48 protein-coding genes and 1 tRNA gene (2 of these 49 only partly in view) are annotated in these 56783 nt (G+C 73.1%); 18 read left to right on the top strand and 31 right to left on the bottom strand.

What is annotated here, in order from left to right; translation table 11 throughout:
• The 8 genes from cobA to AB0D67_RS05660 form a co-directional block, all read right to left on the bottom strand.
• Positions 1 to 614, bottom strand: partial view of a uroporphyrinogen-III C-methyltransferase gene (gene cobA, locus AB0D67_RS05695; protein WP_362930292.1) — the 5' end (the start) only. The gene continues 619 nt to the left of window position 1, outside the view; 614 of the gene's 1233 nt are visible here — the first part of the coding sequence; it begins with the start codon at positions 612 to 614; the stop codon falls past the left edge of the window.
• A gap of 391 nt (positions 615 to 1005) precedes the next feature.
• Entirely contained in the window at positions 1006 to 2211 is a 1206-nt protein-coding gene (locus tag AB0D67_RS05690; RefSeq protein WP_362930290.1) for a nicotinate-nucleotide--dimethylbenzimidazole phosphoribosyltransferase, read from the bottom strand.
• Between the two features lie 5 nt (positions 2212 to 2216).
• On the bottom strand, positions 2217 to 2930 hold the full coding sequence (locus tag AB0D67_RS05685; RefSeq protein ID WP_362930288.1) for a YdcF family protein: 714 nt from the start codon (positions 2928 to 2930) through the stop codon (positions 2217 to 2219).
• Positions 2931 to 3014: 84 nt separating this feature from the next.
• Positions 3015 to 3842 (bottom strand): sirohydrochlorin chelatase, encoded by an 828-nt coding sequence (locus AB0D67_RS05680; RefSeq protein ID WP_362930286.1) that lies wholly within the window; start codon positions 3840 to 3842, stop codon positions 3015 to 3017.
• A 366-nt stretch (positions 3843 to 4208) separates the two neighbouring features.
• Positions 4209 to 4814, bottom strand: coding sequence for an LUD domain-containing protein (locus AB0D67_RS05675; protein ID WP_362930284.1), 606 nt, complete (start codon positions 4812 to 4814; stop codon positions 4209 to 4211).
• The gene (locus tag AB0D67_RS05670) at positions 4811 to 6223 is read right to left on the bottom strand and encodes a lactate utilization protein B (protein ID WP_362930282.1); all 1413 of its coding nucleotides are present in this window, start codon (positions 6221 to 6223) and stop codon (positions 4811 to 4813) included. The genes AB0D67_RS05675 and AB0D67_RS05670 overlap by 4 nt, the downstream gene beginning before the upstream one ends.
• The gene (locus tag AB0D67_RS05665; protein ID WP_362930280.1) at positions 6220 to 6939 is read right to left on the bottom strand and encodes a (Fe-S)-binding protein; all 720 of its coding nucleotides are present in this window, start codon (positions 6937 to 6939) and stop codon (positions 6220 to 6222) included. The genes AB0D67_RS05670 and AB0D67_RS05665 overlap by 4 nt, the downstream gene beginning before the upstream one ends.
• 69 nt (positions 6940 to 7008) lie before the next feature.
• Positions 7009 to 8607, bottom strand: coding sequence for a sulfatase (locus AB0D67_RS05660; RefSeq protein ID WP_362930278.1), 1599 nt, complete (start codon positions 8605 to 8607; stop codon positions 7009 to 7011).
• Between the two features lie 106 nt (positions 8608 to 8713).
• Between AB0D67_RS05660 and AB0D67_RS05655 the strand changes: the two genes are divergently transcribed.
• A complete protein-coding gene (locus AB0D67_RS05655) occupies positions 8714 to 9733 on the top strand; it encodes an LLM class F420-dependent oxidoreductase (protein WP_362930276.1) in 1020 nt (339 codons plus the stop codon).
• A 33-nt stretch (positions 9734 to 9766) separates the two neighbouring features.
• Here the strand turns inward: AB0D67_RS05655 and AB0D67_RS05650 are convergent, their stop codons facing one another.
• Positions 9767 to 11752: an ABC transporter permease gene (locus AB0D67_RS05650; protein ID WP_362930332.1), complete on the bottom strand. Its 1986-nt coding sequence runs from the start codon at positions 11750 to 11752 to the stop codon at positions 9767 to 9769.
• A 5-nt stretch (positions 11753 to 11757) separates the two neighbouring features.
• Entirely contained in the window at positions 11758 to 12450 is a 693-nt protein-coding gene (locus AB0D67_RS05645) for an ABC transporter ATP-binding protein (protein WP_362930274.1), read from the bottom strand.
• Positions 12451 to 12684: 234 nt separating this feature from the next.
• Between AB0D67_RS05645 and AB0D67_RS05640 the strand changes: the two genes are divergently transcribed.
• Both AB0D67_RS05640 and AB0D67_RS05635 read left to right on the top strand, forming a co-directional pair.
• Positions 12685 to 13335: a response regulator transcription factor gene (locus tag AB0D67_RS05640; RefSeq protein WP_362930272.1), complete on the top strand. Its 651-nt coding sequence runs from the start codon at positions 12685 to 12687 to the stop codon at positions 13333 to 13335.
• Positions 13336 to 13610: 275 nt separating this feature from the next.
• Positions 13611 to 14321: a DUF4328 domain-containing protein gene (locus AB0D67_RS05635; RefSeq protein WP_362930270.1), complete on the top strand. Its 711-nt coding sequence runs from the start codon at positions 13611 to 13613 to the stop codon at positions 14319 to 14321.
• Here AB0D67_RS05635 and AB0D67_RS05630 read toward each other — a convergent pair.
• Positions 14261 to 14527 carry a DUF6504 family protein gene (locus AB0D67_RS05630; RefSeq protein ID WP_362930268.1) on the bottom strand — a complete coding sequence of 89 codons (267 nt, stop codon included), beginning with the start codon at positions 14525 to 14527 and terminating at the stop codon, positions 14261 to 14263. The genes AB0D67_RS05635 and AB0D67_RS05630 overlap by 61 nt on opposite strands.
• A 168-nt stretch (positions 14528 to 14695) precedes the next feature.
• Between AB0D67_RS05630 and AB0D67_RS05625 the strand changes: the two genes are divergently transcribed.
• Positions 14696 to 16597, top strand: a complete 1902-nt coding sequence (locus AB0D67_RS05625) for a serine/threonine-protein kinase (RefSeq protein ID WP_362930266.1) — start codon at positions 14696 to 14698, stop codon at positions 16595 to 16597.
• A gap of 91 nt (positions 16598 to 16688) precedes the next feature.
• A complete protein-coding gene (locus tag AB0D67_RS05620) occupies positions 16689 to 17648 on the top strand; it encodes a quinone oxidoreductase (RefSeq protein ID WP_362930264.1) in 960 nt (319 codons plus the stop codon).
• A gap of 77 nt (positions 17649 to 17725) precedes the next feature.
• Here AB0D67_RS05620 and AB0D67_RS05615 read toward each other — a convergent pair whose 3' ends face one another.
• Both AB0D67_RS05615 and AB0D67_RS05610 read right to left on the bottom strand, forming a co-directional pair.
• Positions 17726 to 18703, bottom strand: coding sequence for a PGDYG domain-containing protein (locus AB0D67_RS05615; protein ID WP_362930262.1), 978 nt, complete (start codon positions 18701 to 18703; stop codon positions 17726 to 17728).
• On the bottom strand, positions 18700 to 19128 hold the full coding sequence (locus AB0D67_RS05610) for a hypothetical protein (protein WP_362930260.1): 429 nt from the start codon (positions 19126 to 19128) through the stop codon (positions 18700 to 18702). Before AB0D67_RS05610 ends, AB0D67_RS05615 begins: the two co-directional genes overlap by 4 nt.
• Positions 19129 to 19414: 286 nt before the next feature.
• Here AB0D67_RS05610 and AB0D67_RS05605 point away from each other — a divergent pair, with 286 nt between their 5' ends.
• Positions 19415 to 20248: a patatin-like phospholipase family protein gene (locus tag AB0D67_RS05605; RefSeq protein WP_362930258.1), complete on the top strand. Its 834-nt coding sequence runs from the start codon at positions 19415 to 19417 to the stop codon at positions 20246 to 20248.
• A 107-nt stretch (positions 20249 to 20355) separates the two neighbouring features.
• On the top strand, positions 20356 to 21390 hold the full coding sequence (locus AB0D67_RS05600; RefSeq protein ID WP_362930256.1) for a 1-acyl-sn-glycerol-3-phosphate acyltransferase: 1035 nt from the start codon (positions 20356 to 20358) through the stop codon (positions 21388 to 21390).
• A 24-nt stretch (positions 21391 to 21414) separates the two neighbouring features.
• Here the strand turns inward: AB0D67_RS05600 and AB0D67_RS05595 are convergent, their stop codons facing one another.
• Together AB0D67_RS05595 and AB0D67_RS05590 are read right to left on the bottom strand one after the other, a co-directional pair.
• A complete protein-coding gene (locus tag AB0D67_RS05595; protein ID WP_362930254.1) occupies positions 21415 to 23883 on the bottom strand; it encodes an NACHT domain-containing protein in 2469 nt (822 codons plus the stop codon).
• A 122-nt stretch (positions 23884 to 24005) separates the two neighbouring features.
• Entirely contained in the window at positions 24006 to 24449 is a 444-nt protein-coding gene (locus tag AB0D67_RS05590) for a MarR family transcriptional regulator (protein WP_362930252.1), read from the bottom strand.
• A 75-nt stretch (positions 24450 to 24524) separates the two neighbouring features.
• Here AB0D67_RS05590 and AB0D67_RS05585 point away from each other — a divergent pair, with 75 nt between their 5' ends.
• Positions 24525 to 25472, top strand: a complete 948-nt coding sequence (locus AB0D67_RS05585; RefSeq protein WP_362930250.1) for an alpha/beta hydrolase — start codon at positions 24525 to 24527, stop codon at positions 25470 to 25472.
• 156 nt (positions 25473 to 25628) lie between these two features.
• On the opposite strand, the gene AB0D67_RS05580 is transcribed toward AB0D67_RS05585, so the two are convergent.
• The 3 genes from AB0D67_RS05580 to AB0D67_RS05570 form a co-directional block, all read right to left on the bottom strand.
• Positions 25629 to 27158: a cobyric acid synthase gene (locus AB0D67_RS05580; protein WP_362930248.1), complete on the bottom strand. Its 1530-nt coding sequence runs from the start codon at positions 27156 to 27158 to the stop codon at positions 25629 to 25631.
• Between the two features lie 10 nt (positions 27159 to 27168).
• The gene (locus tag AB0D67_RS05575) at positions 27169 to 28146 is read right to left on the bottom strand and encodes a cobalamin biosynthesis protein (protein ID WP_362930246.1); all 978 of its coding nucleotides are present in this window, start codon (positions 28144 to 28146) and stop codon (positions 27169 to 27171) included.
• A gap of 196 nt (positions 28147 to 28342) precedes the next feature.
• Positions 28343 to 29143, bottom strand: a complete 801-nt coding sequence (locus AB0D67_RS05570; RefSeq protein WP_362930244.1) for a phosphotransferase — start codon at positions 29141 to 29143, stop codon at positions 28343 to 28345.
• A gap of 375 nt (positions 29144 to 29518) precedes the next feature.
• Between AB0D67_RS05570 and AB0D67_RS05565 the strand changes: the two genes are divergently transcribed.
• Positions 29519 to 29592: transfer RNA gene (locus AB0D67_RS05565), tRNA-Arg, on the top strand.
• Between the two features lie 253 nt (positions 29593 to 29845).
• On the opposite strand, the gene AB0D67_RS05560 is transcribed toward AB0D67_RS05565, so the two are convergent.
• The 8 genes from AB0D67_RS05560 to AB0D67_RS05525 form a co-directional block, all read right to left on the bottom strand.
• Positions 29846 to 31258, bottom strand: coding sequence for a GH1 family beta-glucosidase (locus AB0D67_RS05560; RefSeq protein ID WP_362930242.1), 1413 nt, complete (start codon positions 31256 to 31258; stop codon positions 29846 to 29848).
• Positions 31255 to 33615 carry an alpha-xylosidase gene (yicI, locus tag AB0D67_RS05555; protein WP_362930240.1) on the bottom strand — a complete coding sequence of 787 codons (2361 nt, stop codon included), beginning with the start codon at positions 33613 to 33615 and terminating at the stop codon, positions 31255 to 31257. The genes AB0D67_RS05560 and yicI overlap by 4 nt, the downstream gene beginning before the upstream one ends.
• A 21-nt stretch (positions 33616 to 33636) precedes the next feature.
• Positions 33637 to 34476, bottom strand: a complete 840-nt coding sequence (locus AB0D67_RS05550) for a carbohydrate ABC transporter permease (protein ID WP_362930238.1) — start codon at positions 34474 to 34476, stop codon at positions 33637 to 33639.
• Positions 34473 to 35369, bottom strand: coding sequence for a sugar ABC transporter permease (locus AB0D67_RS05545; RefSeq protein ID WP_362930236.1), 897 nt, complete (start codon positions 35367 to 35369; stop codon positions 34473 to 34475). Before AB0D67_RS05545 ends, AB0D67_RS05550 begins: the two co-directional genes overlap by 4 nt.
• Positions 35366 to 36682: a sugar ABC transporter substrate-binding protein gene (locus tag AB0D67_RS05540; protein ID WP_362930234.1), complete on the bottom strand. Its 1317-nt coding sequence runs from the start codon at positions 36680 to 36682 to the stop codon at positions 35366 to 35368. Before AB0D67_RS05540 ends, AB0D67_RS05545 begins: the two co-directional genes overlap by 4 nt.
• Complete coding sequence (locus AB0D67_RS05535; RefSeq protein ID WP_362930232.1) at positions 36675 to 38687, bottom strand: beta-galactosidase; 2013 nt, start codon at positions 38685 to 38687, stop codon at positions 36675 to 36677. The genes AB0D67_RS05540 and AB0D67_RS05535 overlap by 8 nt, the downstream gene beginning before the upstream one ends.
• A 13-nt stretch (positions 38688 to 38700) precedes the next feature.
• A complete protein-coding gene (locus AB0D67_RS05530; protein ID WP_362930228.1) occupies positions 38701 to 39720 on the bottom strand; it encodes a LacI family DNA-binding transcriptional regulator in 1020 nt (339 codons plus the stop codon).
• A gap of 436 nt (positions 39721 to 40156) precedes the next feature.
• Complete coding sequence (locus tag AB0D67_RS05525) at positions 40157 to 40582, bottom strand: DUF4259 domain-containing protein (RefSeq protein WP_362930225.1); 426 nt, start codon at positions 40580 to 40582, stop codon at positions 40157 to 40159.
• Between the two features lie 228 nt (positions 40583 to 40810).
• Between AB0D67_RS05525 and AB0D67_RS05520 the strand changes: the two genes are divergently transcribed.
• From AB0D67_RS05520 to AB0D67_RS05510, 3 genes are all read left to right on the top strand, one after another.
• Complete coding sequence (locus tag AB0D67_RS05520) at positions 40811 to 42028, top strand: low temperature requirement protein A (protein ID WP_362930223.1); 1218 nt, start codon at positions 40811 to 40813, stop codon at positions 42026 to 42028.
• Between the two features lie 233 nt (positions 42029 to 42261).
• Positions 42262 to 43017 (top strand): SDR family oxidoreductase, encoded by a 756-nt coding sequence (locus AB0D67_RS05515; protein ID WP_362930221.1) that lies wholly within the window; start codon positions 42262 to 42264, stop codon positions 43015 to 43017.
• A gap of 16 nt (positions 43018 to 43033) precedes the next feature.
• The gene (locus tag AB0D67_RS05510) at positions 43034 to 43270 is read left to right on the top strand and encodes a hypothetical protein (protein ID WP_362930219.1); all 237 of its coding nucleotides are present in this window, start codon (positions 43034 to 43036) and stop codon (positions 43268 to 43270) included.
• Between the two features lie 116 nt (positions 43271 to 43386).
• Here AB0D67_RS05510 and AB0D67_RS05505 read toward each other — a convergent pair whose 3' ends face one another.
• Positions 43387 to 43827 (bottom strand): cupin domain-containing protein, encoded by a 441-nt coding sequence (locus AB0D67_RS05505; protein WP_362930217.1) that lies wholly within the window; start codon positions 43825 to 43827, stop codon positions 43387 to 43389.
• A 613-nt stretch (positions 43828 to 44440) separates the two neighbouring features.
• Between AB0D67_RS05505 and AB0D67_RS05500 the strand changes: the two genes are divergently transcribed.
• On the top strand, positions 44441 to 46006 hold the full coding sequence (locus AB0D67_RS05500; RefSeq protein ID WP_362930215.1) for a pectate lyase: 1566 nt from the start codon (positions 44441 to 44443) through the stop codon (positions 46004 to 46006).
• 125 nt (positions 46007 to 46131) lie between these two features.
• On the opposite strand, the gene AB0D67_RS05495 is transcribed toward AB0D67_RS05500, so the two are convergent.
• Both AB0D67_RS05495 and AB0D67_RS05490 read right to left on the bottom strand, forming a co-directional pair.
• Positions 46132 to 48582, bottom strand: coding sequence for a DUF4132 domain-containing protein (locus tag AB0D67_RS05495; RefSeq protein WP_362930213.1), 2451 nt, complete (start codon positions 48580 to 48582; stop codon positions 46132 to 46134).
• 1 nt (position 48583) lies between these two features.
• Entirely contained in the window at positions 48584 to 48976 is a 393-nt protein-coding gene (locus tag AB0D67_RS05490) for a hypothetical protein (RefSeq protein ID WP_362930211.1), read from the bottom strand.
• 166 nt (positions 48977 to 49142) lie between these two features.
• Here AB0D67_RS05490 and treZ point away from each other — a divergent pair, with 166 nt between their 5' ends.
• A complete protein-coding gene (gene treZ, locus AB0D67_RS05485) occupies positions 49143 to 50963 on the top strand; it encodes a malto-oligosyltrehalose trehalohydrolase (RefSeq protein WP_362930209.1) in 1821 nt (606 codons plus the stop codon).
• 31 nt (positions 50964 to 50994) lie between these two features.
• Here treZ and AB0D67_RS05480 read toward each other — a convergent pair whose 3' ends face one another.
• A complete protein-coding gene (locus AB0D67_RS05480; protein WP_362930207.1) occupies positions 50995 to 52572 on the bottom strand; it encodes a hypothetical protein in 1578 nt (525 codons plus the stop codon).
• Between the two features lie 138 nt (positions 52573 to 52710).
• Between AB0D67_RS05480 and AB0D67_RS05475 the strand changes: the two genes are divergently transcribed.
• The 4 genes from AB0D67_RS05475 (at position 52711) to AB0D67_RS05460 (ending at position 56417) form a co-directional block, all read left to right on the top strand.
• Complete coding sequence (locus tag AB0D67_RS05475; RefSeq protein WP_362930205.1) at positions 52711 to 53889, top strand: HAMP domain-containing sensor histidine kinase; 1179 nt, start codon at positions 52711 to 52713, stop codon at positions 53887 to 53889.
• Entirely contained in the window at positions 53886 to 54554 is a 669-nt protein-coding gene (locus tag AB0D67_RS05470) for a response regulator transcription factor (RefSeq protein WP_362930203.1), read from the top strand. The genes AB0D67_RS05475 and AB0D67_RS05470 overlap by 4 nt, the downstream gene beginning before the upstream one ends.
• Positions 54555 to 54735: 181 nt before the next feature.
• Positions 54736 to 55296 carry a TetR/AcrR family transcriptional regulator gene (locus tag AB0D67_RS05465; RefSeq protein WP_362930201.1) on the top strand — a complete coding sequence of 187 codons (561 nt, stop codon included), beginning with the start codon at positions 54736 to 54738 and terminating at the stop codon, positions 55294 to 55296.
• Positions 55297 to 55385: 89 nt separating this feature from the next.
• Complete coding sequence (locus AB0D67_RS05460; protein ID WP_362930199.1) at positions 55386 to 56417, top strand: NAD-dependent epimerase/dehydratase family protein; 1032 nt, start codon at positions 55386 to 55388, stop codon at positions 56415 to 56417.
• Here AB0D67_RS05460 and AB0D67_RS05455 read toward each other — a convergent pair.
• Positions 56371 to 56783 carry the 3' portion of a glycosyltransferase family 39 protein gene (locus tag AB0D67_RS05455; RefSeq protein ID WP_362930197.1) on the bottom strand. It continues 1063 nt past the right edge of the window, so 413 of the gene's 1476 nt are visible here — the last part of the coding sequence; its start codon lies beyond the right edge, outside the window — the gene reads right to left on this strand; its stop codon occupies positions 56371 to 56373. The two genes, AB0D67_RS05460 and AB0D67_RS05455, sit on opposite strands and share 47 nt — an antisense overlap.

Raw genomic sequence — 56783 nt, 5'->3', positions numbered from 1 at the left:
GGAAGCTCGTCGAGCAGGGCGCGCGGCGCGAGCCGGTCGGCGACGACCACGTCGGCCTGGGCGAGCAACTGCCGGCCGCGCACCGTGATCAGGCTCGGGTCACCGGGACCCCCGCCGACCAGCGCCACACCCACCGGTTTGGTACGGCCGCGCCGGGCGTCGATCGTGCCGTCGCGCAACGCCGTCACCACGGCGTCCCGGATCCCCGCCGCCCGGCGGGGGTCACCACCGGCGGTGACCGCCACGTCGATCTCGTCGACCCGTCCGCGGGCGGGGGTCCACGCCGCCGAGGCTTCTCTGTCGTCGGCGCGCACGCACCAGATCCGCTTGGCCTCGGCCTCGGCGGCCACCGCCGCGTTGACCGCCCGGTCGTCGGTGCACGCCTGCACCAGCCAGGCCCCGTCCAGGTCGCCCACCTCGTACGGCCTGGCCTCCCAGATCACGCGGCCGGCCGCGATGAGGTCGTCGAGGGCGTGGGTGACCTCCGGAGAGATGACGGTGACCAGCGCACCGGCATCGAGCAGCGCCGGGACCCGCCGCTGGGCGACGCGTCCACCGCCCACGACGAGCACCCGCCGTCCGGAGAGGCGCAAACCCAGCAGATAGGGCGACATGCGGCAGATCTCCTGTTCGCGGTCGATCGGTGGGCATGGAGCGTCAGGAGGCAAACCTACCGGCTTGTGACGTGTAGTTGACTGCCTCCGCCCCAACAGAGTTCCCAACAGGGTAAGGAACACATCCCCATCGCCCCCACGACTTCCCGCTCCCCCAGGAACCTCCGTTTCCCGTGATCTCCCCGGAACCTCCGCGTGGTCTCTCCGGAACCTTCGCACGGTCTCTCCGGGGTCTCAGGCGGTCTCCGGACGGCCTTCCGTGATCTCGCCCGGTCTCCCCCGGCCTTCCGGTCTCCTCTGGCCTCCCGGTCTCCCGACCTCTTCCAGGCTCACCGGGTCCTCCGGTGATCGGTACGGCGGGCCCCGCACCGATCACCGGACCGGGGAAGGCTCACGCCTCCTTGTCCGTGACCCCGGCCGAGTCGAAGGTCGCGACCTCGTGCATCACCCTGACGGCGGCGCAGACCAGCGGGTGGGCGAGCAGCCCGCCGGTCCCCTCCCCCAGTCGCATCTCCAACTCCACCAGGGGCCGCAGGCCCAGATGATCGAGGGCGACGGCGTGGCCCGGTTCGGCCGAGCGGTGTCCGGCGACACAGTGGTCCACCGAGCCGGGGGCCAGCGCGGCGGCCACGAGCGCGGCCGAGCCCGCGATGACGCCGTCGAGGATGACCGGCACCCGGGCGGCGGCCCCGCCCAGGATGAACCCGGCGATCGCCGCGTGCTCCAGCCCGCCGACCGCGGCCAGCGTCTCCAGCGCCGATCGCGCCGGCGCTTCGCCGGACGCGCCGCCCGAGCCCTCCCGGCCGTCCGAGCCCTCAGGACCGCCCCGACCGTCCGAGCTCCACGAACCCTCTGAGCGGCCCGAGCCCTCCGAAGCGTCCAGGGCGTCCGCGCTCTCCGCCGGGCCGGCGGCCAGGCCGTTGACCCGCAGCGCGCGCCGGATCACCGCGACCTTCCGTGCCAGCGTCTCGTCGTCGACGCCGGTCCCCCTGCCGGTCACGACGTTCGGGTCCCGGCCGGTGAAGGCACAGATCAACGCGGCCGAGGCCGTGGTGTTGGCGATGCCCATGTCCCCGGTGACCAGGCACCGGGCGCCGTGCTCGACGAGGTCTCGGGCCACGGTGATTCCAGCTTCCAGGGCGGCGACCGCCTGATCGGCGGTCATCGCCGGCCCCTGCGACATGTCGGCGGTGCCGTAGGCGACCTTGCTGACCGTCAGGCCCGGCTCCGGTTCGAGGTCGGCGGCGACGCCGACGTCCACGACCGTCACCGAGGCGCCGACCTGGGCCGCGAAGGCGTTGGCCACCGCGCCGCCCGCGAGGAAGTTGCCGACCATCTGGGCGGTGACCTCCCGCGGCCATGGGCTCACCCCCTGGGCGTGGACGCCGTGGTCGGCGGCGAAGATGGCCAGCGCCGCCGGGAACGGCATCGGCGGCGGGTTGACCGCGGCGGCTCCGGCCAGCCGTACCGCCACCTCCTCCAGGGCGCCCAGGGCTCCGCGGGGTTTGGTCAGGTTGTCCTGGTGGGCCCTGGCCGCGGCCAGTGCGGCGGGGTCGGCGGGCCTGATCGCGGCGATGGTCTGCTCAAGGAGGGTCATGCCGTTCAGTTTCCGCGAAAACCCGGCGTTCCGCGAAACCCTGGCGTTCCGCGGAACCCTGGCGTTCCGTGGCGTGAACGCCCCGAACCCCTCCTGGGCGGCGCGACGGTTTCAAGGCCCCGCAGCGAGACCTTCCGTTCGCCGGCCTTGATACCCCGGAGCGTCCAGAGCCCGTACAGGGCCAGCAGCGGTTTGACGACCGTCCACTCGCCGGGGCGGTAGTCGTCCGCGCGTACGAGCCTCCTGGCCAGATCAGGACGCTGCCGCCGCAGGTACGCGCGGGCCTTGAGCGCGTGAGCCGGCTGGGAGACGATCTTGATGCGGTCGGCGCCCTCAAGCAGTGGGATCACGTTCGTGATGTTCTCCCACGTCGTGGCGCTTTGCTCCTCAAGGAGCAGTGTGCCGTCGAACCCGAGCACCGACTTCGCGTAGTCGGCCATCAGCCGGGCCTCCGGGACGGCACCGCCGACGGCGCCGCCGCTGAAGATCACGCGAGTGTCGCGTGCGCGGTCGGCGGAGACGGAACGGATGCCGGCACGGACCCGCCAGCGGTTGACGAGGTTCACCGTCGCCTGGGGGTTCCGATAGCCCAGCACGACCACGGCCTCGGAGTCGCCCTCGCCGTCTCCCACGAGGGCCCGGGACCAGCGCCGGTTCAGCCACTCGCCCCAGACCAGGATCGCAGCGCCGGCCATCGCCGGCCCCGTCCTTCGTCGCATGCGGCAACCCTAGGACACCCCCGGTGCCGGGCGGTGAGGACACACGCCGCGCCGGATCCCCCGCCTTCCAGGCGGGAGGAGACGTCAGTAGATGACGCCGCCGAGCGCCTCCTCGTAGCGGTCGACGACCACGTCGGCCAGGCCCTCGCAGTCGCCGATGACGTCGGCGCACCGGACGTCGAGGTCGGGGTGGCCCGCGGCGTACGCCATGGCCTGGGCCCAGACACGGTCGAGCACCCCGCCGCCGAACAGCAGGTAGGGGACGACGATAACGCGCTTGGCCCCGAGCCGGCGGCAGCGCTCGATGCCGCCGGGGACACCGGGCGGGGTGAGGGAGACGAACGCCGTCTCCACGGTCATGTACTCGTGGGCGTGCGTCTCCCAGAACAGGCGGGAGACCCGGTGGACGTCGGCGTTGGCGGCGGGGCTGGTGGAGCCGTCGCCGACCAGGACCACGGCGGTCTCGCCGATCTCGATGCGTTCGGGCTCGTCGTCGAACGGACCGGCGGCCGCGGGGACCAGGCGGAGGCTGGCGACCTCTGCGGCGGCGTCGGCCAGGCGCTCGGCCAGCAGCGTCAGCACGCGGGGGTCGGGGCCGAGCGGGCGGCCGTAGTCGCAGGAGAGCGTCGGATGGCGCTTCTGTTCCAGGGCCATCACGGAGAGGAGGTCGGCGTCGGCGCGCATGTCCTCGATGAGGCTCAGCGGCAGCGCCACCATCCGGTGATGTCCCCGGGCGACCAGCGAGGCGATCGAGTCGCTGAGGCGGGGCCTGGCCATGCTGGTGTATCCACCGGAGACGTCGGCCGCCGTCCGGTCCAGACGGCAGCGGAGCCGGTGGACGAACCTGCCGAATTCCGCGGAACCCGCATCATCGTGCGAGCCCTGCCCGACGAGCAGCAGCGGCGGTTTCATCAAGGAGGGGCTCCAATGACCTTGACCTGGCAGTACGCGGTGGATCTCGACCCGGGGACACTCGGTCGCGAGTGGCGAGGATATCCGATGGCGCGGCGGCGTGAGCAGGTAACGGACTGTCCAAAAGCGGCACGGCGCCTCTTCGCCCCTCCCGGCGACGATCCGGGCCGATCCCTCCGGACCGGGGCCGACCAGGCAGGACGTCCGGGATTCCATGGACCGGAACGGCCGGCCGGGCCGCACGCCGCCTCACCGTGACACCCCGGCGCGACGCCTCACCGCAACGCCTCACCGCGACGCCTCACCCGACGCCGGGCCGTACCGTCGCCGCGCCGGAACGGGACAGGACAGGACAGGACGGGACGGTCAGCGGATGACGATCACTTCCAGCACGCGCGGGCCGTGCACGCCCTCGACCCGGTTCAGCTCGATGTCGCTGGTCGCCGAGGGGCCGCTGATCCACGTCAGAGGCCGGGCCGGATCGAGCCGCCCGACGGCGTCGGGCACGTCGGCCACGATCTGATCGGCCCGCACCACGCACAGGTGGTAGTCCGGGACCAGGGTCAGCGCCCGCCGTCCCTGCCCGGGGCCGGCGTCCAGCACGATCGTGCCGGTCTCGGCGATCGCCACCGCGCATCCGGTGATCACACCGTCCACTGCGTCCAGTTCGGCGGCGCTCAGCGGCGGATCGTCGGCGACCGGCTCGGGGGGCGTCCACTCCGGGGGCAGGCCCGCGGGGACGACCATCCGGGCGGCGCCGCGTCCGGCCAGCGCCGCGGTGATCGTCGCGGTCGTCTCCTCCTCGGCCACCACGTGCACGGCGGCGCGGTAGTCGGCCACCCGCTCGGCGAACAGCTCCACCGCGCCGGGCAGGTCGCGTGTCCCGCGGTAGGCGCGGGTGATCTCCACGTCGGGCGCCCCGGCCACGGCCGCGCGGATCCTGGCCAGGATCAGCTCCCTGCTCCCGCTCATCGGGTGCCTCCGTCCGTACGGTTCCACCAGTCGCGGAAGGACTCGGCGGGGATGTCGGGAAGGTCGCGGGTGTCGGTCCAGGCGGCCATCGGACCGGGCAGCCGTCCGGGGACGAAACGGCGCAGCCGCCCGGCGAGCCGCTGGGCCCCCGCCAGACGCGCCGGGCGGTCGAACACCCATCCGGCGGCGCGCATGCCGAGACGTTCGGCGCGCGGGTGGCGGGCCCTTCCCCGCAGGTGGACCAGGACCTCGGGGATGTCGATCGCCACCGGGCAGGCGTCGAAGCAGGCGCCGCACAGGCTGGAGGCGTACGGCAGCGAGGCGTCGAGTTCGGAGGTCATACCGCGCATCTGCGGGGTGAGGATCGCGCCGATCGGGCCCGGGTAGACCGAGCCGTAGGCGTGGCCGCCGGCGCGCTCGTAGACGGGGCAGACGTTCAGGCAGGCCGAGCAGCGGATGCAGCGCAGCGCCTGCCGCCCCACCTCGTCGGCGAGGACCCGGGTGCGGCCGTTGTCCAGCAGGACCAGGTGGAACTCCTGCCCCTCGACGGCGCCGGTCCAGGTGGAGGTGTAGGGGTTCATCCGCTCGCCGGTGGAGCTGCGGGGCAACAGCTGGAGGAAGACCTCCAGGTCGCGCCAGGTCGGCAGGAGCTTCTCGATGCCGACCACGCTGATCAGCGTCTCGGGCAGGGTCAGGCACATCCGGCCGTTGCCCTCGGACTCCAGGACCACCAGCGTGCCGGTCTCGGCGATCATGAAGTTGGCGCCGGAGATCGCGACCTTGGTGGACAGGAAGCGCTCCCGCAGGTGGAGGCGGGCCGCCTCGGCCAGGGCGCGGGGGTCGTCGGTCAGCCCGCCGGGCGCCGGGCGGCCCCAGTCCGCCATCTTCGCGCGGAAGATCTCGCGGATCTCCGAGCGGTTGCGGTGGATGGCGGGGACCAGGATGTGCGAGGGCCGATCGTCGCCGAGCTGCACGATCAGCTCGGCGAGGTCGGTCTCGTAGGCGGTGATGCCCGCGCGGCCGAGCGCCTCGTTGAGCCCGATCTCCTGGGTGGCCATCGACTTGACCTTGACGACGCTGGTCTCGCCGGTCGCCCTGACCAGGCCGGTGACGATCCGGTTGGCCTCGGCGGCGTCGGCCGCCCAGTGGACGTGGCCGCCGGCCGCGGTGACGGCCTCCTCCAGCCGCAGGAGGTGACGGTCCAGGTTGCGCAGCGTGTGGTCCTTGATCTCCCGGCCCGCGGCGCGCAGCTCCGCCCAGTCGGGAAGCTCGGCGACGACGGAGGCCCGCCGGCCGCGGATCGTGCGCGTGGCCTTGCGGAGGTTGAACCTGAGCTGGGAGTCCTGTACGGCGGAGGCCGCGTTGCGCGGGAACGCGGGCATGCCGAGGAACGCGGCGTTCCCGTTCATCGGCCGCCCTCCGCGGGGTTCTCCACGGCGGCGAGGATCTCGGCGAGGTGCATGGTCCGCACCCCGGTGCGCTGCCGCCGCAGGGCGCCGCCGATGTGCATCAGGCAGGAGTTGTCGGCGGCGCAGACCACCTCCGCGCCGGTGTCCATGACGTTGCGCACCTTGTCGGCGCACATCGCCGCGGAGACCGCCGGGTTCTTCACCGCGAAGGTCCCGCCGAAGCCGCAGCACTCCTCGGCCTCGGGCAGCGGGACCAGCTCCAGGCCCCGCACCCGCTCCAGCAGGCGGAGCGGCCGGTCGCCCAGGCGCAGGCCGCGCAGCGAGTGGCAGGTCGGGTGGTAGGTCACCCGGTGCGGGAAGTACGCCCCGACGTCCTCGACGCCGAGGACGTCGAGGAGGAACTCCGACAGCTCGTGGACCTCCGGCCCGTCCGGGGCGGCGCGGACCAGTTTCGGGTACTGCTCCCGGACCATCGCGGCGCACGAGCCCGACGGCACCACGACCGCGTCGTAACCGGCGAAGACGTCCGCGAAGTGCCGCGCCAGCCGCCTGCCCTCCGCGAGGTAGCCGGTGTTGACGTGCATCTGGCCGCAGCACGTCTGCGCCACGGGGAAGTCCACGTCGCATCCCAGGCGGTGCAGCAGGGCCACGGTCGCCTGCCCGGTGCCGGGGAACAGCGTGTCGTTCACGCAGGTGACGAAAAGGGCGACGCGCAAGGCACTCCTTCCCGAGTGTGACGGGACACATTACCTGTCCGGCTTCCGCAGCCTCGGGAAGGGTGCGGGTCAGGGCCGCAGGGCCGCTCCCGGCGTGTCCCCTGAGGTTCCGGAGGTCACGGAGACCGGGACCGGGACGACCCCGGACGACGGGCCGGGGACCCCCAGGGAGACGGGCCCGAGTGAGGACGCCGGGGACGGGACGGTGCCGGTGATCGAAGGCGGCTTGACGGAGTCCGCCACCCGGCACGACGCGCCCGAGCACGTCGCCAGCGCGTCGAGCTGCCGGTCGAACGCGGAGATCACCGACGGCGGCACCCCGGCCGCGAGGTTGTGGAGCTGGTAGGGGTCGGTGACGAGGTCGTAGAGCTGGTACTCCCCGGTCGCGTAGCGGACGAAGGTGTAGCGGGCGGTCCGCATCCCCCGGTATTCCGGGACCGGCGTCTGGCGGGCCGAGCTCAGGTTGAACGGGCGGTTGAACTCCAGCAGCACGTTCTGCCGCCAGGACGGGGGCGTGCGGCCGCGCAGCAGCGGCACCAGGGACCGGCCCTCGGCGAAGGAGGGCAGCCGTGCCCCGCCAAGGTCGGCGAAGGTCGGGGCGAGATCGACGTTGGCGCCCATCTCCTCGACGACGCCGCCGGGTTGCACGCCCGGCCCGCGGACCACGAGCGGGACCCTGATCGCCTCGTCGAACGGGGTGGTCTTGCCGTGCTGGAGCCGGTGCTGGCCCAGATGGAACCCGTTATCGGAGCCGAAGAAGATGTAGGTGTCGTCCAGTTTCCCGGCGGCCCTGAGGGTCTCGACCAGGGCGCCGACCATGTCGTCCACGCCCAGCATGGCGCGGAGCCTCCGGCGGTAGCGCTCGTCGATCCGCTGGGTGGCGAGCGCGCCGAACCGCGGACGCATCCGCATCCAGAGGGGCTCGGCGGAGACGTCCTCCTGGTTGAACGACGGCGTCCGCGGCGCCGTCGCGTAGGGGAACGCCGCGGCGTGCCGGGGCGCGCAGTTGGCCGGGTTGTGCGGGGCGATGGGCGCGAGGTAGAGGAAGAAGGGCTGGTCGCCCGGCTGGGAGACGAACGTCTGGGCCTTCTCGCTCAGCACGTCGCCGAGGTAGTCCTCGGGCAGCGAGCCGTACGACCGTACGGTGCCGTTCTCGTTGAGCGCGTAGTCGTACTCCTTGTAGAGGTTGCGCACGGGGACGTCCCATTCGTCCCAGCCGGGCGGCACGTGGTCCGGTGGGGCGATTCCGCCGGGGTAGTGGTTGAGGTATTTGCCCATCAGCCCGGTGCGGTACCCGGCGTCCTGCATCCAGGTCCCGATAGTGGAACGTTCCAGACCTGAGGTGAAGAACTTCTCGAAACCCCCTTCGGGACCGGTGTTGGTCAGCACGCCGTGGCTGTGGACGTACTGGGAGCGCAGGATCGACGAGCGGGAGGGGCAGCACCAGGAGTTCGACACGAAGAAGCGCTCGAAGCCGGTCCCGGCGAGGACGAGCTGGTTCCAGATGTTCGGGAAGAGGTGGAGGTTCCCGGCCTCCAGGTCGTCGGTGAGGATGAACACGATGTTCGGCCGCCGGACGGCCTGCGCCGCCGTGGGGGCCAGTCCGGACGCCGCCGCGAGGACGGACAGCAACGTCAGGCACAGGAGCTTGCGGGCGGTGTTCAGCACAAACTCACGTTTCCCACCTGCCACGACGCCGACACCTCCCCCTCGACCACCACCACTGGAACGTGTTCTCATCGGGTAGGCGCACGACTTCTCGCGGGAGGCCCCCATGACCGCCGATCTGCGGCTCGGACTGAACCTCGGCTACTGGCAGCGCGAACCCTCCGACGCCACGCCGCTCGTCCAGGCCGCCGAGCGGCTGGGCTACGACTCCGTGTGGACCGCCGAGGCGTACGGCAGCGACGCCTTCACTCCTCTGGCCTGGTACGGCGCCCGTACGTCCCGGATCAGGCTGGGCACCTCGGTGGTCCAGCTCTCGGCCCGGACCCCGGCGGCGACCGCGATGACCGCGATGACGCTGGACCACCTGACCGGCGGGCGGCTGCTGCTCGGGATCGGCGCCTCCGGCCCGCAGGTGGTCGAGGGCTGGTACGGCGTGCCGTTCCCCCGGCCGCTGGCCCGCACCCGCGAGTACGTCGAGATCATGCGGAAGGTCTGGCGGCGCGAGGAGCCGGTGACGCACGACGGCGAGCACTACCCGCTCCCCTACCCGGGCGGCGCCGGACTCGGCAAGCCGCTGAAGCTGATCACCCGTCCGCTGCGCCCCGACATCCCCGTCTACCTGGGCGCCGAGGGCCCCCGGAACGTCGCGCTCGCCGCGGAGATCTCCGACGGCTGGCTGCCGCTGTTCACGCTCCCGGAGCGGATCGGCGAGATGTACGGCCCGTCGCTCGCCGGGGCGGCTCCGGACTTCGACATCGCGGCGATGGTCATGACGCTGCTCACCGACGACGTCCGGGGCGCCCTGGACACGGTGAAGGCGATGCTGACCCTCTACATCGGCGGCATGGGGGCCAAGGGCCGCAACTTCCACTCCGACATCGTCGCCAGGATGGGGTACGGCGAGGCGGCCGAGCGGATCCAGGCGCTCTACCTGGCCGGGCGCAGGCAGGAGGCGTTCGCGGCGGTCCCGGACGAGCTGGCCGACGGCATCTCCCTGGTCGGCCCGGCCGGGCGGATCCGCGAGCGCCTCGCCGTATGGCGGGCGAGCCCGGTCACCAGCCTGCTGGTGATGGGCCCGCGCGACGAGGACGCCCTGCGGACGATCCGCGACCTGGTCCTGGGCTGACGTCCCGCGCCGATGTCCCGGCCCGGCGCGGGGTCAGTCCGGCCGCGGCGCGGGATCGGCGGTGACCGACCGCAGCAGCGGAGCGCTGGCCGCCCCCGCCCCCGCCACCCCGGCGAAGCCGAGGACCACGCAGGTCAGCAGGACCATCAGCCCGCTCGTGTTCATCGCGGCGTACACGAACGGCAGGGCGCAGAGCATGCCCGCCGCGATGGTGCCGCCGCCCATGACCGTCAGCGGGATGAGCGTCTCGGACCGGCGGGCCGCGTTCAGCACCGAGAGCGGGGTGCCCGCCAGCCTGAGCAGCGCGTAGGTCTGCCGCCGGTCCAGGACCGAGGAGGCGGCGGTGATCCCGGCGCTGGCGATCGCCACCAGGAAGGACACCGCGAGCACGGCGACCACTCCGGTGCGGATGTCGCCGATCACCCGGTTGCTGGCCCGCTGGTCGTCGGCCGCCGTGGTGGCCACGCCGCCCGGCACCAGGCCGGACAGCGCGGTGCGGGCCCGGTCGAGCGTCGCGGCGTCGTGCGCGCGGGGCGTGACGGCGACGACCTTCAGTCTGCCTTCGCGGCCCTCGCCTCCGCCGGTCGTCCGCACCGCCGCCGGGACGCCGGCCGCCGACAGCCGCTCGCGGGCCTGGCCCGCGACCTCGGAGAGACGCGCGGGAGGCGCCGAGACGCGCAGGACGGCGGCGTCGGGAGAGCCGAGCAGGCCACTGTCCGGGACGAGCAGGCCGATGAACCCGGCGATGAATCCGATCATGGCGACGCCGCTCACCGTCCGCCAGGCGGACCTGGGGTCGTCGATCAGACGGCTGCCGGCCAGCAGCCGGGCCGGGCCGCGCGCGGTGCGCGCGACGATCCGGCCGATCCGGCCGACCACCCAGGGACCGGCGAGGTTGACGGCGCCGAAGGCCAGCCCCAGGGAGAGGGCGAAGATCCCCACGCCCGCCCCCATGCCGCCGACGACGGGCACCGTGGCGAGGGCCGCGAGCAGCGCGACGACCCGGACGAAGCGCATCGCCGGGGGCGTCTCCCGCCGCGCGACGCCCAGCGGGCTGACCACGACGCGGCGCAGCCCGGCCACCGCCGACAGGCCGACGAGCAGCGGCACGGCCGCCAGTACCCCCGCCACCGCCGGTGCGCCCGGCCACAGGTCGGCCAGGAACCAGGAGCCGCCGGCCACCTCGATCCCGGTGAGCAGCGGGGAGCAGGCCCCGTACAGGGCCAGGCCGAGCAGCGCGCCGCAGAACGCGGTGATCACCGCCTCCGCGACGGTCATCGTGACGACCTGCCCCGGGGTCGCGCCGACCAGCCGGAGCGCGGCCAGGCGCTGGTCGCGGCGGGCCACGGTGAGCCGGGCCGCGGCACCACCGAACACCAGCAGCGGCACGACCATCAGGACGCTGGCGATCACCCCGAGGATCTGGTAGCCGATCGCCTCGTCGGTGCGCTGCCCGGTGAAGGAGGAGATCCGTACCGGCCCGAGACCGCGGTCCCGGTCGTCGTGGCCCGGCGCCTTGGCGGTCATCTCCGGGGAGTCCGCCGACTGCCCGCGGACGACCAGGAGTTCGCCGGGGTGGACCAGCGTCCCCTCCTCGACGGTCCCGGCGCGCCGGCCCGGGAACCGGTCGGCGAGCTGGTCCGCGGAAAGACTCCCGGCGAGTTCGGCGAGCGCCGGGGAGAACCAGACCTCTCCGGGGGCGGGGAAGCGGGTCAGGCCGGGCGGAGCGGGCGCGTCCGGCTTCAGCGCCGTCAGGTTCACGACGGTGATCCGCCGGCCGCGCACGTGGTCGGTGCGCACCGACTCGGCCGCCACCGCCGTCGTCCCGTCCGCGGCGGCCACCGGGTTGCGCCACGCCTCCCGGTCGGCCCGGCCCTGGAAGGCGAAGTTGACGGCCACGGTGAACAGCAGGAGCGCGGTGCTGATCGCCACCGCCGCCGCGGTCAGCCCGGCGCCCAGCAGGCCGCGGCGGCCCCCGCCGCGCAGCAGCCGCCAGGCCAGTCCGACCAGGTTGCCCATCGCGCTCACCGGTCCCCCCCGGGCGGCACCGGAGCACCGGGCAGGACGCGGCCGTCGCGGACCTCGACCACGCGGTCGCACCAGCGGGCCACCTCGGGGTCGTGGGTGACGACCACCAGCGACGCCCCGTTGTGCTTGGTGGCCTCCACCAGCAGGCGCATCGTCTCCTGTCCCGTGACCTGGTCGAGCGCGCCGGTCGGCTCGTCGGCGAAGATCACCGCGGGCCGGGTGACGAGCGCCCTGGCGATCGCCACCCGCTGCGCCTGACCGCCGGAGAGCTCACCCGGGCGCCGTCCCTCCATCCCGGCCAGGCCGAGCGGGGCGAACCACTCGCGGGCCCGCCGTACGGCGTCGGCCCGGGAGACGTCGCCGAGCATGAGCGGCAGCGCCACGTTCTCGTCGGCGGGCAGTTCGGGCAGGAGCTGGCCGAACTGGAACACGAACCCGAACCGGGTGCGGCGCAGGGCGCTGCGCTCGCGCTCACCCAGCGCGTCGATCCGCCGGTCCAGCAGGCGCACCTCTCCCTCGTCCGGCTTCATGATCCCGGCCAGGCAGTGCAGCAGGGTCGACTTGCCCGACCCGCTCGGTCCCATGATCGCTACGGCCTCGCCGCCCCGGACGGCCAGCCCGACGCCGCCCAGCGCCACGGTCGGGCCGAACCGCTTGACCAGGCCGGCCCCTTCAAGCACAACATTCATGGCGACGACTCTTCCGCCCGCGGGCGCCGCGGCGGATCGGCCGGGAGTCCGATCCGGGCCCGCCGGCCTCGGCCGAAAGTCGGGGTCCGCGCCTCCCTGCGGCCGGCGGCGCGGATCCCGGGGAACAGGCGGCGCTGGTTCCGGGGCCGGCGTCCGGAGGCGTCCCGTGGCCGGTGTCCGGGGTGTTCCGATGCGAGGGTCCGAGCCCCCGGTACGGCTGGCAGAATCCATCGGGTGACGATTCGGGTGCTCATCGCTGACGATCAGGAACTGGTACGGACCGGGTTCAAGATGATCCTGGACGCCCAGCAGGACATGGAGGTCGTGGCGACCGTCGCGAACGGCGCCGAGGCGGTCGAGCACGCGCGCAGGCTGCGGCCCGACGTGTGCCTGCTCGACATCCGGATGCCCCTGCTGGACGGCCTGGAGGCCACCCGCGCCCTGGCCGGGCCCGGCGTCGCCGACCCGATGCGGGTGGTCATCGTCACGACGTTCGACCTGGACGAGTACGTCTACGGGGCGCTTCGGGCCGGGGCCACCGGGTTCCTCCTCAAGGACAGCGGGCCGACGCTGCTGATCGAGGCGATCCGGGCGGCGGCGGCCGGGGACGCCCTGGTGTCGCCGTCGGTCACCGTGCGGCTGCTGGCGCACCTGGCCCGGCCCAGGTCCGGCGGCGGCCGGCCGCCCGCCGAGCCGCTCACCGAGCGCGAGCTGGACGTCGTCCGCCTGGTGGCCAGGGGTCGGACCAACCAGGAGGTGGCCGCGGAGCTGTTCGTCTCGCTGTCGACGGTCAAGACGCACCTCGGCAGCATCCAGGCGAAGCTCGGGGCCAGGAACCGGGTGGAGACCGCGGCCTGGGCCTGGGAGTCGGGCGTGGTCGGCTGACGGCGGGGACGGGCGTCCCCTTCCGGCGGCGTCCCCTTCCGGCGGCGACTCGGCCGGAAGGGGACGCCGCCGGAGCGCGTCCCAGCCGGAGCGCGTCCCGGCGGTCGCGCGGGTCGCTCGGGGCGTCCCTCCCGGCGGCGGGCACGCCGTAGCGGGAGCGGATGAGCGGCGGGCGCCGCGGAACCGTTTCTGACCTGCGGTGGGCGCGGTTGACGAAGAGCCCTGCTGGATAGGAAAAGGGCAGACACTTCAGCGCATGCCGGGGGGAGATGACCATGCGCTCTGTCCCGCTGGCGCCGAGGAGGCCCGCCATGGTCGTCTACGTGCTCCTCGCCGCCCAGGTGCTCGCGGTCGCCTGCCTGACCGCGTTCGAGGAGACGCGCGGGCGATGGCTGGCCCGCCGGCTGGCGACACTCGGCGGCGACCACCACGCTCCCGCGGCGCAGGCCGTCGCCGGGGCCGCCAGCGCCTTCGCCCTGCTGCTGATCCTCGTGGTGGCGACCACGGTCGCGGCGGCCGTCGCCTACCTGTCGTGGCTGGTGCGGGCCCGGCAGAGCGTCGCCCCCTCCCGGTCTCCGGTCGCCCCGGTGCTGGCGGCGTGGTTCGTGCCGGTGGTCAACCTCGTCGCCCCGCCGCTGATGCTGCACCGCCTGTGGCGGGACTCACGTCCGGCGCCCGGCGGGGGCGGCCACTGGCCGGTGCTGCTCACCGCCTGGTGGCTGAGCTGGCTGGCCGTACTGGCCGTGGTCACCGTACGGCTGATCGGCGGGCGCGGGGACGGGGGCCTGACCGGGCTCGGCCCGGCCGAGCTGGCCGCGGTCGCCGCCTGCGCCGCGCTGTGCGCCGCGACCGTCCGGGAGGTCACCCGGGCGCAGGACCCGGACGCCCGCCGCCGCCTCGCGGGGACGCGGGCCGGGGCGGGGCGTCAGTCCCAGGCCCTGATCAGCAACCAGCCCTCGGCGGCGGTGTCGAAGCGGAGCTCGTAGGTGCCGAGCCGGTCACCGGGATCGGCCTCGACCCGCCAGAAACGGCGCTCCCCGGGGTCGCTGTCGGAGATCTTCCACCACTCCCGGGCGACGACCCAGTGGTCCAGCACCCTCTGCACGGTGTGGAGCCGGTCGCGCCAGACGAACCGGACCGGCAGCCCGTCGCGGGTCCACACGTCGATCGGGTCACCGTAAAGTCTGCTCAAGGCGATCTTCTCCCGCGGCCGTCGAACTGATCACCCGGGGGAAGACGGGCCTGGGCGTCGAACATACGTTCTTGTCCGGTGCGGTGCAAGCCGCAGGCCGTCACAACTGCCGATCATCGTGAAGATCTCGGTAGTGTGAGCCACCCAACGGATGGCATGCGGTTAGGTATGACGGTGAACAACCTCGAATCCGGCGACTCTCCACACATCGGCCGCTATCGCGTGCTCCGGCCGCTGGGCCGGGGCGGGATGGGCACGGTCTATCTCGGCGAGTCGCCCGAGGGACGGCAGGTCGCCATCAAGGTGATCAACCCGGAGTACACCCGTCACGAGCAGTTCAGGATGCGTTTCCGCAGGGAGGCCGAGGCCGCCCGGCGGGTCCGCCGGTTCTGCACCGCCGCCGTGATCGAGGCCGACCTGGACGGCGACCAGCTCTACGTCGTCACCGAGTACGTGGCCGGCCCGAATCTGGAGGAGGCCGTGCGGGCACAGGGGCCGCTGTTCGGCTCCAGCCTCGACGCGCTGGCGGTCGGCGTGGCGACCGCGCTCACCTCGATCCACGGCGCCGGGATCGTGCACCGCGACCTGAAGCCCTCCAACGTGCTGCTCTCCTCCCTCGGCCCCCGGGTGATCGACTTCGGCATCGCCCGGGCGCTGGACACCCTCAGTGGGATCACCGGGACGGGCGAGATCATCGGAACCCCCCGTTACATGGCGCCGGAGGTGCTGCGCGGCGAGCGCGTCTCCCCCGCCTGCGACGTGTTCTCCTGGGGATGTCTGATGGCCTTCGCCGCGAGCGGCCGGCCGCCGTTCGGCGGGGACTCGCTGCCCTCGGTGATGTACCAGGTGCTGAACACCGACCCCGCGCTGGAGGGCATGGAGCCCGCGCTGCGCGAGCTGGTGGCCCGCGCCCTGGTCAAGGACCCGGAGCGCCGGCCCACCGCCCAGCAGATCCTCGACCACCTCATCGGCCGTTCGGCCGAGCCGGAGCAGGCCGCCCGCTCGGTCCGGACGGTCTGGCAGCAGGACCCGCAGGTCACGGCGCCGGGCGCCCCACGGGAGCACGAGGGCTCGCCGCCCCTCCCGTGGAACGGCCCCGCTCCCGCGCAGACCGCGCGGTGGCCGGAGGGCACCGCTCCCCAGCCGACCGCACCGTGGTCTGGAGCCGCCGCCCCGCGGACCGCCCCCTGGCCCGGCGCCGCACCGAGCGCACCGGGCGGGCCGGGCGGGCCAGGCAGGCCGGGAGGGGCCTCGCCGACGGACCCGGCCGGCCCGCCCGCGGCGCGCGGCGGCCGGACGGGAGGGCGGCTCCGCCTGGCCGTCGCGGCGACGGCGGCCCTCGTCGTGGCCGGCGGGGCGGGCCTGTACCTCCTGCTGTCCCCGAGCGGCCCGCCGGACGACCTGCCCCTGCTCTACCAGGACGACTTCACCCAGAGCACCAACTGGGACAGCTCCGAATACGGCCCGCCCACGCAGAAGTGGGGCTACTCCCACGAGGGCTACATCGCCATCGACGTCGACGGAGAGGACGCCGGCCACCGGATGGACGCGCCCATACCGTTCGTGACCGCGCCACCGGCCACCCCCGCCCCCTCGGCGAGCCCCACGCCCGTCGTCCCGACGCGACTGCTCGTCGGCGTGGACGTCAGGATCCGCGGCGGCTCCGGGCCCGGCGACTACGGCGTGTTCTGCCGCGGCGACAAGGACAACGTCAACGCCACCCGGTACGAGTTCCTGCTCGACACCTCGGGCAAGGCCCGCATCCGCAAGACCATCGACAACGCCGGAGGAGAGCTCGCCGCGCCCGCCGAGGTGGACCTGCCGAAGGGCGAGGCCGCCCGCGTCCAGGCCGAGTGCGCCGACGAGGGCGAGAGCGGCGTGCGGCTGACCATGTGGGTCAACGGCAAGCGGGTGCAGACCGCCCGCGACGGCACCCCGCTGCCCAACGGCTCGGTCGGCGTGTTCGCCAGGGTCGCCGAGAAGGGCCGCGCCACGCTCAAGACGTCCTTCGACAACTTCACCCTGAACGGCCCGCTCCCGCCCAAGGGCTCCGCCGGGAAGGGCGGGTGACCCCGCCGGAGCGCTCCCGCAGGGAAGAGTGAGCGGCCCCGCGCGGTTGGGGACGAAAGGATCACACACCGAATCCGAGGAGTCGAGCGCGATGCATGCCATAGTCGTCCGTGCCACCGGCGGCCCCGAGGCCCTGACCTACACCGAGCACCCCGACCCCGTGCCGAACCCCGGGGAGGTGCTGGTCGACGTCACCGCCGCGGGCGTGAACTTCATCGACGTCTACCACCGCACGGGCCGCTATCCGCTCTCCCTTCCGTTCGTCATCGGAGGCGAGGGCGCGGGCACGGTCATCGCGGCGGGCGAGGACGTCGAGGGCGTCTCGGCCGGTGACACCGTGGCGTGGACCAACGTGATGGGAAGTTACGCCGAGAAGGTCGCGGTGCCGGTCTCCCGCCTGGTCCGGGTGCCGGAGGGGGTCTCCGCCGAGACCGCGGCGGCCGTCACCCTGCAGGGGCTGACCGCGCACTACCTGACCCACTCGGTCCACGAGGTCAAGCCCGGTGACGACGTTCTCGTGCACGCCGCGGCCGGGGGCGTGGGCCTGCTGCTCGTCCAGATCGCCAAGCTGCGCGGCGCCCGGGTGATCGGGACCGTCTCCACCGAGGAGAAGGAGAAGCTGGCCCGCCAGGCCGGCGCCGACGAGGTGCTCCGCTACGAGGGCTTCTCCGAGGCGGTCCGCGACCTGACCGGCTCCGGCGTGCACGTGGTCTACGACGGCGTCGGCGCGGCCACCTTCGACGGCAGCCTCGCCTCGCTGCGCCCGCGCGGCATGATGGCCCTGTACGGCCAGGCCAGCGGCCCGGTCCCGCCGATCGACCCGCAGGTCCTCGGGCAGCACGGGTCCCTCTTCCTGACCCGGCCCTCCCTCGCCCACTACGTCGCCACCCGCGAGGAGCTCGCCTGGCGGGCTTCCGACCTGTTCGGCTGGGTGGCCGAGGGCAGGCTGAAGGTGCACGTCTCCGGCCGCTACCCGCTCGCCGAGGCGGCCAGGGCCCACGAGGACCTGGAGGCCCGCCGCACCACCGGCAAGCTCCTGCTGCTGCCCTGAGCGCCGTTACACCGCCGTCGCGCGGGCCGCACGCGAGACGTCGTGCGGCCCGCACGACGGGGCGCCCCGGGATCGGGTCAGAGGAGAGGCATCGGCTCGTAGTCCGCGGCAAACTCCTTCGCGCCGATGAGATACCTGTCCGAGGTCAGGGCGCGGACATCCTTGGGATCGACGGCCATCGCGAACTGGACGTCGGGTCCGCCGCGCATGCGTTCGCCCCAGGGCGCGTCGATCGAGACGTGCCTTCCCGTCGGGTTCTGGAAGGCGCGGACCATCCCCTTGGCCCGTGCCTCGCCGCCGCCGATGTCGTCGTAGCGCTTGGCGTAGTTCTCTGGGGTGACGATGTACTCCTCCCCCCGGGGATTGGTGATGATCCGGTCACCGGCCGCGGCCCGGTTGACGGTCTCCTTCGTCCCGTCGGCGAGGACGGTGCTGACCTCCTCGCCCTCCCGCGCGTTCCGCACCCTCACGACGGCCTTCTTGCGGTAGACGGGCGCGTCGGCGAACCGGTGCGTCATGGCCTTTCCATTCATGTCGACGTATCGCCGGCCCGCGATTCGCTCCAGCAGGGAGCGGAAGAGCCGCTGGAAGGCTGCGCGGAGGTTCCGCAGGACCTTCCCGATCATCGCGAGCGCCCGGGCGAGGGTCGCGGGTAGCGACACCCCGGCGCCGAGGAGGAGCGCGGCCCCCACCGCGACGCCGACCGCCGCGGCGAACAACGCGATGGCCGTCCAGGTGGCGGTGCTGGCGATCTTGACGATCCGTAACGCGAGCGCGGTCGCGTGGCAGTCGGCGGCCATCCGCTCACCACCGCGGAGCGGTCCGTCGTCCGCGGTCAGTCGCGCCGCGCAGGCCGAGACGGCGGGCCCCTCGTTGCGGGACGTCATGCGCCACAGGACCTGCTCGGCGTCGGTGGTGAGTGTGCGCAGCCGCGCGACGGCCCGGTCCCAACTGTCGATGTGCTCGTCGAAGGCCGCAGGGAACGGCGGGGGCGGGCTGATCCCGAGGAGACCGAAGCCGAACTGGACCGCCGGTGCGGCGAGCAGGGCCGTCATACGGCGAACCCCTTCCCGGCGGCGCCGCCCCCGGTCTCCGCGCCTCGCTGACGGACCGCCCCCGTCTCCGCGCCGACCGGGCGGGCCGTCGCGGCGTCCGCCCCGATCCGGTGGACCGCCGCGATCCCGGCGCCCTCCGCCGCGGCGTAGTTGACGGCCATGGTGACCTGGCCCTCTCCCGCGACGCCGATGTCGCGCCCCAGCGCCGCACCACGGTCCAGCAGGCCGTTCATCACCTCGGCGTACAGCGACGCCACCACCGTCGTCTCACCCGGCCACGGAAAGCTCGACCCGTGGAGGTGGTTGCGGAGCTCCGTCATGTAGTCCCCGAAGTCGGCCCCCAAATCCTCGAACCGGGTGCCCGAGGTGTGCTGATCGGTGGCACTGACCCGTATCCGGTTCCTGTCACCCGTCTCCATACGCAACCGCCTCTCCATCTGATCGATCCCGAAAGTCGATCTCTGCCGTCGGGGCGGATCGTAACAGCGCCCGACCCGGCGGCGCCCCCCTTCCGAACACGGGCGAAGCCCTCTGCGAGGGCAGGCTTTCCGAGCGGGCGCGTGGAGTCCGCGCACCTCCGGTTCCGCCGTGCGACACCGGACCCGGCCTCCTCGGTGGGCGCCGTGACGCCCACCTCATCGGGAGGGTCGCCGCATTCGACGATCATCGGCGGAGAGTGCCCATCCCGGTTCCCGGTCTATGGTGAGGAACATGAACGTGGACACGGCCTTCGTGCTGGGTGGCGGGGGCGTGCTCGGCGCGCATGAGGTCGGCATGCTGCGGGCCCTGGACGAGGCGGGCGTCAAACCCGACGTGGTCGTCGGCACCTCCGTCGGCGCGCTGAACGGCGTCGTGCTCGCCGCCGACCCCGCCGCGGCCGTCTCCCGGCTGACCTCCCTGTGGGAGACGGAGGCGGTCCGCACCGCCTTCGGCGGGTCGTGGATGACCCGGCTTTCCACCCTCGCCAGGAGCGGCACCCACCTGCACTCCGCCGCGCCGCTGCGCGGCATGCTGGCCGGGATGCTCCCGGTGACCCGCATCGAGGACCTGGCCGTGCCGTTCCAGTGCGTGGCCGCCTGCGTCGAGCGGGCCACCGCCCACTGGTTCACCGAGGGGCCGGTCGTCGAGGCGGTCCTGGCCTCCTGCGCCGTCCCGGGGCTGCTGCCGCCGGTCCGCATCGGCGACGACCACTTCCTCGACGGGGGGCTGGTCCACAGCATCCCGGTGGGCCGCGCCGTCGCCCTCGGCGCGCGCCGCGTCTACGTCCTGCACGTCGGCCGGATCGAGCGGCCCCTGGCCCCCCCGCGCCGGCCGTGGGAGGTCGGCCTGACCGCCTTCGAGATCGCCCGGCGGCACCGTTTCACCGAGGAGATGGCCGCGCTGCCCACCGGCGTGGAGGTGCACGTCATGCCCGCCGGCGCCGAGGCCAGGCCCGGTGTGGACCTCTCCCAGCTCCGCTACCGCGATTCATCGCGTATATCTGGGTACATCGAGCGTGCGTACCGGGCGTCGTCGGAGTATCTCGCCCGTCGGTCGCCCGCCTGAGCCGCGCGCCCGCCCGAGCCGGGGCGGTGCCGCCGGCCGTACGGCGCGGCGGCCCCGGAAGACGCGGGCCGGTGCCGTACGGCGAGCCGCGAAGGAAGGAGGGACCGGTGCTCCCTCCCCGCATCGTCCGCCGCCTGGTCCTCGCGCCCCTGGTGGTGGTGCTCGCCGTGGCCGCGCTGGTCACGCTCCCGATCTGGTTGCTGGTGGTCGCCGCGGCCTCGCTGCGCCTGCCGCCCCCGCAGCGGCGGGGCACCCGCCTGGTGTGGTTCGCGGTGGCGTGGCTGACGCTGGAGACGATGGCGCTGCTGGCCTGCTTCGGCATCTGGGTGGTCTCCGGGTTCGGCGGACGGCTCAGCCGCGACGAGTACGAGGACCGCCACTACGCCCTGATCAAATGGTTCCTGGGGCAGGTGTACGGCGCGGCCGAACGGATCTTCCGCCTGCGCGTCCTCATGGAGGCCCCCTCACCCACTCCGGACGAGCTGTCCCGGCGGCTGACCCGCCCGGTCATCGTGCTCGCCCGCCACGCGGGCCCCGGCGACTCGGTCCTGCTGGTGCACCACCTGCTCAGCGTGTACGGCCGGCGCCCCAGGATCGTGATGAAGGCGGCCCTGCGGCTCGACCCCTCCCTGGACGTGCTGATCGGCCGGGTGCCCAGCGCCTTCGTCCCCCGGGGCGCCGGAGCGGGCGGCGTCGTCGCCGAGATCCGCAGGCTGGCCGCCGGCATGGACCCGGACGACGCTCTGTTGATCTTCCCGGAGGGCGGGAACTTCACCCCCAGGCGGCAGGCGAGGGCCATCCGGCGCCTGGAGAACAAGGGGCTGGCCGAGGAGGCCGCCCGCGCCCGCCGCCTGGAACACGTACTCCCCCCGCACCCCGGCGGGGCCTTCGCCGCCATCGACGCCTGTCCCTCCGCCGACGTGGTGTTCGTCGCCCACACCGGCCTGGACGACCTGGTCACCCTCCACGACCTCTGGGCCAAGCTGCCCACGCACGCGGAGGTGCGGGCGACGTGGTGGCGGGTCGACGCGGAGGACGTCCCCCGGGACCGCGAGGAGCAGGTCCGCTGGCTTTACGACAACTGGGCGCGGATCGACGCCTGGATCGACGTGAACCACCGGACTCCGGCGGCCGGGGCGTGAGGGCGGTCCGGGCCAGTCCGGTCATCAGGCACCCGCCAGGCGTGTGACCTTCGCGGTCGGGTGGAGCAGATGAACATTGCGGATCTCCTGGTTCGAGCCGACGATTATCTGCAAGCTCGGTCTGTCCGCGAGCGGCGCCAGGTCGAGCACGGGGGCCGTCCCGTCCAGAACGAGTTCACGCAGATTCTCCAGACCTGCGAGCGGGGAGAGGTCCGTCACCCGCCGCGCCCCTTGAAGGTAGAAGTAACGGAGTTGCGGAAGACCTGCCAGCGGGTCGAGATCGGCGACCTCGGACTCTTCGAGACTGAGCGTTTGCAGGCAGGAAAGATCCGACAAGAACGTGACGCTCTTCAGGTGGCGTGCGCCACGGAGCCTCAGGTCCTGGAGCGTGGTCTGCCGGGCGACCGGGCCGAAGTCCCGGACCGAACCCACGTCGCCGAGCTGGAGCGTGTCGAGTCGAGGGAGTTCGTCGAGGAACGCGAGGCTCCCCGCGAAGTCGAAGTTCTCCAGGATCAGACTTCGCAGCCCGGGCAGGCGGGTCAGGTAGTCAAGGTCACTCCGGCGGCGCGACGTCATCCTGACGTACAGCAACGTCAGCGTCGGCTGGGACTCCAGGTCGTTCAGATCGGTGGCGTCCACAGAACGCAGGAAGAGCCAGTGCAGCGGCGGCGTGGAGCGAAGGAACCGCAGGCTCTCAGAGTCACGGCAGCCCACCAAAAGCCTTTTCAAGTTCTTCAGGTGACGAAGGCTGCCCAGCATGCGCGGTTTCCCGATGGTGAGGATGCCTCTGGGAAAAGTTGCGTCAGCTAAGACTCGGGCGGCGTACTCGTCGGCGTCGAAGTACTCCCACCCGATCACGAGTTCCCGCTGGACCGCCTCGCGGGAGTCCACCGCGTACCCGGCGAGTCTGCGCAGCGACTCCTCCCCGTTGATCAGCCAGCAGGTCCGCACCGTCGCCGCCGCCCGCGCCTTCGGCAGGCCGCGCACGTCGTCGGGAAGGCGGCGCAGCACCTCCTCACCGGCGAGCGCGAGCGTCCTGGCCTCGGCCTCGTTGCGCGGCGGGATCACCTCGGCGAGGCGGCCCTCCAGGCGGTCGCGCAGATCGCCGGGGAGCTCCTGGATCGTCTCCAGGCAGCCGGCGACCAGCAGCCGCAGCCGCCTGCCGTACCGGTCCTCGGCGTCGATCCGATCGAGCAGCCCGCGCAACAGGTCCCGCCGTACGGGCGCGTTGGCGTGCCCGGCTGCCATCACCACCGTCTCGCGCCACTGGTCCAGGTGTGCGCGCTCCACCAGGGGTTCCACGTCGGCGTCGTCGGCGGCCTGCTTGGCGGCGAGATACTCCTGCACGGTGCGGTGCACGAAGTCGATCCGGCCCGGCACCGGCTCCCGGATCACCCCGCTGCGCTGGAGCAGGTGGTCGAGCACCGCCTCGGCGGTGGCCTCCACCCGGGGCATGGTCCGGATCTTCTCCTCGACCCGCCGCAGCGCCGTGGTCTTCGCCAGCTCCGAGCGGCCCCACACGGCGAGCTGCCAGGCGAGGTCCTGGAGGATACGGATCTTCTGCTCGGCTTCGAGGGCGACCTCGGCGGCGATGCCGCGCTCGGCGTCCCGGCGTTCCAGCAGCAGCTCCAGCGCCGCCGCGTACAGGCCCATCCGGTTGCGCGGCAACTGCCTGCCGCGGTCGAGGTTCAGCGCGCACAGCATCGCCGCGAGCAGCGGCGTCGCGGCGAGCGCCCGCAGGTGCGGGCCGCTCTCGAAGCGGGCCAGCAGCGCGCCCTCGTACTCGTCCAGCCGCTCCGGCGCACACGGCAGGCTCGGTGACCCGCGCATCGCCGCGTGCCACTGCCGCACCGGTTCCCGCAGATCGGACGGGGTCATCGGCTCCAGCGTGACCGGGGAGAAGCCCTCCTCGGTCAGCCAGCGGGCGTCGGCCGCCGCGGGACGGGAGGTGACGACGGTCCGGGTGCCGGGGTAGGCGGCCAGCAGCCCGGCGAGCCACTTGCGGACCGCGGGGCGGTGCCGTACGGCCAGCTCGTCCACCCCGTCTACGAGCAGCAGCGCCCGTCCCGCGTCGAGCACCCGGTGCGCCCATCCGGCGGGCATCCGCCCGGCCACCGGCCCGGCGACGTCCTTGAGGAGGTCCTCGGGCATGGGCAGATCGCCGGAGGGGTGGCTGCGGAGCTTGACGACGAACGGGACCGAGCCGTTCCAGGTCTCCAGGTCGCCTGCGAAGCCGCCGCGCGCCGCGGTCACCGACAGCCAGCGCAGCAGCGTGCTCTTGCCGGATCCGGCGTCGCCGCGCAGGAGGGTGCGCCGGGACCGGCCGAGGGCGCTCTCCACGCGCAGGGTCGCCGGCTCCGCCTCGCCGGCCGTCTCGGCCAGCTCGGCCAGGCGCATCCGTTCCGGGACGCGGTGGCGAGCCCTGCCCTCCGCCGAGACGCCGAGGCTGATGTAGGCGACGCTCAGGGTGGCGCGGGGCCGGTAGTTCTCCACGCGGACGCCGAACAGCTCGACCTCGTCGAGGGTGCGGCTGAGGTGTTCGAGGTAGCGGCGCTCGAACTCCGCGTCGTCCTGGGTGCCGCCGGGCGCGTCGAGGGAACGGGCGGGAACCGGCCTCAGGCCCCGTCCCGCTGGTGCTCCTCAAGCGCCGCGCGCAGAGTGGCGAGCGTCGCGGCGGTCCGGGTGAGGTCGGCGGCCGGGACGGCGGCCGTGCGGGCGGTCAGCTCGTCCTCGACGGTGGGGCGGGCGGCGGCCAGGATCCGGGCGCCCTCCGGGGTGAGGCTGAGGACGGAGGACCGCCGGTCCTCGGGATGCGCCGCGCGCACGCACAGGCCCGCGCTCTCCAGCCGGTCCACGCCCTTGCTCACGGCTCCGACGGTGATCCCGATCTCGCGCACGATGTCGAGCACCCGGCATCCGGGACGGTCGTCGATGATCTCCAGGAACTCGAACTGTCCCAGGCCGATGCCGTGCTCGGCGCGCAGCCGGTCGCTCACCGCGTTGTACAACCGGGTCTCGGCACGGACGAGGTCGGTGAACAGGCGAGTGATGTGCGTCACAGTTTCCGCTCCAATAGATTCCCAGGAATCATCTTCCTTGGAATCTGGTTGAGGATCGCAAGCGCATTCCAAGGAATGCATCCTCTCATCCTCGACACCACGGAGGCCCGGATGACCCGCTCGCAGCGCGAGGCCGTCGACGCCCTGCACCGCAACGCACCCGCCCACCCGAACCCGGCCCTGGAGGAGCAGCGCGCCGGATTCGCCGGCGCCTTCTCCCGGCCCCTGCCCGACGACGTCACGGCGCACGAGACGGTGCTCGGCGGCCGTCCCGCGCTCGACCTGACCCCGGCCGCCGCCACCGGCCGCGGGCGGCTGCTCTACCTCCACGGCGGCGGCTACGTCCTGGGGTCGCCCGGCACGCACGCGGGGCTCGCCGCCCGGCTGGGGCTCCGCGCCGGGCTGCGCGTGACGTCCCTGGACTACCGGCTGGCCCCCGAGCACCCCTTCCCCGCCGCGGTGGACGACGGCCTCGCCTCCTACCGGGCGCTGCTCGACGAGGGAGTGCGCCCGGAGGAACTGGTGCTCGCCGGAGACTCCGCCGGCGGCGGGCTGGCCGTCGCCACCCTGGTCGCGGCCCGTGACGCCGGACTGCCGCAGCCGGCGGGCGTCGCCGTCCTCTCCCCGTGGACCGACCTGACGCTCGGCGGGCGGAGCATGCGCACGAAGGAGGGCATCGACCCGATCTTCACCCGGAAGGCGGTCCAGGCGTTCGCCACCCCCTACCTGGCCGGTCAGGACCCCGCCCACCCGCTCGCGAGCCCGGTCTTCGCCGACCTGCGGGGCCTGCCCCCGCTACTGGTGCAGGCCGGCTCGAACGAGCTCCTGCTGGACGACGCCGTCCGGCTCGCCGGGCGCGCGGCCGCGGACGACGTGGAGGTCACGCTGCGGGTCTGGCCGCAGGTGCCGCACGTCTTCCAGAACCACTCCGGGCACCTCGACGAAGCCGACGAGGCACTCGGCGAGGCCGCCCGCTTCCTGTCCGCCCGGGTCCGGGCCGGGCACGAGGCGCCGGTGAGCTGACGCCGCCGCGGCGGGATCGCCGGACGCGCAGGCCGGCGGTCCCGCGGGGTTCGGCGGTCCCGCGGGGTCCGGACGCGTGGGCTGCCGGGCGCGCGGGCCGGCGGTCCCGCCCCGGCGCTCCCGGCACCGTCCGGCGGCAGGGGGGCACCGTACCCGCTACGGCGCTCCCCCGGCGCCGCCCGGCGGCAGGACCGGCAGGCCCTCGGGGACCCCGCCCTCCAGGAGCCGGAGCAGGGCTCCGGTGTCCAGGTGGTGTTCGACCAGGTCGCCCAGGGCGTCCAGCCGCTCCTCGCGCAGCGCGGCGAAGGAGACGTCCGGGGCGGGCACGAAGTCGCGGCCGGTCACCGCCGCCACGTCGGCCAGGAACGCCCGGCGGAAACCGTCGTTCTCCAGGGCCCCGTGCCAGGTGGTGCCCCAGACGGTGCCCGAGCGGCAGCCGTCGAGGAACGGCTCGCCGCCCTCGGGCGTCACGACCCCGTGGTGGATCTCGTAGGCCGCGACGGGACAGCCGTACGCCGTGCCGACCGGCCGGCCCAGCGTCTTGTCCGGGGCGAACACCACCGTCGCGGGCAGCAGGCCCAGCCCCTCCACCCGGCCTGCGCCCGACTCGACGTCATCGTGGATGGTCCGGGCGAGCATCTGGTAGCCGCCGCAGACGCCCAGCACGGCCCGGCCGGGCAGCGCGGCGGCCAGGCCGGTCGCGCGCAGCCAGGCCAGGTCGGAGACCGTGGCGCGGGAGCCGGGCAGCACCACCAGGTCGGCGTCGTCCAGTTCGGCCGGGGAGGTCACGAAGCGGACCGTCACCCCGGGCTCGGCGGCCAGGGCGTCGACGTCGGTGAAGTTGGAGACGCGCGGCAGCCTGACCACCGCGACCCGCAGGGTCTGCCTGCCGTACGGCGGACGCGTCCCGATCGCGGGACGGTTGTCCAGGGCGAGGGAGTCCTCGGCGTCCAGCCACGCGCCCTCCAGCCACGGCAGCACGCCGTAGACCTCCCGGCCGGTCAACCCCCGGATCATGCCGAGGGCCGGTTCGAGGAGCTCGCGGGCCCCGCGGAACTTGTTGACCACGAACCCCGCGATCAGCGCCTGGTCGGCGGGCTCCAGCAGGGCCACCGTCCCGTACAGCGCGGCGAAGACCCCGCCGCGGTCGATGTCGCCGACCACGACGACCGGCAGGCCGGCGGCGCGGGCCAGGCCCATGTTGGCGATGTCGCCCTCGCGCAGGTTGATCTCCGCCGGGCTGCCCGCGCCCTCGCAGACCACGACGTCGTAGCGGGCGCGCAGCCGTTCCAGCGCGTCGACGGCGACCGTGCGGAGGTGGTCCTTGAGATCCCGGTACTCCAACGCGTCGACGTCGGTCAGCGGCCGTCCCATGACCACGACCTGGCTGCGCCGGTCACTGCCCGGTTTGAGGAGGATCGGGTTCATGTCGGCCGCGGGTTCCAGGCCGCACGCGGCGGCCTGCATCGCCTGCGCGCGGCCGATCTCGGCGCCGTCGGCGGTGACGAAGGAGTTGAGGGACATGTTCTGCGCCTTGTACGGCGCGACCTTGACCCCCTGGCGGGCCAGCCAGCGGCAGATCCCGGCGGTGACGACGCTCTTGCCCGCGTCGGAGGTGGTCCCGGCGACCAGCAGCGCGCCCCTCAACGGTGCACCTTCCCGTCTTTTCCGTCCGTTCCCGTCCATACCGTCCGGCTCATCGCCTGACCGCCCGGCGCGCGGGCCGTCCGTCCACCGGTCCGGTACGGCGGGCGAGCAGCGCGGCGGCGGCCAGGCCCGCGGCGGCGAGGTTCACCGCCCGTGCCAGCCGTACGGACCTGCGGATGTCCGCGACCGACGGTTTGGCCCCGTCGCCCATCTCCGGGCGGTGCTCCACGCGCTCGCCGTAGACGTTCACGCCGCCGAGCGTGAGGTCCAGCGCCCCGGCGAAGGCCGCCTCGCACCGGCCCGAGTTGGGGCTCGGGTGGCGGTGACCGTCCCGGCGCAGCACGGCCGCCGCCCGCCGGGCGGAGCCGCCGGCCAGCGGGGCGGCGAGGACCGTCAGCAGCCCGGTGATCCGGGCCGGGACGTAGCCGGCCACGTCGTCGAGCCGGGCCGCGGCCCAGCCGAACCGCTCGTAGCGCGCACTGCGGTGGCCCACCATCGCGTCGAGGGTGTTGACCGCCCGGTAGGCCAGCAGGCCCGGGATCCCGGCGACCGCGCCCCAGAACAGTGGCGCCACGACCGCGTCGGAGGTGTTCTCCGCGATCGACTCGACGGTGGCCCGGGCCAGTTCGGGCGCCTCCAGCCGGGACGGGTCGCGCCCGCACAGGTGCGGCAGCCGCCGCCGGGCCCCGGCGAGGTCGCCGGACTCCAGCAGCCCGGCCATGGCGGCCCCCTCCCGTCCCAGGGTGGTGCCGCCCAGCACCGCCCAGGTCGCCGCCGCGGTCAGCGCGCCCCGGACCCGCGGGTCCGCCGTCCGGGCCGCGGCGAGCCCGAGCAGCGCCACCGGGCCGACGCAGGCGGCGACGTGACGGATCCCGGCGGGGCGGGCGTCGCCGTACAGGCGCCTCTCCAGCGCGGCGGCGGCCCGGCCGAACAGCGCCACCGGGTGGCCGCGCCGGGGGTCGGCGAGCAGCGCGTCGAGGGCGACGCCGGCGAGCACGCCGAACGCCTCGGCCCGGCCGGGCCTCACTCCGAGGGCTCCCCGCGAGGAGACCCGCCGGGTCCTTCCTCCGGCGCGGGTCCGCCGGAGGAAGGACCGGGCGGAGAGACCCGCGGAGAGACCGGCGGAGAGACCGGCGGAGGTGCCTGCGGAGGTGCCTGCGGAGAGGCCGGTGGTGCCTGCGGAGAGGCTCGCGGAGAGGCCCCAGGAGGAGAAGGAAGGACGGTCAGAGGAGATGGGCATGAAGCTCATCATGATGGGTGTCGAGCCAGGCGAGCGCCCGGCGGATACGCTCCCCCGCGCCCGACTCCCACATGCGGGCCCAGCCGCCGCCGGCGGTGACGGCCCTGGTCCGCATGACGTGGTAGGAGCGGCCGAAGCGCAGGCGGGCGAGGTCGAGCAGGCGGCGGCGGTCGCGGGGGGCCAGGCCGTACGCGTCGCAGAACAGCCGCAGCCGCGGCCCGGCCGGCAGGGAGCGCTGGAGCGGCTCCAGGTCCAGCGGGTCGGCGAGCGGCGCCCAGTGGCGCAGGGTGGTCACCACGTCGAACAGCCGGGTCGTCGGCCGGGCCAGGTCGAAGTCGATCAGCGCCGCGGGCAGGCCGTCACGGAAGATCACGTTGTCGAGGTTGACGTCGCAGTGCCCGACCAGCTCCGGCGCCGCGTCGTCGTTGGACCCCGCCTCCCACACGGCGCGCGGCGGCGGGGTGAAACCCGCCGCCGCGTCGTGGAACCGGCGCAGCAGGACCGCCAGCGCGGCCAGCGCCTCGTCGGTGAGCGCGTAACCGGGCAGCGGCCTGGGAGCGGAGCGGCCCTCGACGTAGGAGAGGATCTCCCGGCCCCGCTCGTCCGTTCCCAGCGCCCGGGGCGCGCCGTCGAACCCGGACGCCTCCAGGTGCCGCAGCAGAGCGTGGACCGCGGGCGTGGACGGCCGGACGGGCCTGCGGACGGTCTCCCCGACCCGGACCACCCCGCAGGTCACGTCACCGCCCAGCAAGGGGATCTCCTCGTGGGCCGTGACAGCGGACATGGCATACGAGGGTAGACCCGCGCGAGGGCGGCCGGGAACGCGTCCGTGCGAACCCATCCGGCCGAGCGGGAACGCGTCCGTGCGAACCCGTCCGGCCGCCCGGCCCCCGTCGCGCCCTCGGCCCGACCCGCACCGGACCTCGGCCCGGCTCGCGCGGGACCCGGGTTCGGTCCTCGCCTGAACCCGGGTCCGGCGCACCCCGGATCCCATCGGATCGGGGTTCATCCCCGGAGGACTCCCGCCTTCCGGGGCGCGCCGCCGGCCTGCTGACGCTCACCGCACCGGACGGCCCCCGGATCCCCTACAGTGATCCTCACAACACAGCCTGATAACTGATGCGTGACCGCTTCCTGAATCATGCACAATTAGGCGGGAGCGCCCTTAGCTCAGCTGGATAGAGCATCGGACTTCTAATCCGACGGTCGCAGGTTCGAATCCTGCAGGGCGCGCTTTGATCATGGCTTGACCTGCGGCGATGCGGGACCGGATGCGTTCTGGAATTCTCGTCCAGCGCTCGCCCGCACCGGCCCCGCACGCCGTGATCCATTCGCCGTGGAGTCCGGCCCGCTGTCGCTCGCAGAGCGACGCCCCCGGCTCCGGCTCCGGCGACCGTGCCACCCTCCGGGGACCGCGCCGCCCCCGGGGATCGCGCCACCCCCGGGGACCGCGCCGCCCCCGGGGATCGCGCGTCACACCTTCGCGTCAGGCGTGGCGCGCGAAATCCCGAGCGGGCAGCTCGCCGGCGGCGACCACGTCGCGGTACCAGTGGGCGCTGTCCTTCCAGGTGCGCTCCATCGTCTCGCGGTCCACGCGCACGATGCCGAAGCGCTTGGCGTACCCGTGCGCCCACTCGAAGTTGTCCATCAGCGACCACACGAAGTACCCGCGCACGTCGGCGCCGCCCGCGATGGCCTCGCTGACGGCGGCCAGGTGGCGGTGCAGGTAGTCGATGCGGTCCGCGTCGTGGACGCGGCCGTCGGCGGCCACCGGGTCGGGGAACGCCGCGCCGTTCTCGGTGATCATCGTGGGCATGTCCGGGTAGTCGCGGTGCAGGCGCAGCAGCAGTTCGGTCAGGCCGGTCTCGTCGATGTTCCAGCCCATCTCGGTGTACGGGCCGGGCTGCTTGACGAACTCGACGTCCTCGCATGCGATCCACGGCGAGGCGGCACCGTCCTGGTGCCCGTCGGCGGTCTCCCGGGGGCCGTCACCGTCCCACCGGCGTACCAGGGTGGGGTTGTAGTAGTTGACCCCGAGCACGTCCAGCGGCTGGCGGGCCGTCGCCTCGTCGCCGTCCCGCACGAACGACCAGTCCGTCACCGAGGCGGTGTCGGCGATGAGGTCGCGCGGGTAGGCGCCCTCCAGCATCGGGCCGAGGAAGGCCCGGTTGGCCAGCGCGTCCGCGCGCCGCACCGCGTCGGCGTCCCGTTCCGACACCCCGCGCACGTGGTGCAGGTTGAGCGTGACGGACATCTGCGCATCCTTGGCGGCGGTCGAGCGCAGCGCCTGCACGGCCAGGCCGTGACCCAGGTTGAGGTGGTGCACGGCGGCCAGCGCGGCGGCCGGCTCGGCCCGCGCCGGGGCGTGTACGCCGGAGGCGTAGCCCAGGTACGCCGAGCACCACGGCTCGTTCAGCGTGATCCAGGTGCGCACGCGGTCGCCGAGCGCCTCGCCCGCCAGCCGCGCGTAGTCCGCGAAGCGCGAGGCGGTGTCCCGGTGCGGCCAGCCGCCCGCGTCCTCCAGCTCCTGCGGCAGGTCCCAGTGGTAGAGGGTGGCCACCGGGGAGATGTTCCTGGCCAGCAGGCCGTCCACCAGGCGGGAGTAGAAGTCCACGCCCGCCCGGTTCACCGGTCCCGTGCCGCCCGGCTGCACCCGCGGCCAGGAGATTGAGAACCGGTAGGCGCCCACGCCCAGCGCGGCCAGGAGATCGAGATCCTCCTCGAGGCGGTGGTAGTGGTCGCACGCCACATCACCCGTGTCACCGCCCGCCACCAGGCCGGGCGTGTGGGAGAAGGTGTCCCAGATGGACGGGCCGCGGCCGTCCTCGTTCCACGCGCCCTCCACCTGGTAGGCGGCGGTGGCGGTGCCCCACAGGAAATGCTCGGGGAAAGTCGTCATGCGTGCTGCTCCTCAGCTGCCGTGCCGGTCCGCCGGACGGGGTCATGGAGGGTGATCTCGATCTCTCCCGCGCCGGGATCGGCGGTGACCCGCACCCCGTCCGGCGTCGGCTGGGCCTGCGGATGACGGGCGTCGTGCACCCCGGCGAGCAGCAGGCTCCACGCGGCGGGCGCCCCCTCCAGGCGGCGTGCGCGCACCCGGTCGCCGGTGCGGGACACCTCGAACACCGCCGCGGCGGTGCCGTCCCGGCCCGGCACGGTGACCTCGCGGCGGTCGCCGTCGGCCGGCCGGTAGGCGTTCAGGGTGACGCCGTCGGCGTAGTCGTAGTCGGGGCGGTCCTCACGGGCGCCGGTCGCGATCACCGCGCCCGGCCGTACCAGCAGCGGCAGGCTCTCGAACCCGTGCCGCTCGGTACGCCAGCCCGGTCCGGACACGGTCTCCCCGTCGAGCAGCCGCGTCCACACGCCCTCGGGAACGTAGTACGAGACATCGCCCTCGGCCGACAACACCGGTGCCACCAGCAGGTCCGGTCCCAGCATGTACTGGGCGTCCAGGTGGTCGCAGGCCCGGTCCGCGGGGAACTCCAGCTGCATCGCCCGCATCACCGGGATGCCCTCGGCCGCGGCCTGCACGGCCGCCCCGTACAGGTACGGCATCAGCCGCGCCTTCAGCCGCGTGAACGAGCGCAGCACGTCCACCGACTCCTCGTCGAACAACCACGGCACCCGGTACGACCGGCTGCCGTGCAAACGGCTGTGCGACGACAACAGCCCGAACGCCACCCACCGCTTGAACACCGCCGGGTCGGGCCGCCCCTCGAACCCGCCGATGTCGTGGCTCCAGAACCCGAACCCGGCCATGCCCAGCGAGAGCCCGCCCCGCAGCGACTCGGCCATCGCCTCGAACGTCGACTCGCAGTCGCCGCCCCAGTGCACCGGCAGCCGCTGCCCGCCGACCGTGGCCGAGCGCGCGAACAGCACCGTGTCGCCGGCTCCGCGCCGCTCGGCGAGCACGTCGTGGACGGTCTGGTTGTAGATCAGGCTGTAGTAGTTGTGCATGCGCTCAGGGTCGGAGCCGTCGGCGTACAGGACGTCGGTCGGGATGCGCTCGCCGAAGTCGGTCTTGAACGCGTCCACCCCCATGTCGAGCAGCCCGCGCAGCTTGCCCGCGTACCACTCGCGGGCGGCCGGGGAGGTGAAGTCCACCAGCGCCCGGCCCGCCTGCCAGTGGTCGTCCTGCCAGACCGTGCCGTCCGGGCGGCGTAGCAGGTGGCCGGCCGCCGCACCCTCCTCGAACAGCGCCGACGCCTGCCCGATGTACGGGTTGATCCACAGGCAGACCTTCAGCCCCCGCTCCTTGAGCCGCCGCAGCATGCCCTCGGGGTCGGGGAACACCTCCGGATCCCACTCGAAGTCGCACCAGCGGAACCGCCGCATCCAGAAGCAGTCGAAATGGAACACGCTCAGCGGCAGGTCCCGCTCGGCCATCCCGTCCACGAACGAGGTCACCGTCGCCTCGTCGTAGTCCGTGGTGAACGAGGTGGACAACCACAACCCGAACGACCAGGCCGGCGGCAGCGCCGGACGGCCGGTCAGCGCGGTGTAGCGGCGCAGGATGTCGGCCGGCGCCGGCCCGTGGATGATCAGGTATTCCAGGTCGTGGCTCTCGACGCTGAACTGCACCCGTGAGACCGTCTCCGAGCCCACCTCGAACGACACCCGCCCGGGATGGTTGACGAACACCCCGTAGCCGCGGTTGGTGAGGTAGAACGGCACGTTCTTGTAGGCGATCTCGCTGCTGGTGCCGCCGTCCTCGTTCCAGATGTCGACGGACTGGCCGTTGCGGACCAGGGCGCCGAAGCGCTCGCCGAGGCCGTAGACCAGCTCGCCGGCGCTCAGGCGCAGCTGCTCCACCATGAAGTGGCGGGCGTCGGGGTCGTGCATGACGCCCAGGCTCTTGCCGCCGCTGCGGGTCAGCTCGCGCCCGTCCGCGCTGAACGTCATCTCCCACGGGGCGTCCCTGCGCACCCGTACGGTGAGCCCGCCGCTGGTCAGAGCGGCTTCCTCGCCGTCCACGGCGATCTTCACCTCGGGGTCGTCGTCGCGTACCGCGAAAGCGGGCGCGGTGGGCACGGACCCGGCGAAGTGCACCGCGCGGACGCGGATCACGTCCGGCATCGGGGAGGACAGGTCCACACGCAGGACCGGCCCGTCGATGGTGTTGCCTCGCCGGGTGATCTCCCGCGTGGGGGCGAGGACGCGCAGCGAGCCGGCGTCCGCGGTCACGTCGTAGGCCGCGGTGGCGTAGTCGCCCCGCACCCCTGGACGCATCCGCCAGTAGCCGTCTTTGAACTTCATGTCGATCCGTTCTTGAGGAGGTCAGCCCTTGACGCTGCCGGCCACGAGGTCGAGCCGCCAGAAGCGCTGCAGGAACAGGAACAGCGCGACGATCGGAATGATCGACAGCAGCGAGCCGCTGATCACCAGCGTGTACAGCGCGGGCTGGGAGGCGCCGCGGTTGAGCAGCGAGTAGAGCCCCACGGTGAGCGGGAAGAGGTCGTCGTTCGCCAGCATGATGTACGGCAGCAGGAAGTTGTTCCAGATGCCGATGAACTGCAGCAGGAACACCGTCACCAGCCCCGGCGTCATGATCGGCACGCCGACCGACCACAGCAGCCGGAACTCCCCGGCCCCGTCCACCCGCCCGGCCTCCAGGATCTCGTCCGGCACGGCCGCCTCGGCGTAGATGCGGCACAGGTAGATGCTGTACGGGCTGATCACGCTGGGCAGGATGACCGACCAGTAGGTGCCGACCAGGTTCATCTCCGACAGCAGCAGGTACTGCGGGATGGCCAGGGTGATGCCGGGCACCAGCACGCCGGCCAGCAGCGAGGCGAAGATCAGCCGCTGCCCGGTGAAGCGGTACTTGGCCAGCGCGTACCCGCACGCGGCCGAGATGACCACGGTCAGGAACGCGCCGCCGCCGGCGTAGATGAGGCTGTTGAGCATCCACAGCCAGAACCGGCCGTCGCCGTACGAGCCGAGCGCCGCGATGTTCTCCGTGAACCCGCCGTTGAAGCTGGGCCAGCCCGAGAACGTGGTGAACAGCTCGTCGGAGGACTTCGTCGAGGCGAAGATCACCCACAGCAGGGGCAGCACCGCGTACACGCCGCCGAGGGCGAGGATCAGCGTAGGAACGATCTTCGTACGCGCTCTCACCGCTCGCTCCTCGCGCTCCGGGACCTGAAGACGACCAGCGCGCCCAGCGACAGCAGCACCGTCGCGCCCGCCAGGAGCACCGAGCTGGCCGCGCCCAGGTAGGTGTCGTTGTCCACGAACGCCTGCTGGTAGATCCGCATCAACGGCACCCAGTCCTGGGTGATGGTGTTGCTCATCGGCCGTAGCGTGGCCGGCTCGCTGAACACCTGCAGCATGCCGATCAGCGTGAACACCGACGTCATGACGAGCGCCGGGCGCAGCAGCGGCACCTTGATCCGCAACGCGATCCGCCACTCGCTGGCGCCGTCGAGGCGGGCGGCCTCGTACAGCTCCTTGGGAATGGCCCGCAGCGTCGTGTAGAGCACCACCATGTTGAACCCGACCGAGCCCCACACGGCGATGTTGGCCACCGAGAAGAAGACCGACACGTCGCCGAAGAAGTCCGGCGCGTCCAGCCCGACCGCCTCGAAGGCCGCGCCGACCGGGCTGACCGCGGGCAGGTAGATGAAGCCCCACAGGAGGCTGGCGATCACGCCCGGCACCGCGTACGGCAGGAAGATCGTGATCCGCGACGCGCGCTTGCCGCCCACCCTGGGGGCGTCCAGCAGCAGCGCGAACAGCAGGGCCAGGCCCATGGTGGCGGGCACCATGATCACGCCATAGGCGAGCATGTGCTGCATGGCCTCGTACAGCGCCGTGTCCTGGACGGCCTCCAGATAGTTCTCCAGGCCGACGAACACCTCGGCCCGGATGCCGAACCCGGTGCCGCGCACGCGCATGGCGTGCAGGCTGAGCCAGACCGCGTACCCGATCGGCACCAGGATGAAGACCACGAACATGATGACGGCCGGGGCCGCCATCAGGTACGGCGCGCGGCTTCTCCTCCCGGTCATCCGCCGACGACCTGGTAGCCCTGCTTCTTCAGGTCAGCGACGCTGGCCTGCTGCACCTGGGTGGCCACGGCCGCGAGGTCGGCCTTGTTCTTCACCGCGGTCGGGAGCAGGTCCTCGAACCGGCCGTAGGTGACATTGGTGTTCGGGCCCCAGCTGCTGAAGCCGCGGGCGGTCTGGGAGATCTTCGAGGCGGACTCGTAGTAGTCCGGCTGGCTCGTCATGTACTCGGGCGCGGTGTCGAGCCCGCCGGAGGTCTGGCCGAGCGTGGCGGCCGGGTAGAGGCCGATCTCGACCAGCACCTTCAGGGCCTCGGGGTCGGTGCTCAGCCAGCGGGCGAACTTGGCGGCCTGCGGCTTCTGCTTCGACGTCGCGCTGACGGCGGTGGACGAGCCGCCCCAGAAGCCGGTGACGTTCTCGCCCGCGCTCCACTGCGGCAGCGGGGCCATCTTCCACTTGCCCTTGCCCTTGGGGGCGACGCCCGCCAGGACGCCGGTGCCCCAGACGGCGCTGGGCCAGGCGATGATCGTGCCGTCGTTCATCTGGGCGTTCCACTGCGGGGTGTACATCGGGTCGCCGAGCACCGCACCCGAGTCGACCAGGTCGCCCCAGAAGCCCAGCACCTTGCGGGTGGCCTCGTCGTCGATGGCGACCTTCCAGGCGCCGTTCTCGTTGGTCCACCAGTCGGCGCCGGCCTGCTGGGCGAACCCGGCCACCCAGCCGGCGTCGCCGGGGGAGAACGTGGTCAGGTAGCGCTTGGCGTTCTTCTCACGCACGGTCTCGGCCAGCGCGCCGAACTCCTCCCAGGTCTTCGGCACCTCCAGACCCATCTCCTCGAACAGGTCCGCGCGGTAGAAGAGCATCATCGGGCCGACGTCGGCGGGTATCGCGTACGTGGTGCCGCCGAACGAGGTCAGGTTCCAGGTGCCGTCGGGGAAGGCCGACCTGACCGGCGCGATCGCACCGGTCAGGTCCTGCAGGGCGTTGTTCGTGATCAGCGTCGGCAGCGACTGGTACTCCGCCTGCAGCACGTCGGGCGCGTTGCCCGCCTTGACCGCGGTCAGGAACTTGGCGATCAGCTCGTCGCTGGCGGCCTGGCCGCTCAGGGTGACCTTCTGCGTGGGGTTCTTCTGGTTCCACAGGTCCACCACACGCTGGATGTTCTCCGCCCAGCTCCAGAAGACCAGGTTGGCCGGGGCGTTCTCGTCGCCGGCGATGGGAGAGGCGGCCGGGGCGGCGTCGCCGGGGTCGTCGGCACCGCAGCCGGCCAGGAACAGCGTGGCCGCCGACGAGACGAGGAACGTTCTTCTACGCATGGTGATCTCCAGGTTCTGCGTGAACACGTGGGCGCACCGCGGCGACCGCGCGGGGGGTCAGGGTGACGTGACCCTCGGTGGGGGACCCGGTCAGCAGGTCGTCGGCCGGGCCGGGAACGGGCACCCGCACGGTGGCGGCGCCGTGATTGAGCAGGAACAGGACATCGCCGCGGCGCACGGCCTCGACGCCGGCCGGCAGGCCGGGCAGGACGCCCTCGACGCCGGCGTCGGCCAGCACCCGGCCGGCCAGCGCGGCGAGCGCGCTCTCGTCGGGCATGGTCGCGACGTACCAGGCGGAGCCGTCGCCGAAGGCGTGCCGCAGTACGGCGGGCCGTCCGGCCAGGTCGCCATCGGCGAACTCGGCCACGGTCTCGGCGCCCTCGGCGGCGACCAGCTCGGTCCAGGTGCGCGCGGAGAACTCGGAGCCGCCGCTCCACCGGCAGCGCACGGGACCGTCGGGGGCGGGCCGCCACTCCTCGCCGGCCGCGCCGAGCACCTCACGCAGCGGCGCGGGGAAGCGCCCGGTACGGATCTGCGCCCGCGGGTCCACGACCCCGGAGAACGGCCCGACCACCAGCACTCCCCCGCCCCGCGCGTACGCGGTCAGCGCGGCGGCGTCCTCGTCGGCGACCAGGAACAGGTTCGGCACCACGACCAGCGCGTACGCCGACAGGTCCGCGCCCGGCGGCACCACGTCCACGGCGACCCCGCGCTCCCAGAACGGCACGTAGTAGCTCAGCAGCTGGTCCACGGCGTCGATCCGGTCGCTGGGCAGGCCGCGCTCCTCCAGCGCCCACCAGCTTTCCCAGCCGAAGACCATCGCCACCCGCGCGGGCACCGGCGTGCCCGCCACGGAGGCGAGCCGGCGCAGTTCCCGCCCGTGGGCGCGCACCTCGGCGTGCAGCCGGGTGTCGGCGCCCGCGTGCGGCACCATCGCCGAGTGGAAGCGCTCCGCGCCGAAGCGGGAGGCCCGCCACTGGAAGTAGCACAGGCCGTCCGCGCCGCGCGCCAGCGCCTGCAGCGACTCCAGGCGCAGCAGTCCGGGCGGCTTGGGCAGGTTGTGCGGCCGCCAGTTGACGGCTCCGGTGGCCTGCTCCATCAGCAGCCACGGCCGGCCTCCTGCCAGGCCGCGCATGAGGTCGTGCGTCAGCGCCGTCCGCGCGGGGGAGAGCGGGTCGCCCGGGTCGGGGTACCAGTCGTTGGAGACGACGTCCTCCTCCCGCGCCCAGGCCCAGGAGTCGACCGGCTTGAACAGGCCCATGAAGTTCGTCGTCACCGGCGTGCCCGGGGTGCGCTCGCGCAGCACGTCGCGCTCGGCGCGGAAGTGGTCGAGCAGCGCGTCGGAGCAGAAGCGCCGCCAGTCCAGCAGCTGGGCGGGGTTGTGGAGGTAGGGGGCGCGGCGCGGGGTGACGATCTCGGCCCAGTCGGAGTAGCGCTGGCTCCAGAACGTGGTGCCCCACGCCTCGTTCAGAGTGGCCAGGTCTCCGTAGCGGGCCTGGAGCCAGGTCCTGAACGCGGCCGCGGACTCGTCGCAGTGGCAGATCTGGCCGTACTCGTTGCCGACGTGCCACAGGGCCAGCGCCGGATGGCTCGCGTAGCGGTCGGCGAGGTCGGTGACCAGGGCCAGGGCACGCTCGCGGTAGATCGGCGAGGACGGGCAGAACTGGTTGCGGGAGCCGTACCAGAGGCGGTGGCCCGACTCGTCGACCGGCAGCGTCTGCGGCCAGCGGTGGCCCAGCCACGGCGGGGGCGAGGCGGTCGGGGTGGCCAGGTCCACCCCGATGCCGTTCGCGGCCATGAGGTCGAGGACCTTGTCGAGCCAGGCGAAGTCGCGCGCGTCCGGCTCAGGCTCGATCCGCGCCCAGCTGAACACGCCGACCGTGACCAGGTTGACCCCGGCCGCCCGCATCAGCTCGGCGTCCTCGGCCCACACGTGCTCCGGCCACTGCTCGGGGTTGTAGTCCCCGCCGAACAGCAGGCCGCGGCCCTCGGTGAGCGTGTGCATGCCCGGTTCCATGTCAGACCTCCGCACGCGGCGGCGCGGAGCTGTCCCCGGCCACCAGCCGGCAGGGCACCAGCCGTTGCCGCGGCGGGCCGTCACCCCGCAACCGGTCGATGAGCATCTGCGCCCCGAGCCGTCCCAGCTCGGTGCTGGGCGGCTCCAGCACCGTCAGCCTGGGGTGGAACATCTCCGCCACGCGCTCCGAGGAGAGCACCAGCATCAGCGTCAGGTCATCGGGGATCCGCCATCCGCGCCGGGCCACAGCGGCGATCACGCCGACGGCCGCGTGGTCGTCCATCACGGCCAGGGCCGTCACGTCGGGATGCGCGGCGAGGAGCCGCTCGAACGCCTCACCGCCCTCCTCGGCGGAGCCGGCGCGGTGGTCGTCCACGTAGACGATGCCGGCCTCCCGGGCGGCCGCCGCGAACTCCTCGCCGGCCCGGATGGTGGGGCCGTACTGGGCGGCGTACGCGCCGGTCGAATGGTTGAAGAAGGCCAGCTTGCGATGGCCGAGCCCGGCCACGTGCGCCACGGCCTCGCGCGCGGTGGCGGCGAAGTCGATGTCGGCGTAGTCGATCGTGCCCGGGTCGCGGGTGCGCCCCACCATGCTGAACGGCACCCCGGCCTCGGACAGGAAGTCCGGCCGCTCGTCGTCCAGCCGCACCTCCATCAGCAGCACGCCGTCCACCAGCCCCAGACCGGTGATGTGCCGCAGTTCCTCGACCGGGTCGGCGCTCTCGGGCGACAGCAGCAGGTGGTAGCCCAGCTCGCTGGCCGCCTCGGCGGCACCGGTGGCGAACTGCATCTCGGTCACGCCGAGGCCGCCCCGCGGAGCGGGGTAGAACAGCGCCAGGATCTTGGTTCGCTTGCTCTGCAGGCCGCGGGCCAGCAGGTTGGGCCGATAGCCGAGATCGACGGCTGCCTGCTCGATGCGCCGCTTGGTCGCCGCCGCGACCGGGCGGGTGCCGTTCAGCGCGGCGGACACGGTGCTGATGGCGACCTGTGCGCGCTCGGCGACATCACGTAGCGAGGTCATAGAACTCCGGCCCTGGACACGATCGGCCCGAACCGGGCCGATACGGTTGTCGAAACGTTTCGCAAAACCTAGGGTGGGTTTTGCGTAGATGTCAATGGTGTTAATTCGGATGTCCTAAATGCCCGTCGGCCGAGGCGACCGGGTCTCAGGACCCGATGCTCCTCAAGGAAGATCGGACAGCGATCGGCCCGGGGGCGCCGGGAGGATCGTTCGGGCGCGCGAGCCTGACCATCGACCCCACCCGCGACCGCCGGCCCCAGGCGGACCCCGACACGACGAAACCCCCGAACCCGTAGGTTCGGGGGTTTCCCATGTCCTGAAACACCGCGCTGCGGGGCGCGCCGCCCAGACCAGGCCACCCGCCGTACGGCCTGGGCTTTCGCGGGTGGCCGGCCCCGTCGCCGTATGCGGTCTCCGCGGACGGCGCCCGGAGCTTTCAGCCGGTGGCTCCCCGGACGAGGGCGGCGCGCAGGGGTTCGACCTCCGCCAGCAGCGATCGGCCGCCGTCGGCCTCCTCCCACAGCTCCCAGAGCTCGGAGTCCTCGCCGAGGGCGCGGTCCAGCGCGCGCAGCGCGAGCGGCACGAGGTCGCCGGGGAGCCCGATCCCGCCGCCCTCCCGCAGGAAGCCCGGCGCGTACGCCGAGGTGACCGGCGGACCGCCGCAGCACTCGGCCGCGACGACGGCCGCCGCCGCCACCGCCGCGGACCCCTCGTCCACCTCCAGGTAGTCCGCGGACTCCGCGGCGCCGAGCAACGCCCGCCGGACCACTTCCGCCCGGTCCTCCGGCGCGGCGTCGCCCAGTTCACCGCACCAGTCGGCGGCCGAGTCGTTGTCGAAAGGACCGCTGTCCCAAGCACCCACGCCGTTCCACTCCCATCCGAAGGATCACGTGCTGACGAGGGCATCAACGTACAGACCGGGACCGACATATCCGGCCGGGGCGTCCCCCGCCCGTCCGGCCCCCTGACCGGTCCCATGACCGGTCTCCTCGACGGCGGGCGCGTGATCACGGGGCCGCGTCACGGATCGGGACGCCGCCCTGTCTATCTTCGAGACGACCGTACGTCGCGGAACGACAGGAGCGAGACCTTGCCCTCAGAAGGCACCACGATCCGGATCCGGGTCCGGATGAACGCCCGTGCCGTGGACGAGCCGCACCGCGTTTCGAGCCCGCTGGAACTGCTGTTCGACCTGACCTTCGTGGTCGCGGTCGCGGCCGCCACCGCGCAGTTCGCGCACGGCATCGCCGGCGGTCACGGCCTGGCCGGGCTGGTGCCGTTCCTCCAGGTGTTCTTCGCGATCTGGTGGGCGTGGATGAACTTCACGTGGTTCGCCTCGTCCTACGACACCGACGACGTCGCCTACCGGCTGCTGACCATGGTGCAGATGGCCGGTGTGCTGGTCCTCGCCGCCGGTGTGCCCGCGGCGGCGGACCACTCCGACTACGGGATCATCACGCTGGGCTACTTCGTCATGAGGATCGGGCTCGTCGTCCAGTGGCTGCGGGCCGGCCTGGAGGATCCCGAGGGGCGGCGCACCGCGTTCCGCTACGCCGGCGGCATCGCCTTCCTTCAGGTGGGCTGGCTGGCCAGGCTCGCCCTCATCGAGACGGGGGTCCTGTCCTCGCCCTTCGGCCTGCCGTCCTTCGTCCTCCTGGTCGCCTTCGAGCTCGCGGTGCCGTGGTGGGCGGAGCGGATCAGGACCACCAGCTGGCACCCGCACCACATCGCCGAGCGCTACGGCCTGTTCACGATCATCCTGCTCGGGGAGAGCGTCCTGGCCGCGAGCCGGGGGGTCGGAGGAGCGCTTGAGACGGGCGGGGCCGGCGGTCGCCTCGTCGTGATCGCCGGCGCCGGCCTCGTCCTGCTGTTCGCTCTCTGGTGGCTGTACTTCCTCGCACCGGCGGGGGACGGTCTCAGTGACCGCCGCAGGCGTTCCTACCTGTGGGGATACGGCCACTACGGCATCTTCGCGGCCCTTGCGGCCCTCGGCGCCGGGCTGGAGGTCGCGGTGGAGCGGAGCGGGCACGACGTCGCGGTGTCGCCGCTGGCGCTCGGCTACGCGGTCGCCGTACCGGTGGGTGTGTACCTCGCCCTGCTGTGGGCGGTGCACGTGCTCGTCAGCGCGGAGCCCCTCCTCCTCACCGGCGCGACCGCGGGATGCGTCGTCGCCGTCCTGGCCCTGCCGCTCGCGGCGCCCTGGATCGGCGTGGCCGCCGTGGTCGGCGCGATCGCGGCCGTCTGCGTTCTGCTGGTCGCCGTCACGATGTGGACGGCCGCCGCCGGGGCCCGCGCCGGAGCGCGGTGAGGCGACCGTCCTCCGCCGCGGGTCATCTGACGGAGATTCTCCGAGGGAGGTCCTCCGGCGTGGGTTCTCCGCCGTACCAGGGCGAACGGGCGGCAAAGGTTCGGCTCGCCGCCGCTGACACGCCGGTGGCCCGGGAAGAATTCCGCGGCGGCCGTCACAAACCCGGAGGCTGCCCGGTCCTAGCTGGCGACCGGGTGGCGAAGAGGCGGCCCGGCGGACGGAGAGGGAACGCGATGAAGATCGTGGTAATCGGCGGAACCGGCCTGATCGGGTCGAAGCTGGTGAGGAAGCTGGGCGAGCACGGCCACGAGGCGGTTGCGGCGGCGCCGAGCACCGGCGTCGACACGCTGACCGGTGAGGGGCTGGCCGAGGTGATGGCGGGCGCGCAGGTGGTGGTCGACGTGTCGAACTCGCCGTCGTTCGAGAGGGAGGCGGTGATGAGGTTCTTCGAGACCTCCACCGGCAACCTCCTCGCGGCGGAGGCGGCGGCGGGCGTGGGTCACCACGTCGCGGTGTCGATCGTGGGCACGGAGCGCATGCCCGACAACGGCTACTTCGCGGCGAAGATCGCCCAGGAGCGGCTGATCGAGAAGTCGGGGATCCCGTTCTCGCTCGTGCACTCGACCCAGTTCTTCGAGTTCGCCCGCGGCATCGCCGACGAGGCCACGGTGGACGGTCAGGTGCACATCGCGCCCGTGCTCTTCCAGCCCATCGCGGGCGACGACGTCGCCCAGGCGGTCGGCCGGACCGCGGTGGGGTCGCCGCTGAACGGCAGGACCGAGATCGCCGGGCCCGAGTCGTTCCGGATGGACGAGTTCTTCCGTCAGGCGCTGGCCGCCTGGGGCGACCCGCGTGAGGTGGTCACCGACCCGCACGCGCGTTACTTCGGCAGCGAGCTGAGCGAGCGGTCACTGGTCCCGGAGGGCGGCGCCACCCTCGGCACGATCAGCTACCACGACTGGCTCGGCGGCCCCGCCTCCGGCAGATAGGCAGACAGGAGGAACGATGAGCGCTCCGAGCGACCGGAACGACTTTCTGCACGAACTCGAGGCCGAGGTGGAGATCGAGGTGACCCGGGTCGAGTCCAGCCATCCGGAGGCCGCCTTCGGGCTGCCGGTCACCGAGTGGCTGTTCGACCCGATGGACGCCGAACGCGAGGAGACGGGCCTGCGAGGTCTGCTCGGCGCGATCGAGGCCCTGGAGGGCGCGCCCCGGCCCGGCGCCGACGACCGTACGGCCTAGCGGACGGCGCCGGAGGTGGGGACCGGACCCGGTTCCCACCTCCCCCGTCTCCGGCTCCGGCGTTTTTCAGCGCGCGGCGGACGGGGACGTGGGTCCCCGCATCGCCTGTCCGGCGGTCACGAGCGTGGCGCGCGGCGGTCCCGCCGCGCTTCCAGTTCCTCCGGCTCGACCAGGGTCAGCATCGGCTGGCCGGGCGCGCAGAACATCGTCACCACGAACACCGTCTCCTCGTCGGTGAGATGGTTGCCGTCCCGGTAGTGGATCACGTCCCCGCCGGGCTCCCAGAACGTCTCACCGGCCCGGACGACCCGCGCGGGCTCGCCTTCGATCTCGAAGTCGACGGCCCCCTTGATCACGAAGCCGAACGCGGGGCCGGAGTGCCGGTGAGGCGGCAGTCCCGGGCTGTTCGGCGGCGAGGTGACCAGGATCGTCATCACCTCGGCCCCTTCCGGCACGGGCGGCGCCCCCGGCACGGTGCCGACCATGTCGATCTTCGGTGGCGGCCCGCTCCCGTCGGGGTTCTCAAGCTGGTGGGCGCGCTCCTGGTCGGTGCTCATCGGGTCTCCTTCGCGCTGGCGGCGGCCGGCGGGCCCGGCCGTGTGCGGGCTCGGACAGGACGGCGCCCCGCTACGTGACGGCACCCTGGACGGAGCACCCGCCGGAAGCCTCGTCGACGCGGTCCGGGTGGCATGTCACCCCGGGCCGCCCTGTCCTCTCGCGACCGGCGGCGTCTTCGAAAAATATCGCCGCCGCGAACTCATTGACACCAGGAAAACGCCGTGGTTGCGCCATGAAACTTTCATTGTCCGGCAAATTCGCGACAGAACCGTTATTTGTATCGTTCCATCGAATCTCCGCACGTCAGGCTCTTCCTCGCCAGTCTTCGGCGGGGCATCCCGGCGGTCTCTTCCACGGTTCCGCGCGCCGCCCGGATCGAGCGGAACGGATTTCCGTCACCCGCCCTTGCCATTCCGGCGGGCACCGCTCTATTCTCGCCGGAAAGCGCTTTCCCCAATAAGAGCCACTCTGGCGGAAACGGCGCCTGCGCGCCCGAGCCCGGACCGACCGGCGGCCTGCCCGGCGACGGGCCGCCGACGTCCACCGGCCCGCCGGAACACCCCGATATGCGGCGGCAGCATCCAGCGTTCAGCAACGGAAGGGACATCCATCATGAAACGACCAGTCGCGCTGCGACTCTGTGCGGCACTGGCCACGACGGCCGTCGCGGCCGCGACCGGCACGGTCCTGTCCTCACCCGGCGCCTCGGCGGCGGCCGGCGGCGCCACCGGCTACGCGACCCAGAACGGCGGGACCACCGGCGGCGCGGGCGGGCGGACGGTACGGGCCACCACGGGGACCGCGATCCACCAGGCCCTGTGCAGCCGGGCCAGCAGCAGCACCCCGATCATCATCGAGGTCGAGGGGACCATCAACCACGGCAACACCGCCAAGGTGTCGGGCGACAGCTGCAACACCGCCGCCGGCCTGATCGAGCTCAAGCAGATCAGCAACGTCACGATCATCGGGGTCGGCGGCGGGGCCGTCTTCGACCAGCTGGGCATCCACATCCGCGACTCCAGCAACATCATCATCCAGAACGTGACGGTCAAGAACGTCAAGAAGTCGGGCTCCCCCACGTCCAACGGCGGCGACGCCATCGGCATGGAGAGCACCGTCCGCAACGTCTGGGTCGACCACGTCACCCTGGAGGCGTCGGGCGGGGAGGCGCAGGGCTTCGACGGCCTCTTCGACATGAAGGACAACACCCAGTACGTGACCCTGTCCTACAGCGTCCTGCGCAACTCCGGCCGCGGCGGCCTCGTCGGGTCCAGCGAGAGCGACCGCTCGAACGGCTTCATCACCTACCACCACAACCTGTACGAGAACATCGACTCCCGTACACCCCTGCTGCGCGGCGGCGTCGCCCACATCTACAACAACCACTACATGCGTCTCAACGAGTCCGGCATCAACTCCCGGGCCGGGGCCCGCGCCAAGGTGGACAACAACTACTTCAAGGACTCCCGCGACGTCCTGGGCACCTTCTACACCAGCGAGGCCGGCTACTGGCAGGCCGCCGGGAACATCCTCGACAACGTGACGTGGTCGGCCCCCGGCAGCGAGACGAACCCCGCCGGCCCCGACATGCGGTCCACCACCACCGTCAGCGTCCCCTACTCCTACAGCCTCGACGCGGCGAGCTGCGTGCCCGGCGTCGTGAGCCAGACGGCGGGCGCGAACAAGGGGCTGAAGGTGTCGGACGGCAGCTGCTCGCCGCAGACCCCCACCCCGACCGCCACGCCCACCTCCGGACCGACCTCCACCCCCACCCCGACCGCCACGCCCACCACCGGGCCGACCCAGCCCGGCGGCACCAACCTCAGTCTCGGAGCCGGCTCCGACGGATCCAGCAAGGCGAGCGGGACGAGTTACGGCGACGTGCGGGACGGCGACATGGGCACCTACTGGTCGCCGGCCGGCTCCACCGGCTCCATCTCGATCAAGTGGGGCTCCGCCACCGCGGTTTCCAGGATCAACATCCGGGAGGCCGCGGGCTCCGTAGGCGCCATCAGGACCTGGAGGGTCCTCAACGGCGACACCGGAGCCGTGCTGACCTCCGGCAGCGGGGCGGGCGTCATCACCTTCCCCCGGACCTCGCTGCGCAAGCTCACCTTCGAGATCACCGGCTCGACCGGGACGCCGAAGGTCGCCGAGTACGAGACCTACGCCGGCTGACGGCACAGGCCCCGCCGTACGCCTGGGTCCGGAGCCACCGGTCCCGGGCGTACGGCGGGCACGCACCCGCATCGGCCGTGACCGCCTCCCCACCGCCGATCACAGGGGAGGCCGCCGCGGCGGGTTCAGGAGACGAGCTGGCGGGTGATGGTCGGGTCGGTGATGGAGGTGTCGTCGGCCAGCAGGAACGCCTTGGACAGGATGACCGACAGCATGCCGCCGTCCTCCTCGAAGGGCAGGAAGACCGCCCGCGCGGCCCCGTCGGCGCCGGGGACGATGCACAGGTAGGCGTCGTTGGGCTCCATCAGGATGTTGCCCGACCCGAGATGGATCTTGTATGTCCGCAGGTCGCCGCGCACGCGCAGGAACCGGTCGGTCAGCTCCACCCGGCCGGCGATCCTCAGCCGGGGCAGGAGGCGGGCCAGCGCGTCGCGGCGGGTCCGGGCGGCCTCGGTGAGCTCGCCGAAGCCGTAGGAGTGCCAGTAGTCCTCGTGCCCGCCGGTCGCCCGCTCGTCGAGGCCGACCGAGGTGACGCCCACGGCGAGGTCGGCGTCGCGCAGCACCTCCGACAGCACCAGCGGTGGCACCTCGGTCAGCGGCACGCCCTCGCGGTGGCCGTCGTCGTAGCGGCCGGGCGCGCCCTCGACGCGGTGGAAGGCGATCTCCCCGGTGGCGCAGAACGAGGCGGTGCCCCAGCCGTCGGCCTCCGCTCCCCCGGCGACGTGCATGCCCCAGTACGCCCGCCAGCCGGACAGCTCCTTGACCGCCTCTCCCTGGTCACCGCCGCACTCGTAGTCCCAGTGGCCGATCGCCAGATCGGTCCAGCCGCGCTGGTTCAGCAGCGCCTTGGCCTGGCCGTAGCGGAGGACGTGCCCGGCGAAGCGGCGCGAGTGGACGCGGGTGCGCTCCTCGGCGGGGGTCAGCAGGTAGACCTCGCGGAACGCCTGCTTGTACGGCTGGCGGATCCCGTGCTCCAGCAGGTGGTCGCGCCAGGCCCGCACCTCGTCGGCGCTCTCCCGGATCGGGTGCCACAGCAGGACCGGGGTGTCGGGGTTCGGCCGGATCCTGCGGCCCCGGGGGTCGGTGAGCTCCCAGCCCGAGTCGGTCCGGACGGGGACGCCGGCCGGGCCCTGGAGGATCTGCCAGATGAGGTGGCGGGCGTACCGGCCGGTGAGCGGGTGGTCGAGGAAGAGTTCGGTCACCTGATGCCAGCGCCACATCCGTTCCTCGACCAGCGCCCGCTCCAGCCGGAACCGTTCGGCGGGCAGGGCCTGCCTCAGCTCCTTGAGGGTGCCCTTGAGCTCGGCCAGCACGGGGTTCCTGCGGATGGCCTGCGGGGCGGACTTGACGGTCCTTCCCGCGGCGTTGACGAAGCGGAGCGCGGGGCCGTCGGAGCAGAGCCGTACGAGGTGGTCACCGATCCTCACCTCGCGCACCCCGTCCGGGCCGAGGCCGAAGGTCGGCACGGTGCGGTCGAGCAATTGCTCGCGGCTCAGGCCCGCCTGGACGGCGACCGCGTCCAGGGTGCGCGCCACGTTGTTCAGCACGGTCTTCTTGCGGACCTTGACCTGGAGGCGGGCCAGCGGCGCGACCGTCTCCAGCCCTCCGCGGCGGGCCAGGACGTTCACCGCGGCGTTGGCGAGCATCTCGCTGCGGCAGTTGGCGCCCGACCCTCCGACGCCGGTGCCGCAGGTCAGCGCGACGTCACCGAGCAGCGAAGGCACCCACGGCTCGTCGATGAGCGCGCACGTCCACACCATGCCGCGTACGGACACGGTGGTGCGCTGGTACAGGAAGCCGGTCGCCGTCCACTCGTAGCCGTTGGCCACCTGATCGTCCGCGCGCTTCTCCCGGCGCGCCGCGACCCGGGCGAGGATCTCGCGGACGAGGCCGACGGCCTCGGGGGTCAGCAACTTCCGGGCCGTCGCCAGCCACCTGTCGCCGGGCTTGGAGGAGCCGGCGGTGCTCCAGTGGCGCAGCAGCGGCAGGACCTCGGGGGCGGCGAGGCGCGAGCCGTACTCCTCGGCCAGCATCACGGCGAAGTCGTCGTAGTCCCAGATGATGTTGCGCACCGCACCGGCCGGGCCGTGTCCTGCGGGTTCGGTCAGCACGTCGTCCAGTCGCTCGTGCAGGAAGTCCCAGGCCGGCCGGTGGTACCGGCGGAGCCAGTCCTGCGTGGACCCCAGGACACGGCGCCGGTCGGCGTGGTTCAGCCGCAGGGTCGCGGCGAGCGGGATGCGGTACAGCTCCGCGTAGTCGGTGTGCCGCCAGATCATCAGCGCGTGCGCGGCCGACCAGAGGAACCCGGCGTCCTCCACCGTCCAGAGAATATCGGCCTCGGCGACGGAGCGGGTCAGCCGCAGGACACGCTCGTCGTGGTCGTGGCCGCCCTCCAGCCCCAGGCTGAGCCGCAGCTGCGCCCAGCGGCCGAACGTCCGCAGGTCGCTCTCCTCGCCGGGCAGTTCGCTCCCGGCGTCGAAAGCGGCGTCGAAGCGGTCGAAGGTCGAGCGGGTCGAGTCGTCCAGCCCGCGGACGACGTAGTCGTGTGAGGAAGGGAAATCGGCGATGACGCCCATGTCAGCCTCCGACCAGCGGGACGAGCTTGACGAACGACACCACCGGGTCGGCGGTCAGGTCGATCGTCTCGGACAGGTCCTCGATCTGGCGGTCCCCCACCAGCAGCAGGAACCCGTTGCGCAGGAAGGCCCGCTCGGCGGCGTCGGCCTGCCGTTCCCAATCGATCCGCCGCCGGGCGCCCATCCGGTAGCCGTTGAGCTCCGCCTCGGCGTCCACCGGGCGGACCAGGCCGTTGAACCGGACCGAGGGCGCGGCGTTGTGGCGGGCGACCTCCTCGCGGACGCGGAGCCGTACCAGTTCTCGTGCCGAGATGCTTTCGGGCAGGTCGGGAAGGGTGAATTCCTCCACCGTCTTCCCCGTGGCCGTCTCGTCCCGGAAGGTGACCGTTGTCATAACACGGCTCCGCACGTCATCGGAAACATTGTGTAGATCATCGGTATCAGCCGGTACCGACAGGAACGGGGCGACCGCCCGTTCGAAACACCTTTCACCGGATATGACCGCACCGTCGTCCCGCATGTGGAAGGCCCGAGCGGGTAGGGAGGATCCGCGGCCGGTCGTGAGCCGCCCGGTGCGGCCCGTCCGCGTCCGGGAGTGGTACGGCGGGCCGCTCGCGATGTCCGGTGGCGGCTGGACCCTAGGGGGACGGGTGGGACACGGGTTTCGGGTTTGGGCGCCGGCGCGTGAGCGGGTCGACCTGGTGCTCGGCGAGCGCAGGCTGCCGATGCGGCGCTCCGGGGGCGGCTGGTGGGAGCGCGCCGTCGAGGAGGCCGGGCCGGGCACCGACTACGCCTACTCGCTGGACGGCGGCCCGCCCCGGCCCGACCCGCGCTCGCCGTACCAGCCGTACGGCCCGCACGGCCCCTCCCGGCTGGTCGACCACGCCGCCTTCCGCTGGACCGACGACCGCTGGCGCGGGACGCCGCTGCCGGGGGCGGTGCTGTACGAGCTGCACGTGGGCACCTTCTCCCCCGCCGGGACCTTCGACGGGGTGATCGAGCGTCTCCCGCACCTGGTGGAGCTGGGCGTCGACGCGATCGAGCTGATGCCGGTGGCGGAGTTCTCCGGTGGCCGGGGCTGGGGGTACGACGGGGTGTCGCTGTTCGCCCCGCACCACGCCTACGGCGGGCCGGACGGCCTCAAACGGCTGGTGGACGCCTGCCACGCCCACGGGCTCGGCGTGGTGATGGACGTCGTCTACAACCACCTGGGGCCCTCGGGCAACTACCTGCCGGAGTTCGGCCCCTACTTCGCCGGCCGCCACACCACCAACTGGGGCGACGCGGTCAACTTCGACGGCCCCGGCAGCGACGAGACGCGCGCGTTCGTCATCGGCAACGCGCTGATGTGGCTGCGCGACTACCACGTGGACGGGCTGCGCCTGGACGCCGTCCACGCCATCGCCGACGACTCGGCCGTGCACGTCCTGGAACGGCTGGCCGAGGAGGTGGAGGCGCTGGCCGCGCACGTGCGCCGGCCGCTGTTCCTCATCGCCGAGAGCGACCTGAACGACCCCCGGTTCGTGCGGGCGCGGGAGGCCGGCGGGTACGGCCTCGACGCGGCCTGGGCCGACGAGTGGCACCACGCCCTGCACTCGGTGCTGACCGGGGAGCGAAGCGGCTACTACTCCGACTTCGGGCCGCTGTCCCTGCTCGCCAAGGGGCTGCGGCAGGCGTGGGTCTACGACGGCACGTGGTCGCCGCACCGCGGGCGGGTGCACGGCAGATCCCCGGCGGGGCTGTCCGGGCACCGGTTCGTGGTGTGCGCGCAGAACCACGACCAGGTGGGCAACAGGGCGCAGGGCGAGCGGAACCCGGCGCTGATGAGCGAGGGCCGGCTGCGGATCGCCGCCGCGCTGCTGCTCACCGCGCCCTTCGTCCCGATGCTCTTCCAGGGTGAGGAGTGGGGCGCGACGACCCCGTTCCAGTACTTCACCGACCACGAGGACCCCGAGCTCGGCCGGGCGGTCAGCGAGGGCCGCCGCCGGGAGTTCGCCGCGTTCGGCTGGGAGCCCGACCAGGTGCCCGACCCGCAGGACCCGGCCACCTTCGAACGGTCCCGGCTGGACTGGAGCGAGCGGGACAAGGAGGCCCAGGGACGGCTGCTCGACTGGCACCGGGAGCTGATCGCGCTGCGGCGGCGCGTACCGGCCCTCACCGACGGCCGGCCGGACCGGGTCCTGGCCGACTGCGACGAGGACGCCGGACTGCTGGTCGTCGAGCGGGGGCCGGTGCTGGTGGCGGTGAACCTCGGGGCGGAGACGCTGACCGTGCCGGCCCGGGGCCGCGGCGGCGTCCTGGCCTCCTCCGACCCGGGTGTCGCGCTGTCAGGGGCGGACCTGACGCTGCCGCCGGACACCGTGGCGATCCTGGAGGACTGAGACGCCGTCCGCCGCGGTCACCGTCGTGTTCTCACACAGCGGGCCGGCGCCACCGTGACGCGGCCACCAGGGCCAGAGCCAGGGCGGCGTGACCGCAGAGCACGCCCAGCCCCGCCCACCACGGCAGGGGGAAGTAGCCCTCCGACGGCACGTAGTGGGCGACCACCTGCGGGTAGCGGACGGCGGTCTGCTGTACGGCGAACCCGGCCGCCGGGGTGAGGCGCAGCGACCACCGGGCCACCTCGTCGGGCAGCAGCGGCAACGCTCCCAGGACGTACGGGAGGATGACCGCCGACATCGCGCCGAGGACCGCCGCCCACGTGCGCCGCAGCAGCGCGCCGAGGGCGAGCGCGAGGACCGCGGTGACCGCGAACAGGACGGCGACGCCGAGGACGACCCGCGACAGGGTGAGCCAGGACACCGGGAGGACGGCGTTGCCGTTGGCGCGCAGGATCTCCGCGCCGACCGGCATCGTGACCCCGGCCGCGACCAGTCCGGCCGAGAAGGCCGCCGCGCCGGCGACGACCGCCCTGGCGGCCAGATCCCGGCCGCCGGATGGCGGGACGCCGCCGCGCGCCGTACGGACCGCGGCGGTGGTGGAGCGTGTCATGCGGGGCTCGGTGGTGACGGAACGCGCCGTGCGGGGAGCCGCGACGGCGAAGCGCGCCGCCACCGCGATGACCACCGCCAGACCGGCGGCCAGCCCGACCAGGGTGTCTTCCATGTCGTGGCCGCCCTCCGCGCCGGCCGGGCCGATGTCCCCGGACCCGGTGACGGTGAACGTGCCGTCCGCCTCTACGAGCCCGGGGGCCCGGTGGTTCCGCTCCCAGTCGGTATGACCCATCTCGCCGACGGCGCCGTGCCGCCATCCGCCGGCCGGCGCGCCGTCGAGGCTGACGTCGTCGAAGACGGCGGTGGCCTGGGTGAAGCGCGTCTCCGTGGTACCGCCGCCCAGGCCGGTACGCCGTACCGTCAGATCTCCGGGGGAGGTGACGAAGAGCCCGGCCTCCACCGTGCGGGGCGCTCCGGTCAGGCGGGCCGTGCCGACCTTCGTCCACCGGCGGCCGTCGGCGGATTCGTACCCGGTGACGGTGTCACCGGCGCGGACCAGACGTAGCCAGCGCGGGGAGCGGGGGGAGACGCCTTCCGGGCGGCCGGCCGTGTCGTGGACGTAGTCGTGCTGCATCCGCACGCCGTGGTCCCCGGTGACCATGAGCGCCGCGTAGATGGAGCCCTGCCCGGTGCCGTCCTTGACGATGATCCCGGCCTTCGCCCAGGGCACCAGGCCCGGGACGATCTCGTCGTGGTCCGGGGGCGGATAGGTGATGACGCCCGTCATCGAGGTCACGCGCGCGGTGATGACGCCGTTCTCGCCCAGGGGCCGGTGCACGAAGAAGAACTGGTCGCTCACCGGTCGGCCGTCCGGCCCGGCCGGATCCGTGGGACAGGCGATCTCTACGCCCCCCGCGCCGCAGGAGGCACGATCGCCGTACGCGGTGAGCAGGCCGGGCACGATGACGGCCAGCGTCGCCGCGATCATGGCGATCACCCGGCCCCGGCTGCGGAATACGGCCCGCTCCCGGCGCACGGCGGACGTGACAGGTGACATGGCGGTGGTTTCGTCGGTTGACGGCATGCGGCCGGTTCTACGGCTCCGCGCCCGACACCGCGCGAACCGCCGCCGTCATGCCGTTGTTATGCGCGACGGGGCATCCTGGTGGTCCGCACGTCACCGGGGAGAAGGCCGATGGGCAAGCCGCGAGGTCTCACGCTGAGGGGCCGGACCGTACGGCAGCGCTTCACCGTCATGTACGCCGCGCTGTTCCTGGCCTCCGGGACCGTCCTGCTGGCCATGACGAATCTGCTCGCCGGAGGGTGGCGGGCGTCCCGGGCCGCCCCCGTGACGCCCGCTCCTCAGCCTGATCTCGCGGCCCTCCAGGGACACATCGAGCGGCTCCAGGCACAGCTGGCGGACGTCCACGTGACGCAGTCGCGGCAGCTCCTGGCGGGCTCCCTGATCGCGCTGGCGGTGATGGGGGCGGTCTCTCTCCTGCTCGGCGGGATCGTCGCCGGCCGGGTGCTGCGTCCACTGCGTACGATCACCTCGGCCACCCGGCGGATCTCCGCCGACAACCTGCACGAGCGGCTGGCGATACCGGGCCCCGTCGACGAGGTCAAGGACCTCGCGGACACCGTCGACGGGCTGCTGGAGCGCCTGGAGGCGTCCTTCGCCGCCCAGCGCCGGTTCGTGGCCGACGCCTCCCACGAGCTCCGCACGCCGCTGGCGACCATGCGGGCGTCGCTGGACGTGGCCGCGGCCAAGCCGTCGGCGACGTCCCAGACGCTCGCGCTGACCGATCGCCTCCGCACCGAGCTCGACCGGATCGACCACCTTCTGGAGGGTTTCCTCCTGCTCGCCCGCGCGCAGCACGGCGCGCTTCCCGGCCGGGCGCCGGTCTCGCTCGCCCGGCTGCTGTCCGAGGCGATGACCGGCCGCTCCGCGGCCATCGCGGCGAAGGACCTGACCGTCCACGCCGACACGGGGGACGGCGCGTGGACCCGGGGCAGCCCGGTTCTGCTGTCCCGGGTGGCGGAGAACCTGATCGACAATGCGGTGATCCACAACCGGCGCGGCGGCTGGATCCGGGTGGCGACCACGACGGCGGGCTCCTCGGCGCGGCTCGTCGTGGAGACGGGCGGAGCCGTCCTCGACCAGGAGCACGTCGCCCGGCTCACCGAGCCCTTCCGGCGGCTCGCCGCGGACCGGACCGGATCGGAGGCCGGCTCCGGCCTCGGCCTGTCGATCGTCGCGGCCGTCGTCGGCGCGTACGGCGGACGTCTGGAGTTGCTCGCCCGGCCGGAAGGCGGCCTGCGGGTCGCCGTCTCGGTGCCGTCCGCGCCCGCGCCGACGGGTGCCGCCGCATGAGGATCCTGGTCGTCGAGGACGCCCTCGCGCTGGCCGACGTCCTGGCGGAGGGTCTGCGCGACCGGGGCATGGCCGTGGACACGGCCCACGACGGTCTGGCCGCCGCCGCCAAACTCGATCTCAACGCCTACGACGTGGTCGTCCTCGACCGCGACCTGCCCGGCATCCACGGCGACACGCTCTGCCACATGATCACCGAACGCGACGACCGCCCCATGGTCCTGATGCTCACCGCGGCCGGCTCACCGGGTGACAGGGTCAGCGGCCTGACCCTGGGAGCCGACGACTACCTCGCCAAGCCGTTCCACTTCCCCGAACTCGTCCTGCGGATCCAGGCCCTGGCCCGGCGGCGCCCTTCCGCCCGCCCGCGGACGCTGCGCGCGGCCGGCATCGAACTCGACGCCGCACGCCACGTCGCCATCCGCGACGGCCGTCCCCTCGATCTCTCGCCCAAGGAGTTCGCCCTCCTCGAAGCCCTCCTGAGCGTCGCCCCCGCTTTCCTCAGCGCCGAGGCCCTCCTGGAGCGGGTCTGGGATGAGAACGCCGACCCCTTCACCAACACCGTGACCGTGACCGTCGGCCGTCTGCGCCGCAAGCTGGGTGACCCGTCACCCATCACCACGAGACCCGGCGTGGGCTACCGCATCACCGATCCGGCGGGTTAGCGCGGGCCGGCACCGCCCGGACCCGGAAGAGGACCGGGGAACGGGACCGGACGGCACGGCGTGGAGTCGGGCGGCGGACCACGGGACCGGGTGCCGGCCGTGCCGTGGGCGGAAGGGTCACCCATCGGTTCCGCCTGTCCGGCCCTTGCCAAGAATCGGCAGACCGGTCTATTTTTATCCCGTGGGCCAGAAAGGTGAGGAGACGCGCGGACGCCTGCTGGACGCCACCCGGGACCTGATCGAGACCGGGGGCTACTTCGGGACCGGGCTGAACCAGGTGATCGCGGCCAGCGGCACGCCCCGGGGCTCCCTGTACTTCCACTTCCCCGGCGGCAAGGACCAGCTGGTCGGCGAGTCCGTACGGCGGGCGGGCGAGGAGATCGGCCTGGCGCTGCGCGCGCTGGCGGAGTCGTCGTCCGGCACCCGCGGCATGGTCGCCGGGATGCTGGCGTTCCTGGGCGACCGGCTGGAGGAGTCGGGGTGGCGTAAGGGCTGCCCGGTGGCGACGGTGGCGCTGGAGACGGCGGCCACGAGCGACCCGCTCCAGCGGGTCTGCGCCGAGGTCTACGACTCCTGGGAGGAGGGGCTGCGCCGGCGCCTGGCCGCCGAGGGGCATCCCGAGCCCGCCGACACCGCCGTCACCGTCCTCGCCCTGATCGAGGGCGCGCTGCTGCTGGCCAGGGCCCACCGGAGCCGCGACCCGCTGGAGCGCGTCGCCCGCCGGATCGAGGCGCTGCTGTAGCCCGGACACCGTCCCGCGAGAGCCCGCTTTTCGGCGGGCCTTCTTTTCGGCCAAAAAATATGTAGACCGATCTATTTACAAGGAGTGCCATGACCTCTCATCCGCCCGACTCGGTCGTCTTCGGCGCCGCCGGCTTCATCGGCCGGTCCCTCGTCGCCGAGCTGCTGCGCCAGGGACGCCGGGTGGCCGCCGCGGTGCGCGGGCCGGGAGACCGGCTGACCTCCCGGCTGGCCGGGCAGGGGGTGGACACCGCGGGGCTGACCGTCGTCACCTGCGACATCACCGCGCCGGGGCTGGGAATCACCGGCCTTTCCGGGGTCCGCGACGTCTACAACACCGCCGCCCGCTTCGCCTTCGGCCTGGACGCGGCGGAGGCGCGGCTCGCCAACGTCACCGGCGCGGTCAACGTGACCGAGTGGGCCGCGGCCCGGACCGGCCTGCGCCGCCTGGTCCACGTCAGCGGCTACCGCGTCAGCGGGGTGGAGCCGGACTACCGGAGGCTGGGGGCGTACGAGGCGTCCAAGGCCGAGGGGGACGCGGCGGTGCGCCGCCGGGCCCGCGAGCTGGACGTCCCCCTGACGATCGTCAACCCCGCCACGGTGATCGGCCCCGGCCAGTTCATCGGCCTGGCCTCGCTGGTCCACGACCTGTGGCGGGGGCGGCTGCCGCTCCTGCCCGGCGGCTCCGGCGTCTTCGTCCCGGTCGTGGACGCCGGCCACCTCGCCCGTTTCATGGCCGCGGTTCCCGAGCACGAGGAGACGGCGGGCAGGGCGTACTGGGTGCTCGACGACGACACGCCCGAGCTGCCGGAGCTGGTCGCGCTGCTCGCCTCTCACCTGGGGGTGCGCGCCCCGCGCCGATCGATCCCGGTATGGCTGCTGCGGCGGCTGCCCCGGGCGCTGACCGGGGCCGACCCGGAGACGCTGTCGTTCCTGTCGGGCGACCGCTACGACACGGCCCCCGCGCGGGCCTTCGCCGAGCGGGCGGGGCTGCGCATGCCGCCGGTGGAGCAGGCGCTGCGGCGCTGGGCCGACGACCTGGTGGCCGCCCGCTTCGGCGCCGGTCCGGCCGGCGCTACCGGCGGGCGGCGCGCGGAGGGCGTTCGAGCAGGAGGACGGTGACGCCGCGCAGCGGCCAGGTCCGGGTCACGGTGAACCGCTCCTCGAGCAGCGCGTCGATCTTGGGGATCATCGCCGGGGCCACGCCGTTCCTGGACGGCAGCGCGGTCCCGGGGCGGACCGCCCGCCCGAAGTCGCTCCGGACGAGCCAGACCCGCTCCCCCGCCGCGTCACCGGAACGCCTCTCGGGCGGCATGGCCCCGTAGCGGGTCAGGCCCTGGCGTGCCCAGGGCACCACGTAGACGGTCCGGTCGCCGACCTCGCGCTGCGCGGCGACGATCCCGGCGGCGACGCGGTAGCTCACCTGGTGCCCCGGCTCGGTGCGCAGCAGGACCTGCTGCCGGGCCCCCAGCGCCACGGCCGCGCAGA

The organism is Streptosporangium sp. NPDC048047, from assembly GCF_040653115.1.
Classification (GTDB): Bacteria; Actinomycetota; Actinomycetes; order Streptosporangiales; family Streptosporangiaceae; genus Streptosporangium.
The sequence above is the reverse complement of the archived record's forward strand: the minus strand, read 5'-3'. Positions and strand labels throughout refer to the sequence as shown.

Bases quoted from the DNA above. Each gene is read 5' to 3' on its own strand.
- AB0D67_RS05690 (WP_362930290.1), bottom strand. From the start codon at position 2,211: ATGACCCTCCTTGAGCAGACCATCGCCGCGATCAGGCCCGCCGACCCC.
- AB0D67_RS05685 (WP_362930288.1), bottom strand. From the start codon at position 2,930: ATGCGACGAAGGACGGGGCCGGCGATGGCCGGCGCTGCGATCCTGGTC.
- AB0D67_RS05680 (WP_362930286.1), bottom strand. From the start codon at position 3,842: ATGAAACCGCCGCTGCTGCTCGTCGGGCAGGGCTCGCACGATGATGCG.
- AB0D67_RS05675 (WP_362930284.1), bottom strand. From the start codon at position 4,814: ATGAGCGGGAGCAGGGAGCTGATCCTGGCCAGGATCCGCGCGGCCGTG.
- AB0D67_RS05670 (WP_362930282.1), bottom strand. From the start codon at position 6,223: ATGAACGGGAACGCCGCGTTCCTCGGCATGCCCGCGTTCCCGCGCAAC.
- AB0D67_RS05655 (WP_362930276.1), top strand. From the start codon at position 8,714: ATGACCGCCGATCTGCGGCTCGGACTGAACCTCGGCTACTGGCAGCGC.
- AB0D67_RS05650 (WP_362930332.1), bottom strand. From the start codon at position 11,752: ATGGGCAACCTGGTCGGACTGGCCTGGCGGCTGCTGCGCGGCGGGGGC.
- AB0D67_RS05645 (WP_362930274.1), bottom strand. From the start codon at position 12,450: ATGAATGTTGTGCTTGAAGGGGCCGGCCTGGTCAAGCGGTTCGGCCCG.
- AB0D67_RS05635 (WP_362930270.1), top strand. From the start codon at position 13,611: ATGCGCTCTGTCCCGCTGGCGCCGAGGAGGCCCGCCATGGTCGTCTAC.
- AB0D67_RS05625 (WP_362930266.1), top strand. From the start codon at position 14,696: ATGACGGTGAACAACCTCGAATCCGGCGACTCTCCACACATCGGCCGC.
- AB0D67_RS05620 (WP_362930264.1), top strand. From the start codon at position 16,689: ATGCATGCCATAGTCGTCCGTGCCACCGGCGGCCCCGAGGCCCTGACC.
- AB0D67_RS05615 (WP_362930262.1), bottom strand. From the start codon at position 18,703: ATGACGGCCCTGCTCGCCGCACCGGCGGTCCAGTTCGGCTTCGGTCTC.
- AB0D67_RS05605 (WP_362930258.1), top strand. From the start codon at position 19,415: ATGAACGTGGACACGGCCTTCGTGCTGGGTGGCGGGGGCGTGCTCGGC.
- AB0D67_RS05585 (WP_362930250.1), top strand. From the start codon at position 24,525: ATGCATCCTCTCATCCTCGACACCACGGAGGCCCGGATGACCCGCTCG.
- AB0D67_RS05580 (WP_362930248.1), bottom strand. From the start codon at position 27,158: ATGGACGGGAACGGACGGAAAAGACGGGAAGGTGCACCGTTGAGGGGC.
- AB0D67_RS05570 (WP_362930244.1), bottom strand. From the start codon at position 29,143: ATGTCCGCTGTCACGGCCCACGAGGAGATCCCCTTGCTGGGCGGTGAC.
- AB0D67_RS05560 (WP_362930242.1), bottom strand. From the start codon at position 31,258: ATGACGACTTTCCCCGAGCATTTCCTGTGGGGCACCGCCACCGCCGCC.
- yicI (WP_362930240.1), bottom strand. From the start codon at position 33,615: ATGAAGTTCAAAGACGGCTACTGGCGGATGCGTCCAGGGGTGCGGGGC.
- AB0D67_RS05545 (WP_362930236.1), bottom strand. From the start codon at position 35,369: ATGACCGGGAGGAGAAGCCGCGCGCCGTACCTGATGGCGGCCCCGGCC.
- AB0D67_RS05540 (WP_362930234.1), bottom strand. From the start codon at position 36,682: ATGCGTAGAAGAACGTTCCTCGTCTCGTCGGCGGCCACGCTGTTCCTG.
- AB0D67_RS05535 (WP_362930232.1), bottom strand. From the start codon at position 38,687: ATGCACACGCTCACCGAGGGCCGCGGCCTGCTGTTCGGCGGGGACTAC.
- AB0D67_RS05530 (WP_362930228.1), bottom strand. From the start codon at position 39,720: ATGACCTCGCTACGTGATGTCGCCGAGCGCGCACAGGTCGCCATCAGC.
- AB0D67_RS05515 (WP_362930221.1), top strand. From the start codon at position 42,262: ATGAAGATCGTGGTAATCGGCGGAACCGGCCTGATCGGGTCGAAGCTG.
- AB0D67_RS05510 (WP_362930219.1), top strand. From the start codon at position 43,034: ATGAGCGCTCCGAGCGACCGGAACGACTTTCTGCACGAACTCGAGGCC.
- AB0D67_RS05505 (WP_362930217.1), bottom strand. From the start codon at position 43,827: ATGAGCACCGACCAGGAGCGCGCCCACCAGCTTGAGAACCCCGACGGG.
- AB0D67_RS05500 (WP_362930215.1), top strand. From the start codon at position 44,441: ATGAAACGACCAGTCGCGCTGCGACTCTGTGCGGCACTGGCCACGACG.
- AB0D67_RS05495 (WP_362930213.1), bottom strand. From the start codon at position 48,582: ATGGGCGTCATCGCCGATTTCCCTTCCTCACACGACTACGTCGTCCGC.
- AB0D67_RS05490 (WP_362930211.1), bottom strand. From the start codon at position 48,976: ATGACAACGGTCACCTTCCGGGACGAGACGGCCACGGGGAAGACGGTG.
- AB0D67_RS05480 (WP_362930207.1), bottom strand. From the start codon at position 52,572: ATGTCACCTGTCACGTCCGCCGTGCGCCGGGAGCGGGCCGTATTCCGC.
- AB0D67_RS05475 (WP_362930205.1), top strand. From the start codon at position 52,711: ATGGGCAAGCCGCGAGGTCTCACGCTGAGGGGCCGGACCGTACGGCAG.
- AB0D67_RS05470 (WP_362930203.1), top strand. From the start codon at position 53,886: ATGAGGATCCTGGTCGTCGAGGACGCCCTCGCGCTGGCCGACGTCCTG.
- AB0D67_RS05460 (WP_362930199.1), top strand. From the start codon at position 55,386: ATGACCTCTCATCCGCCCGACTCGGTCGTCTTCGGCGCCGCCGGCTTC.